The sequence below is a fragment of the Mycobacterium sp. NPDC051804 genome, from assembly GCF_044452905.1.
Lineage (GTDB): Bacteria > Actinomycetota > Actinomycetes > Mycobacteriales > Mycobacteriaceae > Mycobacterium.
Genome location: NZ_JBITCD010000002.1, coordinates 1 through 57,671 on the forward strand (window position 1 = coordinate 1; position 57,671 = coordinate 57,671).

The 57,671-nt window shown below is 64.6% G+C and carries 48 protein-coding genes and 4 tRNA genes (1 of these 52 running past the window's edge); 28 read left to right on the top strand and 24 right to left on the bottom strand.

Going from position 1 to position 57,671, the window contains the following annotated elements:
• Window positions 1-129: 129 nt before the first annotated feature.
• The 12 genes from pdxT to ACIA48_RS05665 form a co-directional block, all read right to left on the bottom strand.
• Window positions 130-714 (bottom strand): pyridoxal 5'-phosphate synthase glutaminase subunit PdxT, encoded by a 585-nt coding sequence (gene pdxT, locus ACIA48_RS05610; RefSeq protein WP_396728557.1) that lies wholly within the window; start codon window positions 712-714, stop codon window positions 130-132.
• Window positions 711-1,547: an acyl-CoA thioesterase II gene (gene tesB, locus ACIA48_RS05615; protein ID WP_396728559.1), complete on the bottom strand. Its 837-nt coding sequence runs from the start codon at window positions 1,545-1,547 to the stop codon at window positions 711-713. The genes pdxT and tesB overlap by 4 nt, the downstream gene beginning before the upstream one ends.
• Window positions 1,548-1,558: 11 nt before the next feature.
• A complete protein-coding gene (gene pdxS / locus ACIA48_RS05620) occupies window positions 1,559-2,470 on the bottom strand; it encodes a pyridoxal 5'-phosphate synthase lyase subunit PdxS (RefSeq protein ID WP_396728561.1) in 912 nt (303 codons plus the stop codon).
• A 66-nt stretch (window positions 2,471-2,536) separates the two neighbouring features.
• Window positions 2,537-3,580 carry an NUDIX hydrolase gene (locus ACIA48_RS05625; protein WP_396728563.1) on the bottom strand — a complete coding sequence of 348 codons (1,044 nt, stop codon included), beginning with the start codon at window positions 3,578-3,580 and terminating at the stop codon, window positions 2,537-2,539.
• The gene (locus ACIA48_RS05630; RefSeq protein WP_396728565.1) at window positions 3,577-4,755 is read right to left on the bottom strand and encodes a glycosyltransferase family 4 protein; all 1,179 of its coding nucleotides are present in this window, start codon (window positions 4,753-4,755) and stop codon (window positions 3,577-3,579) included. The genes ACIA48_RS05625 and ACIA48_RS05630 overlap by 4 nt, the downstream gene beginning before the upstream one ends.
• Window positions 4,755-5,693 carry a phosphatidylinositol mannoside acyltransferase gene (locus ACIA48_RS05635; RefSeq protein WP_396728567.1) on the bottom strand — a complete coding sequence of 313 codons (939 nt, stop codon included), beginning with the start codon at window positions 5,691-5,693 and terminating at the stop codon, window positions 4,755-4,757. The genes ACIA48_RS05630 and ACIA48_RS05635 overlap by 1 nt, the downstream gene beginning before the upstream one ends.
• Entirely contained in the window at window positions 5,690-6,388 is a 699-nt protein-coding gene (pgsA, locus tag ACIA48_RS05640; protein ID WP_396728569.1) for a phosphatidylinositol phosphate synthase, read from the bottom strand. Before pgsA ends, ACIA48_RS05635 begins: the two co-directional genes overlap by 4 nt.
• Window positions 6,388-6,948: an HIT family protein gene (locus tag ACIA48_RS05645; RefSeq protein WP_396730631.1), complete on the bottom strand. Its 561-nt coding sequence runs from the start codon at window positions 6,946-6,948 to the stop codon at window positions 6,388-6,390. The genes pgsA and ACIA48_RS05645 overlap by 1 nt, the downstream gene beginning before the upstream one ends.
• A 14-nt stretch (window positions 6,949-6,962) precedes the next feature.
• Window positions 6,963-9,017, bottom strand: coding sequence for a threonine--tRNA ligase (gene thrS / locus ACIA48_RS05650; protein ID WP_396728571.1), 2,055 nt, complete (start codon window positions 9,015-9,017; stop codon window positions 6,963-6,965).
• 82 nt (window positions 9,018-9,099) lie between these two features.
• Window positions 9,100-9,534, bottom strand: coding sequence for a TIGR02611 family protein (locus ACIA48_RS05655; RefSeq protein ID WP_396728573.1), 435 nt, complete (start codon window positions 9,532-9,534; stop codon window positions 9,100-9,102).
• Entirely contained in the window at window positions 9,531-10,160 is a 630-nt protein-coding gene (locus ACIA48_RS05660; protein WP_396728575.1) for a PaaI family thioesterase, read from the bottom strand. The genes ACIA48_RS05655 and ACIA48_RS05660 overlap by 4 nt, the downstream gene beginning before the upstream one ends.
• 21 nt (window positions 10,161-10,181) lie before the next feature.
• A complete protein-coding gene (locus ACIA48_RS05665; protein WP_396728577.1) occupies window positions 10,182-11,030 on the bottom strand; it encodes an aldo/keto reductase in 849 nt (282 codons plus the stop codon).
• A gap of 72 nt (window positions 11,031-11,102) precedes the next feature.
• Here ACIA48_RS05665 and ACIA48_RS05670 point away from each other — a divergent pair, with 72 nt between their 5' ends.
• The 3 genes from ACIA48_RS05670 to ACIA48_RS05680 all read left to right on the top strand — a co-directional run bounded on the left by ACIA48_RS05670 (window position 11,103) and on the right by ACIA48_RS05680 (window position 13,459).
• Window positions 11,103-11,600, top strand: a complete 498-nt coding sequence (locus tag ACIA48_RS05670; protein WP_396728579.1) for a DUF1990 domain-containing protein — start codon at window positions 11,103-11,105, stop codon at window positions 11,598-11,600.
• An 84-nt stretch (window positions 11,601-11,684) separates the two neighbouring features.
• Entirely contained in the window at window positions 11,685-12,392 is a 708-nt protein-coding gene (locus tag ACIA48_RS05675) for a GAF and ANTAR domain-containing protein (RefSeq protein ID WP_396728581.1), read from the top strand.
• 233 nt (window positions 12,393-12,625) lie between these two features.
• Window positions 12,626-13,459, top strand: coding sequence for a L,D-transpeptidase family protein (locus ACIA48_RS05680; RefSeq protein WP_396728583.1), 834 nt, complete (start codon window positions 12,626-12,628; stop codon window positions 13,457-13,459).
• A gap of 281 nt (window positions 13,460-13,740) precedes the next feature.
• Here ACIA48_RS05680 and ACIA48_RS05685 read toward each other — a convergent pair whose 3' ends face one another.
• Entirely contained in the window at window positions 13,741-14,205 is a 465-nt protein-coding gene (locus ACIA48_RS05685) for a hypothetical protein (protein WP_396728585.1), read from the bottom strand.
• Window positions 14,206-14,567: 362 nt separating this feature from the next.
• On the opposite strand from ACIA48_RS05685, the gene ACIA48_RS05690 reads away from it, so the two are divergent.
• The 3 genes from ACIA48_RS05690 to ACIA48_RS05700 all read left to right on the top strand — a co-directional run bounded on the left by ACIA48_RS05690 (window position 14,568) and on the right by ACIA48_RS05700 (window position 15,657).
• On the top strand, window positions 14,568-14,978 hold the full coding sequence (locus tag ACIA48_RS05690) for a phage holin family protein (RefSeq protein WP_396728587.1): 411 nt from the start codon (window positions 14,568-14,570) through the stop codon (window positions 14,976-14,978).
• Window positions 14,965-15,267 (top strand): DUF3618 domain-containing protein, encoded by a 303-nt coding sequence (locus ACIA48_RS05695; protein ID WP_396728589.1) that lies wholly within the window; start codon window positions 14,965-14,967, stop codon window positions 15,265-15,267. The genes ACIA48_RS05690 and ACIA48_RS05695 overlap by 14 nt, the downstream gene beginning before the upstream one ends.
• Before the next feature lie 105 nt (window positions 15,268-15,372).
• Window positions 15,373-15,657: a hypothetical protein gene (locus ACIA48_RS05700; protein ID WP_396728591.1), complete on the top strand. Its 285-nt coding sequence runs from the start codon at window positions 15,373-15,375 to the stop codon at window positions 15,655-15,657.
• A gap of 29 nt (window positions 15,658-15,686) precedes the next feature.
• Here the strand turns inward: ACIA48_RS05700 and ACIA48_RS05705 are convergent, their stop codons facing one another.
• The 4 genes from ACIA48_RS05705 to ACIA48_RS05720 all read right to left on the bottom strand — a co-directional run bounded on the left by ACIA48_RS05705 (window position 15,687) and on the right by ACIA48_RS05720 (window position 18,725).
• A complete protein-coding gene (locus ACIA48_RS05705) occupies window positions 15,687-17,840 on the bottom strand; it encodes an acyltransferase family protein (RefSeq protein WP_396728593.1) in 2,154 nt (717 codons plus the stop codon).
• A 122-nt stretch (window positions 17,841-17,962) separates the two neighbouring features.
• Complete coding sequence (locus tag ACIA48_RS05710) at window positions 17,963-18,289, bottom strand: hypothetical protein (RefSeq protein ID WP_396728595.1); 327 nt, start codon at window positions 18,287-18,289, stop codon at window positions 17,963-17,965.
• Window positions 18,289-18,582 carry a hypothetical protein gene (locus ACIA48_RS05715; RefSeq protein ID WP_396728597.1) on the bottom strand — a complete coding sequence of 98 codons (294 nt, stop codon included), beginning with the start codon at window positions 18,580-18,582 and terminating at the stop codon, window positions 18,289-18,291. The genes ACIA48_RS05710 and ACIA48_RS05715 overlap by 1 nt, the downstream gene beginning before the upstream one ends.
• Before the next feature lie 71 nt (window positions 18,583-18,653).
• A tRNA-Val gene (locus tag ACIA48_RS05720) sits at window positions 18,654-18,725 on the bottom strand.
• Window positions 18,726-18,856: 131 nt separating this feature from the next.
• Here ACIA48_RS05720 and ACIA48_RS05725 point away from each other — a divergent pair.
• From ACIA48_RS05725 to ACIA48_RS05755, 7 genes are all read left to right on the top strand, one after another.
• Window positions 18,857-19,396 (top strand): DUF6636 domain-containing protein, encoded by a 540-nt coding sequence (locus tag ACIA48_RS05725; RefSeq protein WP_396728599.1) that lies wholly within the window; start codon window positions 18,857-18,859, stop codon window positions 19,394-19,396.
• Window positions 19,397-19,592: 196 nt separating this feature from the next.
• Window positions 19,593-19,665: transfer RNA gene (locus ACIA48_RS05730), tRNA-Gly, on the top strand.
• Between the two features lie 29 nt (window positions 19,666-19,694).
• A tRNA-Cys gene (locus ACIA48_RS05735) sits at window positions 19,695-19,768 on the top strand.
• A gap of 11 nt (window positions 19,769-19,779) precedes the next feature.
• Window positions 19,780-19,854 (top strand) — tRNA-Val (locus tag ACIA48_RS05740).
• 131 nt (window positions 19,855-19,985) lie between these two features.
• Window positions 19,986-20,288 carry a hypothetical protein gene (locus tag ACIA48_RS05745; protein ID WP_396728601.1) on the top strand — a complete coding sequence of 101 codons (303 nt, stop codon included), beginning with the start codon at window positions 19,986-19,988 and terminating at the stop codon, window positions 20,286-20,288.
• A 139-nt stretch (window positions 20,289-20,427) separates the two neighbouring features.
• A complete protein-coding gene (locus tag ACIA48_RS05750) occupies window positions 20,428-20,607 on the top strand; it encodes a hypothetical protein (protein WP_396728603.1) in 180 nt (59 codons plus the stop codon).
• Between the two features lie 638 nt (window positions 20,608-21,245).
• Complete coding sequence (locus ACIA48_RS05755; RefSeq protein WP_396730633.1) at window positions 21,246-21,665, top strand: hypothetical protein; 420 nt, start codon at window positions 21,246-21,248, stop codon at window positions 21,663-21,665.
• 10 nt (window positions 21,666-21,675) lie between these two features.
• Here the strand turns inward: ACIA48_RS05755 and ACIA48_RS05760 are convergent, their stop codons facing one another.
• Window positions 21,676-22,032, bottom strand: a complete 357-nt coding sequence (locus ACIA48_RS05760) for a helix-turn-helix domain-containing protein (protein WP_396728605.1) — start codon at window positions 22,030-22,032, stop codon at window positions 21,676-21,678.
• Between the two features lie 75 nt (window positions 22,033-22,107).
• On the opposite strand from ACIA48_RS05760, the gene ACIA48_RS05765 reads away from it, so the two are divergent.
• The 7 genes from ACIA48_RS05765 to ACIA48_RS05795 are packed head-to-tail and all read left to right on the top strand — an operon-like array spanning window position 22,108 to window position 25,973.
• A complete protein-coding gene (locus ACIA48_RS05765; RefSeq protein WP_396728607.1) occupies window positions 22,108-22,596 on the top strand; it encodes a polyketide cyclase in 489 nt (162 codons plus the stop codon).
• A 32-nt stretch (window positions 22,597-22,628) separates the two neighbouring features.
• Window positions 22,629-23,354, top strand: coding sequence for a Clp protease N-terminal domain-containing protein (locus tag ACIA48_RS05770; RefSeq protein WP_396728609.1), 726 nt, complete (start codon window positions 22,629-22,631; stop codon window positions 23,352-23,354).
• Window positions 23,355-23,389: 35 nt separating this feature from the next.
• On the top strand, window positions 23,390-23,872 hold the full coding sequence (locus ACIA48_RS05775) for an RNA polymerase sigma factor (protein WP_396728611.1): 483 nt from the start codon (window positions 23,390-23,392) through the stop codon (window positions 23,870-23,872).
• A complete protein-coding gene (locus tag ACIA48_RS05780) occupies window positions 23,869-24,462 on the top strand; it encodes a methylated-DNA--[protein]-cysteine S-methyltransferase (RefSeq protein ID WP_396728613.1) in 594 nt (197 codons plus the stop codon). Before ACIA48_RS05775 ends, ACIA48_RS05780 begins: the two co-directional genes overlap by 4 nt.
• Window positions 24,463-24,498: 36 nt before the next feature.
• On the top strand, window positions 24,499-24,933 hold the full coding sequence (locus tag ACIA48_RS05785; protein WP_396728615.1) for a PPOX class F420-dependent oxidoreductase: 435 nt from the start codon (window positions 24,499-24,501) through the stop codon (window positions 24,931-24,933).
• 29 nt (window positions 24,934-24,962) lie between these two features.
• Window positions 24,963-25,478, top strand: coding sequence for a hypothetical protein (locus tag ACIA48_RS05790; protein WP_396728617.1), 516 nt, complete (start codon window positions 24,963-24,965; stop codon window positions 25,476-25,478).
• A gap of 15 nt (window positions 25,479-25,493) precedes the next feature.
• Complete coding sequence (locus ACIA48_RS05795) at window positions 25,494-25,973, top strand: GNAT family N-acetyltransferase (protein WP_396728619.1); 480 nt, start codon at window positions 25,494-25,496, stop codon at window positions 25,971-25,973.
• Here ACIA48_RS05795 and zapE read toward each other — a convergent pair.
• Window positions 25,949-26,986 carry a cell division protein ZapE gene (gene zapE, locus ACIA48_RS05800; protein ID WP_396728621.1) on the bottom strand — a complete coding sequence of 346 codons (1,038 nt, stop codon included), beginning with the start codon at window positions 26,984-26,986 and terminating at the stop codon, window positions 25,949-25,951. The genes ACIA48_RS05795 and zapE overlap by 25 nt on opposite strands.
• 25 nt (window positions 26,987-27,011) lie before the next feature.
• Between zapE and ACIA48_RS05805 the strand changes: the two genes are divergently transcribed.
• The 7 genes from ACIA48_RS05805 (at window position 27,012) to ACIA48_RS05835 (ending at window position 52,132) form a co-directional block, all read left to right on the top strand.
• Window positions 27,012-27,803, top strand: a complete 792-nt coding sequence (locus ACIA48_RS05805) for a pyrimidine reductase family protein (protein ID WP_396728623.1) — start codon at window positions 27,012-27,014, stop codon at window positions 27,801-27,803.
• Between the two features lie 58 nt (window positions 27,804-27,861).
• Window positions 27,862-29,427: an alpha/beta hydrolase gene (locus tag ACIA48_RS05810; RefSeq protein ID WP_396728625.1), complete on the top strand. Its 1,566-nt coding sequence runs from the start codon at window positions 27,862-27,864 to the stop codon at window positions 29,425-29,427.
• A gap of 92 nt (window positions 29,428-29,519) precedes the next feature.
• Window positions 29,520-30,734, top strand: a complete 1,215-nt coding sequence (gene aftC, locus ACIA48_RS05815) for an arabinofuranan 3-O-arabinosyltransferase (protein WP_396730635.1) — start codon at window positions 29,520-29,522, stop codon at window positions 30,732-30,734.
• 174 nt (window positions 30,735-30,908) lie between these two features.
• Entirely contained in the window at window positions 30,909-38,255 is a 7,347-nt protein-coding gene (locus ACIA48_RS05820) for an ATP-binding protein (RefSeq protein WP_396728627.1), read from the top strand.
• A gap of 9 nt (window positions 38,256-38,264) precedes the next feature.
• A complete protein-coding gene (gene msrB / locus ACIA48_RS05825; RefSeq protein WP_396728629.1) occupies window positions 38,265-38,678 on the top strand; it encodes a peptide-methionine (R)-S-oxide reductase MsrB in 414 nt (137 codons plus the stop codon).
• A 135-nt stretch (window positions 38,679-38,813) separates the two neighbouring features.
• Window positions 38,814-39,881, top strand: a complete 1,068-nt coding sequence (locus tag ACIA48_RS05830; protein WP_396728631.1) for a phosphotransferase — start codon at window positions 38,814-38,816, stop codon at window positions 39,879-39,881.
• A 2-nt stretch (window positions 39,882-39,883) separates the two neighbouring features.
• Window positions 39,884-52,132, top strand: coding sequence for a nuclear transport factor 2 family protein (locus tag ACIA48_RS05835; protein ID WP_396728633.1), 12,249 nt, complete (start codon window positions 39,884-39,886; stop codon window positions 52,130-52,132).
• Here the strand turns inward: ACIA48_RS05835 and ACIA48_RS05840 are convergent.
• The 5 genes from ACIA48_RS05840 to hemE form a co-directional block, all read right to left on the bottom strand.
• Complete coding sequence (locus ACIA48_RS05840) at window positions 52,129-52,440, bottom strand: hypothetical protein (protein WP_396728635.1); 312 nt, start codon at window positions 52,438-52,440, stop codon at window positions 52,129-52,131. The genes ACIA48_RS05835 and ACIA48_RS05840 overlap by 4 nt on opposite strands.
• 92 nt (window positions 52,441-52,532) lie before the next feature.
• Window positions 52,533-54,182 (bottom strand): NAD-dependent malic enzyme, encoded by a 1,650-nt coding sequence (locus ACIA48_RS05845; protein ID WP_396728637.1) that lies wholly within the window; start codon window positions 54,180-54,182, stop codon window positions 52,533-52,535.
• 24 nt (window positions 54,183-54,206) lie between these two features.
• Window positions 54,207-54,902 carry a hydrogen peroxide-dependent heme synthase gene (gene hemQ, locus ACIA48_RS05850; RefSeq protein ID WP_396728639.1) on the bottom strand — a complete coding sequence of 232 codons (696 nt, stop codon included), beginning with the start codon at window positions 54,900-54,902 and terminating at the stop codon, window positions 54,207-54,209.
• 4 nt (window positions 54,903-54,906) lie between these two features.
• Window positions 54,907-56,274, bottom strand: a complete 1,368-nt coding sequence (locus ACIA48_RS05855; protein ID WP_396728641.1) for a protoporphyrinogen oxidase — start codon at window positions 56,272-56,274, stop codon at window positions 54,907-54,909.
• Window positions 56,271-57,320, bottom strand: a complete 1,050-nt coding sequence (gene hemE / locus ACIA48_RS05860; protein ID WP_396728643.1) for a uroporphyrinogen decarboxylase — start codon at window positions 57,318-57,320, stop codon at window positions 56,271-56,273. The genes ACIA48_RS05855 and hemE overlap by 4 nt, the downstream gene beginning before the upstream one ends.
• Window positions 57,321-57,509: 189 nt before the next feature.
• On the opposite strand from hemE, the gene ACIA48_RS05865 reads away from it, so the two are divergent.
• Window positions 57,510-57,671, top strand: partial view of a DUF3000 domain-containing protein gene (locus ACIA48_RS05865; protein ID WP_396728645.1) — the 5' end (the start) only. 420 nt of this gene lie beyond the right edge of the window; only the first 162 of its 582 coding nucleotides appear in the window; it begins with the start codon at window positions 57,510-57,512; its stop codon lies beyond the right edge, outside the window.

The window sequence follows — 57,671 nt, forward strand, 5'->3', positions numbered from 1 at the left end:
CACGCGGACATACCGCACCCGCGAGCCCAAACCGGCACCATAAGTGTCAGCGATGTCCCGAGACATAAGTGTCAGCGATGTCCCGAGACACCACAGAGCGCTGAGCGCTCCTGACCGTGCACAAATCGCTCAGAGAAGGTCGACGAAGAGTTTGTGGATGCGGCGGTCGCCGGTCATCTCGGGGTGAAACGACGTCGCGAGCATCTTGCCCTGACGCACCGCGACGATATGGCCGGCGGCCTTCCCCAGCACCTCGACATCCGGACCGACGCGTTCGACCCACGGCGCCCGAATGAAGACGGCGTGCACGGGCTTGTCGAGACCGGTGAATTCGATATCGTCCTCGAACGAATCCACCTGACGGCCAAAGGCATTGCGCCGCACCGTCATATCGATCGCCTTGAGCGGTGTGGCATCGCGACCGGCGGTGCCGGCATCCAGGATTTCGGTCGCGAGCAGAATCATGCCCGCGCACGACCCGTAAGCGGGCATCCCGTCGGCCAGCCTGGCGCGCAACGGTTCGAGCAACTCGAACTCCCGCAGAAGATGGCTCATCGTGGTCGACTCCCCGCCCGGGATCACGAGCGCGTCAACCGTTTCGAGTTCCCGCAGCCGTCGCACCGTCGACGCCTCGGCGCCCGCCTCACGCAACGCCGCAAGATGCTCACGAGTGTCGCCTTGAAGCGCCAGGACGCCGACGTGGGGGGCGCTCACGGCGTGAAGTCACGCTTGTAGCGGGTGAGACCCTCCTGCATCACCGCCGCCACCATCTCACCGTCTTGGTTGAAAATCTTGCCCTGACACAGCGAGCGGCCACCCGACGCGGACGGCGACGACTGGTCGTACAGCAGCCATTCGTCGGCCCGGAACTGCCGCATGAACCACATCGCGTGGTCGAGCGACGCGACCATCAGATGCCCCCGCTCGTCGGCGTGATTCACCTGCGCCGAGCCGAGCAGCGTGAGGTCGCTCATGTAAGCCAGTGCGCAGATATGCAACACGTAGTCGTTGGGCAGCGGATCGCGGTGGCGGAACCACACCTGCTGCTGCGACGCCTTGCCGGGCAGTCGCGTCAGCATCTCCTTCGGCACGATGCGCACGTCCCACTCGGCGAACTGCTTGAACCCCGCATCGTCGAACGCCTTGATGTCCGACAGGGCGGGCAGATCGTCAGGCGGCGCCGCCATGGGCACCGCGTCCTGATGCTCGATGCCGCTCTGGTCGGCCTGAAACGACGCCGACATCGAAAAGATGGTTTCGCCGTGCTGAATCGCGTTGACCCGACGCGTCACGAAGGAGCCGCCATCGCGCAACCGCTCGACGATGTACACCGTCGGCGCCGTCGCATCTCCGGGCCGCAGGAAATAACCGTGCAACGAATGCACCTGGAACTCGGGGTTGACCGTGCGGACGGCCGACACCAGCGACTGGCCGGCGACATGGCCACCGAACGTCCGCTGCAGAAATCCCGACTCGGGGCTCCACATGGTGCCGCGATAGATGTTGACCTCGAGCTGCTCGAGATCAAGGATCTGTTCGATCGACATACGTTAGATCTCTACCAGCCGCGTTCGGCGAGCCGGTGCGGGGCCGCGACATCCTCCACGTTGATACCGACCATGGCTTCGCCCAGCCCGCGCGACACCTTCGCCAGCACGTCCGGGTCGTCGTAGAAAGTGGTGGCCTTGACGATCGCCGCGGCGCGGCCGGCCGGATCGCCGGACTTGAAGATGCCCGATCCCACGAAAACGCCCTCGGCGCCAAGCTGCATCATCATCGCCGCATCGGCCGGGGTGGCGATGCCGCCCGCGGTGAACAACGTGACCGGCAGCTTGCCAGCCCGCGCCACCTCGACGACGAGATCATAGGGAGCCTGCAATTCCTTTGCGGCGACGAATAACTCGTCCTCGGACAGTGAAGTGAGACGACGGATCTCACCGCCGATCGACCGCATGTGGGTCGTCGCGTTGGACACGTCGCCGGTTCCTGCCTCACCCTTGGAGCGGATCATCGCCGCGCCCTCGGTGATGCGGCGCAATGCTTCACCCAGATTCGTCGCACCGCACACGAACGGCACGGTGAACTTCCACTTGTCAACGTGGTGGGTGTAGTCCGCAGGGGTGAGCACCTCGGATTCGTCGATGTAGTCGACGCCCAGGCTTTGCAGGATCTGCGCCTCGACGAAATGCCCGATGCGCACCTTCGCCATCACCGGGATCGTGACCGCTTCGATGATCCCCTCGATGAGATCGGGATCGCTCATCCGCGCGACGCCACCCTGGGCGCGAATGTCAGCGGGTACCCGCTCGAGCGCCATGACGGCCACGGCGCCGGCTCCCTCGGCTATCCGGGCCTGCTCGGGCGTGACGACGTCCATGATGACGCCACCCTTGAGCATCTCTGCCATGCCGCGCTTGACCCGGGCGGTTCCGGTCTGGGTCACCGACCCGTTCTTAGGTGCGGTATCCACGCTATCTCCTCCGAATTGCTACTAAATCCAGTCTAAGGGTGGTCGCAAATCCATTGAATCCGCAGATCAGCGGATCGATTGCAACTGCCGTTGCGCCATCTCAACCGGGTGATCGGCCAGGCTCGTCGCCTCGCCGAGAAGCTCGCCCAACTGCAACGGATAAACGGTCTCTCCCATCGCGACCAGCTCGGCGATCATTGTCTCATCGCACCACCGGTGGCCATGAATCGTGCGCCGCTCGAGGTCGTTATGCCCGCTCGTCGACGGTTCGAACCGGTCGGTCCGGTAGACGAAAAACCTCTCCTCGCTGCGGATGAGCACACCGTTGAACTCAAAGACCGCACCCCGGCGCCACACCGGTCCGATCAGATCGGCGGAGCTGACCCGCAGGCCCGTTTCCTCGGCGATCTCCCGCGCGGCGGCATCCGCGAGCGCCTCCCCCGGCTCGACGGCGCCGCCGACCGTGAACCACCAGATCGGGGCGTCGGCGACAGCGGGATCGGATCCGCGGAACAGCAGCACCGCTCCATCGCGGTCGAGCAATACAACGCGTGCCGAGACCCGCTCGCTGGCCGCCGGAGCCATCTCGTCTGACGTCGTCGCAGCGCCAAGCGCGCGCTCGGCGATCTCGAAATAGGTTGGTAACGCAGCAGTTCCGCCGAGCCGCAGTAGCCTCACCGCCGGCCGCTCGCGCAAGGCCAGGGTGTCGCGGACGGCATCGTTGTGAAATCGGCGGGCCAACAGCACCCGCGCCTCGGCATCGGCAAGCTCGGCGACCAGGGCGAGCGGCAGCGACGACGGCTCGACCATCGCCAGCGCTGCCGACAGTTCGTTCTCGGCAGCCTCGCGCCGCCGCCGCGGGGCCCGTTCGGCCGCGTCCGCCAGCGCCGCCAGCCGCTTACCCGCGGGCGCGCCCCCGTACGAATCGACCGCCACCGCCCGCGCCACTACAGCCCGGCGGGCCAGCGCGCCGTCGAGGGCCTGCCACGACAGGTCGTAACGCACGTGCAAGCGGTCCAGCCGGTTGGCGGTCTGGAATGCCCACACCCCAACCAGCAGCAGCGCTACGAGGAGCAGTCCGAGGGCGATCACGAGGATCCAGGTGGTCACTCAGATCCCCCGGCCCTACTCGAAACACGCCGACGGCGGTCAGCCGTGCCAGCGACCCGCACCTTCGTTCCCGAGCCCGCAACCGTCTCGTAGACGCGCATGATCTGGCCGGCCACCACCGACCAGTCGTAGCGTCGGACGGCCTTGGCCCCCGTTTCGACGAAACGCGCCCGGACAGCATCGTCCTCGAGCACCTCGATCAGGCCGTCGGCAAGCCCCGACGGGTCGTCGACGGGTACCAGCCGTCCCGCGGTGCCGTCCACCAACACCCGGCGGAACGCGTCGAGGTCGCTGGCGACCACCGGGCTGCCGGCGGCCATCGCCTCGACGAGCACGATGCCGAAGCTCTCACCGCCGGTGTTGGGCGCGCAGTACACGTCGGCACTGCGCAACGCCGACGCTTTCGCGGCGTCGTCGACCTGGCCGAGAAACCGCAGATGCTTCGCGAGCTTTCCGGCGGAGCGGCGCAGTTCCTCTTCATCGCCACGGCCGACGATCAGGACCTCGATGTCGCTGAACCGCTTGACGAGGCGCGGCAGGGCGCGCAGCAGCACGGACATGCCTTTGCGGGGTTCGTCGTACCGCCCCAGGAACAGGACCGACTTGCCCGCGCGCGGATAACCGTCCATCGGCGGCGCCGACGCGAACGCGCCGACGTCGACCCCGTTCGGTATTTCGACGGCGTCACTGCCGAGTGCTTCCATCTGCCAACGCCGCGCCAGGTCCGACACGGCGATGCGGCCGACGATCTTCTCGTGCATCGGTCGCAGGATCGGTTCGAACACGCTGAGCGTCAACGACTTGGTGGTCGAGGTGTGAAAGGTTGCGACGATCGGACCCTCGGCGATGTTCAGCGCCAGCATCGACAGGCTTGGCGCGTTGGGCTCGTGCAGGTGCAACACATCAAATTCGCCCTGCGCGAGCCACTTCTTGACCATGCGGTGCGTGGCGGGACCGAACCGCAGCCGCGCCACCGATCCGTTGTACGGGATCGGCACCGCCTTACCGCCCGACACCACGTAGTCGGGCAGTGAACCGTGTGCTTCCGAGGACGTGGGCGCCAGCACGCTGACGACGTGACCACGGTCGTGCATGACCTCGGCCAGCTGCAGCACGTGGGACTGCACCCCACCGTGCACGTCGAACGAGTAGGGGCAGACCATGCCGATGCGCATCAGGTGACCTCGAGTTTGGCGCGCCGCTCCTCGGACAGGTCGGCCAGCCACTGCGGCTGCATCATGTGCCAGTCGGCAGGATGCGCGGCGATGTTGCGCGCGAACCGGTTCGCCAACGCCTGCGTGACGGCGGTGACGTCGCCAGAGCTAGTGTCGAGCGGCTCCTGAAGGTCGATGATGCAGTCGTCGCCTTGGTAGTAGACGTGCGCCGGAATGAGATGGGCGCCGGTGGTGATCGCCAACTTGGCCGGCCCTGCGGGCAGGCGAGTCCGTTCGCCGAAGAAGTCGACCTCTACGCCAGACCGGGTGAGGTCGCGGTCGGACATCAGGCAAACCATCTTGTTCTCGCGTAACCGCTCGGTGAGCAGCTCGAACGGCGGACGCTCACCACCGGATGCCGGGAACACCTCGAACCCGAGGCTTTCCCGATACGCGATGAAGCGGTTGTACAACGATTCCGGCTTCAGCCGCTCGGCCACCGTGGAGAACGTGCCGTGCTTGTAGATGAGCCACACCCCGGCCATATCCCAGTTGCCGCTGTGCGGTAGCGCGATGATTCCGCCACGGCCGGCGTCCATCGCCGCCTGCGGCCGGTGGGTCCCGATGCTTATTTCGTCGAAACGCTGTCCGACCTTCTCGAGGTCCATCGTGGGCAGCCGGAACGCCTCCCGCCAGTACCGCGCATAGGAGGCAAGCGAGGCACGCATGAGCCCGTCGGGCACACGCTCGGGCGGGACACCGAGCACGCGGGCCAGGTTCTTGCGTAACTGCTCGGGTCCCCCACCGCGCGCGGCGTAGTGCGCACCGGCGCCGAAGGCGTTGCGCGCCAGAACTTCTGGCATCGCACGGACAACTCGCCAGCCCGCGGCGTATCCCCAGTCGGCGAACCTGCCGCTCAGCGAGTCGCCCGACGTCAGATCCCGCAGGGGTGCCGTCATGACTCGTCCCCCGGCCCACCGGCCGGCTGGTGTCCCGTGGTCTCCGGTTCTTCGCCGGTGCTATCGGGCTTCGTCAGCCGGTCCATCGCCCCGGGTGAAGTCCGCACACTGTGCACGCGCTGACCGAGGGTGACGAGGCTGAGCACCGCGAGCAGCCACATCGCCACATGCAAGAGCCACGGAATGCCGAACAGGCCCGAGAGCCCCGCTCCAAGCAACACGATGATCAGCCGTTCGGGCCGCTCGATCATGCCGCCCTCGGCGGACAGCCCGCTGGCCTCGGCGCGGGCCTTGATGTACGAGATCACCTGCGACGTCACCAGGCAGATCAACGTGGCGACCACGAGCGACGTGCTCTGCATACCGAATGCAGCCCACCACAGCAGTCCGCAGAAGATCGCTCCGTCGCCGATCCGATCGCAGGTGGCGTCGAGGACCGCGCCGAACCGTGTGCCACCGCCGAGCTGACGGGCCATGGCGCCGTCGAGCATGTCGGCGAGGACGAAGATCCAGACGGTGAAGCCGCCCCACCACAGCTGGCCGATGGGAAACAGCGTGAGCGCGCCGACCACGGTGCCCGCGGTGCCAAGGATGGTGATGCTGTCGGGTGTGAGCCCCATCCGTAGCGCAGCTTTGGCGGTGGGCCGAGAGAGCTTCTCGTACGCCGCACGCGTCATCAGGTACAGATTGCTCACTACTGTTTCGCCCACTCTGTCGCCAGCAGGTCACGCGTCTCGCTCAGCAGCTGAGGAACGACCTTCACTCCGCCGATGATGGTGATGAAGTTCGCGTCCCCGATCCAGCGCGGCACGACATGCATGTGCAGATGCTCGGCCAGTGACCCGCCCGACACCTTGCCGAGGTTCAGCCCGACGTTGAATCCCATCGGGCTGGACACACTCTTGATGACACGAATCGCCTTCTGGGTGAACGACATCAGCTCGGCGCTCTCTGCATCGGTGAGGTCTTCGAGTTCAGACACCCGGCGATACGGGACAACCATGAGATGTCCCGGGTTGTACGGGTACAGATTCAGCACGACGTAGACCAACTCGCCGCGTGCCACCATCAGACCGTCCTCGTCGGCCATCTTCGGGATGTCGGTGAACGGCTCGGACGGCTCGGAACTGTTCCGCCGAAACGGTGACTCGGCGATGTAGGTCATCCGGTGCGGGGTCCACAGCCGTTGCAGATGATCGGGCTCGCCGACGCCGTGGTCGACGATGCTGTGCTCGTCGTCCCGCTCTTCGTGCAGACGCTCCTCAGGTGTCACGGCTGAGCGTCCACCTTGACCAGTTCAGCTGTCGGAACGGCGTTTTCCCGACTCTCGATCCACTTGGCGATGGCCGCCACCGCTTCGTCACGTGGCACGCCGTTGATCTGGGTGCGGTCACCGAAGCGGAAACTGACCGCGTCGGCTTCGATGTCACGATCACCGGCCACGAGCATGAACGGCACCTTCTGGTTCGTGTGGTTCACGATTTTCTTGGCCATCCGGTCGTCGCTGGCGTCGACCTCGGCCCGGATGCCGGCCATCTTCATCTGATTGGCGAGGCCGTTGAGGTATGGAATGTGATCATCGGCGACGGGGATGCCGACCACCTGCACCGGAGCCAGCCATGCCGGGAACGCACCGGCGTAATGCTCGGTGAGCACGCCGAAGAACCGCTCGATCGACCCGAACAGTGCACGGTGGATCAGCACAGGGCGCTTGCGGGTGCCGTCGGCGGCGGTGTACTCCAGCTCGAAGCGGTCGGGCATGTTGAAGTCGAGCTGGATGGTCGACATCTGCCAGCTACGGCCCAGCGCGTCCTTGACCTGAACGGAGATCTTCGGGCCGTAGAACGCCGCACCACCGGGATCGGGCACCAGGTGCAGACCGGAGGCCTCGGCGACCTCACGCAGCGTGTCGGTGGCCTCGTCCCAGTCTTCGTCGGAGCCGACGTACTTCTCGGGGTCCTTGGTCGAGAGCTCGAGGTAGAAGTCGTTCAAGCCGTAGTCGGCCAACAAGTCGAGCACGAACCGCAGCAGCGATGCCAGCTCGTCGCGCATCTGTTCGCGGGTGGTGTAGATGTGCGCGTCGTCCTGGGTCATGCCGCGCACCCGGGTGAGGCCGTGCACCACACCGGACTTCTCGTAGCGGTAGACGGAGCCGAACTCGAAGAGCCGCAACGGAAGTTCGCGATAGGACCGCCCGCGCGACCTGAAGATCAGGTGGTGCATCGGGCAGTTCATCGGCTTGAGGTAGTAGTCCTGCCCCGGCTTGCGCAAGGTGCCGTCCTCGTCGAACTCGGCGTCCATGTGCATCGGCGGGTACATGCCGTCGGCGTACCACTCCAGGTGTCCCGACGTGATGTAGAGCTGTTCCTTGGTGATGTGCGGAGTGTTGACGAATTCGTAGCCGGCCTCGATGTGTTTGCGGCGCGAGTATTCCTCGAGTTCGCGCCGGATGATGCCGCCCTTGGGGTGGAAAACCGCCAGTCCGGAACCGATTTCGTCGGGGAAGCTGAACAGGTCCAGCTCCGCGCCGAGCTTGCGGTGATCTCGACGCTGCGCCTCTTCGATGAATTCGAGGTGGCGATCGAGGGCGTCCTGCGACTCCCAGGCCGTGCCGTAGATCCGTTGCAGGCTCGCGTTGTTCTGATTCCCCCGCCAGTACGCGGCCGAACTACGGGTGAGCTTGAACGCCGGGATGTAGCGCGTCGTCGGGATGTGCGGACCCCGGCACAGATCTCCCCATTCCCGTTCGCGGGTGCGGGGATTGAGGTTGTCGTAGGCGGTCAGCTCGTCGCCACCGACCTCCATCACGTCGGGATCGCCGGACTTGTCCTCGATGAGTTCCAGTTTGTACGGCTCGTTGGCAAGTTCTTCGCGCGCTTGGTCTTTGGACTCGTAGACGCGACGCGAAAACAGCTGACCTTCTTTGACGATCTGGCGCATGCGCTTCTCGAGCGCTTCGAGATCTTCGGGAGTGAAGGCGCGCGGTACGTCGAAGTCGTAGTAGAAGCCGTCCGTCACGGGCGGTCCGATGCCGAGCTTGGCCTCGGGGAAGATCTCCTGCACGGCCTGCGCCAGCACGTGCGCGGCGGAGTGGCGGATGACGCTGCGGCCATCATCCGTGTCGGCGGCCACCGGGATGACTTCGACGTCGGCGTCGGGAGTCCACGACAGGTCGCGTAGACGCCCCTCGGGATCGCGGACTACCACGACTGCGGCCGGATCGCCGCGACCCGGCAGGTCCGCGTCTCGCACCGCCGCACCCGCGGTGGTCCCGGCAGCGACCCGGATAGGGGCTGCTGGGGCGGGGCTGACGGGGGCGCTCATCGGGGTGTCTCCAAAATGTGTCGTGGGTGTCGGGGGGTGTCGAAGGTGTTGTCGAACGCGACCATGCTATCGGGGTGGGGGCTCAAGACCCCAAGCCAAGAGGACTGTTCAGCCAGGGCCAATCGAAGCCGAAGAGTTCAGCAGTCCAGTCCGCCGCACCGAGCAGCCACAGGGTTCCCGCGACCACCAGCGCCGTGAAGATGCCGCCGAGGACCTGGATGGACCAATGTCGTGCGTGGAACCACTCCATCACCTTGTCGTAGCGCTCCTTGGCGTACGCCAGCAGCCGTCGCGCCCAGTCGAACTCGGTCGCCAGGATGCCCAGTCCGATGAACAGGATCGCCCAGCCAGGCCCCGGGTACGGGATGGCGACGATGCCCACGATGAAGACCGCCAAACCGACGATCCCGACCCCGATCCGGTATACGAAATCGATTTTGGGACGGTCGCGCAGCTTGTCACGCCAGCGGGCCCATCGGCGGGCACGGCCGGACCGTTCTTGTTCGTCCTGCTTCACGGTTGGCCCGGTTTCAGCTTCACGAACAGCGCATGCGATTCAGCGAGCACGTCGTCCCCGTCGAGCAGCCGGCCCGACACGAAAATCTTGCGGTCCACGATGTCGTCGATACGGGCGTCGACCTGGAACTCCTTCTCGACGAGCGCGATCTTGCGGTAGTCGACGTGCAGGAACGCAGTGCGCTGAGCGCGACTGCCGCTGAGGGTGAACGCGGCGTATCCCAGCAGTCCGTCGAAAAGCTGCGCCACCGCACCACCGTGCGCCGCGCCGTTGCGGCCGAGGTGGAAGCGGCGGAACTTCGCCGTGCCCTCGATGCGCCCATCGTCCGTCTTGTGCAGGTCCAGCGGGATGGCGAGCAGGTTGCCGCGGTTCGGCAGGTCCATGCGGCGTCCCGACGGGGAGGCCCACTCGTCGGCGTAATACGGCGCAAGCAGTTCGGTGACCTTCTCGACCAGGGCGGCGGCCTCGGTGATCACGTCGTCGGGCGCGTCGGCGGCGCGGGTGTGATCCTGCAGGGTGCGGACGGCGTCGACGAACCGGCCGTAGTCGGGTCCACCCTTGGTGGTCGGGACCGGCGGGTTGAATCCGCCGCCGGGGTGCTCACCCGAGGTTTGTTCGGTCGTCACACGACCACCGTATTGCCTGGCTCAGGAGGCGGCAGACCCGGCTTTGCTGAGCGTCTCGAACTCGTCGTCGGACAACTCGATACCCGAGGCCGCGACGTTCTCCTCGAGATGGGCGACCTTGGACGTGCCGGGAATCGGCAGCATCACCGGCGACCGCTTGAGCAGCCAGGCCAGCGCCAGTTGCGACGCCGATGCGTCGTGGTCGGCCGCGATGCGCTGGAGCGGACCGTCGGACGCGGCCAGCGGTCCGGCGGCTAGCGGGAACCACGGGATGAATCCGATGTCCTGGGACTCGCAGGCCTCCAACACCGGTTCCGCGGAGCGGACCGAGAGGTTGTACATGTTCTGCACCGACACGATCGTCGCGACCTTCTGGGCAGCCTCGAGCTGGTCGACGTCCACCTCGGACAGCCCGATGTGGCGGATCTTGCCCTCCTGCTGCAGCTTCACCAGCTCCCCAACCTGGTCCTCAGCGGGGAACTTCGTGTCGATGCGGTGCAGCTGGAACAGGTCGATGGTGTCGACCCCTAGCCGACGCAGGCTCATCTCGCATTCTTGACGCAGGTAGGCCGGAAACCCGAGGGGTGTCCACGCGTCGGGACCGGTGCGCAGCAGGCCGGCCTTGGTCGCGACCACGAGCCCGTCCGGATATGGGTGCAACGCTTCTTTGATCAGCTCCTCGGACACGTACGGGCCATAGGAATCGGCGGTGTCGATGAAGTCGACGCCGAGCTCGACGAGGCGGCGCAGCACGCGCACACACTCGTCGTGGTCGGTCGGCGGGCCCCAGACGCCCTTGCCCGTCAGGCGCATCGCGCCAAATCCGAGACGGTTCACGCTGAGGTCTCCGCCGATGGTGAGGGTGGTCATGGGTCGCACCGTACGCCGAGATTGTTAAACCCCAGCTACGCGTGGGCCCTGGGCCCGATAGCGTCTGCCGCAATGAAACTGAGCGATCTTGGCGCGTTGCCGTTGACCTATTCAGAAGTCGGGGCCACCGCGGGAACACTGCCGACCGGATACCACCACGTGCAGAAGACGGCGGTGATCGGCCAGGGTCGGCAACGCTTCGAGGACGCCGCCGCTGCGGGGATGCGGTGGGGCATGCTGCGCGGCGCCGGCGTCAAGGTTCAGGCGACGACGGACGTCGCAGCTGTGGGCTCGGACGTGATCGTGAATCTCGGCCCGGTGCAGGCGCCGTGCCGGGTGGTGTACGTCGTCGACGAGCCCGATCGTCGCGGGTTTGCGTATGGCACGTTGCCCGGCCATGCCGAGTCCGGCGAGGAGCTGTTCCTCGTACGCTACGACCCGGCCACCGAAGACGTGTTCGCCGTGGTGACGGCGTTTTCGCGGCACGCCACGTGGTGGAGCCGGCTGGGATCGCCGGTTACGTCGCTGGTGCAGCGGATAGTCACTGCGCGTTATCTGAACGCCCTCTAGCGCTCAACCGGTTAGTCTGTCGTCTGGCGCGGTCACCGCGCGTAGCCTGGTATAGCCCTAATCAAGTCATTCGGATGGTGACCGGTGAACAACCCAACTGAGCTAGACGCCACCCACCTGCGCATTGCCGAGCTCGTTCAGAATTTGCACGGCCGTCCCGACACCGACGCCGATACCGTGATCGCCGAGCTGGCAGAGCACGCCGCCGTGGAGATTCCGGGTGCCCAATACGCCGGCATCACGCTCACGCGCAATGGCAAGCACATCGAGACGCCGGCCGCGACGCACTTTTACCCGATGCTGCTGGACAAGATTCAGCAGCGCCACCTGCAGGGCCCATGCCTTACCGCGGCATGGGAGGAGAAGACGATCCACGTTGCCAATCTGGAGACTGACGACCGCTTCCCGCTGTATCGGCAGGACGCGCTGGCCGAGACGCCGATCCGGACGATCATGGCCTTCCAGTTGTTCATCGCCGGCGAGACGATAGGCGCACTCAACGTCTACGCCGAGGAACCCAACGTGTTCGGGGATGAGTCGAGGAACATCGGTCTAGTCTTCGCCGCACATTCCTCGGTGGCGTGGAATTCGGCGCGTCGCGACGAGCAGTTCAGGAACGCCTTGGCCAGCCGCGACATGATCGGCCAGGCCAAGGGAAAGATCATGGAGCGCTACGGCGTGGACGCGGTGCAGGCATTCGAGCTGTTGCGCAAGCTATCGCAGGATTCCAACGTACCGCTGATCAAGGTGGCGACAGAACTCGTCGCCGACACTTCGGCGCCTGCCGAATAGCGTCGCAATAGCGTCTCGGTAACATCGCAATACAGTCTCGGGCCGTAACAGGCCTGAGACTTCTTGTGCGACATAGCGATCAAACACCGAGTTGTTTGCCGAATTCGCACGCCGTTGCCTAAGCGTGACGAACCCTTGACCGAATTGCGAATGCTCGCTTGGCCGTCGAAACGTGTTGGCAGCCCTACGATCTCTAATTGACAAGGTTGTAATTTCAGAAGGAACTGGAAGCCATGCGTGGGGTTGTTCGGTGTGTTCTTGCGGCAATCGTGACGGCTGCGAGCGTAGTTGCGGGCCCGGCCGCCTCCAGCTCGGCGGCGGGCCAGTCGTATCGTCCCGCTATCACTTCGGTGCTGCCGGCAGAGGGTGCGGTCGTGGGTGTGGCACACCCCGCAGTGGTGACATTCGCAACCCCGGTGACCGACCGGCGCGCCGCTGAGCGCGCACTCAACATCAGGTCGGTTCCTGCAATGAGCGGCAAGTACGAATGGCTCGAAAATACTGTGGTGCAGTGGGTTCCAGACCAGTTCTGGCCCGCGCACAGCGCGGTTTCGCTGTCCATGCGCGGCGGCCTTGCCACCACGAACTTCACGACGGGGCCCGCCGTCATCGGCGTCGCGAACATCTCGGACCACACGTTCACCGTCACGGTCGACGGTGTCGAAGCACCTCAACTGCCGTCGCCCCACCACCGGCCCCGGTGGGGAGAACCGGGCGTGTTCCCCGCCTCGATGGGTCGAGAGAAGTATCCGACGCCGGTCGGCACCTATACCGTGTTGGGCAAGGAACGCGACGTGATGATGGACTCAAGCAGCGTCGGCATTCCCGTGGATTCCCCCGACGGCTACCTGTTGGACGTGGAATACGCGGTTCGTTTCACTCAGCGCGGCCTTTTCGTGCACTCCGCTCCGTGGGCAGTCAACTCCATGGGCTACGAGAACGTCAGCCATGGCTGCATCGGGCTCAGCAGCGAGGACGCCGAGTGGTACTGGAACACGGTCAACGTCGGCGACCCGATCATCGTGCGCGAGAACAGTATCGAAGTCCCCCGCACCGTAACCGGCTAACGCTGCTCCGTCAGTGCGGCTGCCGTCCGGCTACTACCTCGAAGGCCAGCGAGCCCGCCTTATCTACTCCATGAGTGCTGCACCGCGATAGCTCTTCGTGTTATCGCGCGATGCGCCCGAGACTGCGGAGAGATCGCGAAAACCCGCGCGACTGCGATCTGTTAGCAGTCTCGGCGTAAATCCGGTGACTCAATGTCGTTGGTCGACAACGTATCCAGCGAGCACGAAAGACAACGACCCGCCCCCACTCGGTGAGGACGGGTCGTCGCGGAGGAACTGTGTCAGTGCCCGCTAGGGCCGGGCGCAATCGGCTGACCGGCGACCGGCGCCCCGGCTGGTGCAGGACCGGTCGAATCACCCTTACCGCCAGCTGCGCCACCCATGGTGGTGATCGGTGCCAGTGGGGCACCCGCCGCAATCGGTGCAAGCGGCGCACCGATCGGAACAACAGGCACCGGTGGAACCAACGGGGGAACCAGCGGCGGCGGAACGACCGGCGGAACCAGTGGAGGGGGCACGATCGGCGGTGCCAGTGGCGGCCCCGGCAGGGCCATTGGAACGCCCGCCATCTCGGTGACTGGAGCGCATGCGGGCGCGGGCGCGCCAGCCGGGCCAGCCTGACCGGCGGACGTCTGGAGGCATTCGTAGCCTCCAGCTCCAGCAATGCCGGGGCTCAAAGCTATGGCAACACCGCACAACCCCCCGACAGCAAATACTTTGAGGTCGAATCGATCAAAGATCGCCATCGCCCATCGACTCCTTAATTCGCGCTCTGACATTCCTCGTTCACGTGGCGCGGCATGACCATGCCGTACCAGGGCCGCCGCTGGACGACCTCGTCAATTATGTGTGCGAATTACATCCATGGGACACGCCGCACCGCACCGTATCCAAATGGTGACCCTGGGCTTCCAAACGGTGATGTTGGGCGCCACTTTTCATTGAAGTTGCTGTGCGAGTGGGTGTTTCATCACCGGGATCGATACCCTTCGGTAATCGATCTGTGCCCGAAAAGTGTCCCACGGACGCCCGAAGGCCGGTATGAGTTTCAATCCCACGAACGCGGGCATCACTGGTGGAGAGAAGCGTTGAGTTAGGGGCTGGAACCATGACTGTTGAATCCAAACCCACCGCGGATGCGTCGATCGGTGAGCTATTGAGTCAGCTGTCGACGCAGACATCGCGGCTAGTTCGCGACGAACTGCGTTTGGCGCAGAAGGAGTTTCAACAATCGGCCAAGCACGCGGGCATCGGCGCCGGCCTGTTCAGCATCGCCGGGGTACTGGCCTTTGTGGGATTCGTGACCTTGGTCGGCGCCGCGGTGGCGGCATTGTCGCTGGTACTTCCCGTGTGGGCAGCCGCAATCGTGGTCGCGGTCGTGCTGTTTCTCGCCGCGGGTGTCGCCGGTCTGATTGGCCGACGTCAGACGGAAGAAATAACTCCGGCGGCGCCGCGAACTGTCGAAACGGTGAAAGCCGACATCGAAGAAGTGAAGGAAGCGCGCCATGGCAGCACCTAACCCCAACCGACCCGAGCCGGGCCCCGACGCAAGCATCAGCGACATCGAGGCCGACGTCGAGCAGACGCGAAATGAACTCGGACAGACCGTCGAAGCCCTTGCCGACAAGCTGGACGTCAAAGCACGCGCCAAAGACAAGGTGGCAGAGACCAAGGAACAGGTGGTCGACAAAGCCGACTCGCTCAGGCATACCGCCACGGACAATCCGAAGCAGACGGTGCCAATCGCCGCGATCGCACTCATCGGCGCGATCGCGCTGGGAGTCATGGTGTGGCGTCGACGCCACTGAAGTCTGGCGCACCGACGATCTTGTGACCGTTAGAGCGGCTACGGGTTTCGATTCGGCGAACTGTGTGAATAACGGCGGTGCCCGTTCTACCCGAGAGGACCCCAGATGAATCGACTTGTCTACCCCCTTCTCGCGGCATCGGCGGCGGCAGTCGTCGTCAGCGGATGCTCGGCTTCCGAAATCGTCAACACCGGCGGCGACACGAAGTGCAAAGACTTCCTCACCCAGGACGAAAAGAAGCAGAACGACGAAGTCAGCAAGATGCTGAAGGACAGCAGCGGCAAGGATCCGACGAATCTGGAAATCACCGCCACGAAGACCTCGGTCACGTTGTACTGCCAGGCTCTCGGCAAGGAAGACACCAAGATCTCCGAGGCGCCGCACGGCTGAGCCGCACGCAATCCGTCGTGTAAATCCGGTCAGCTGTGGGCGAATGCCCGGTCAGCCAATGCGCCGATGACCGGTGCGAGTACGCCACTGTATTCCAGCGTCAAGTGACTCTCGTCCAAGTACACCAGGGTGTTGCCCACGATGGCTGGGCAGCGGGCATCGGTGCAGAACAGGTGTGTGAGGTCGGCGTACTCTCCCCCGCCGGTTTCAACGGCGGCGGTTTCCGCCGCGATACCGGTGGCGTCGACCGCCGTCGATCGTGGGGACGAACAGGCCAACGCGTCATCGAGATGGGCGGACACGCAAACCGGTACGTCTGAGCCCGGATCGGGGATCGGCCCGAGCACAAGCACCTGCGCGGCGATGCCGCGAAGCTCCCGCGTCAGGCGGGTCAGGCGGTCGATCCATGCGGGGCTGTAGGACGGGTAACCGCTGTCGGCGCCGTACTGGCGGGAGATGCTGAGCACGATCAGGCGCGGGCGTTCGGTTCGAAGTCGGTCGATGATCTGACCGCGCCACTGCTCGCACTCGGTGTACTCCCGGCCCAGAAGGGACTCGATGATCGGCAGGTCCAGCAGCGGGCAGCCTGCCTTCGTCAGGGTTGTCAACCGCCAGTGCCGTTGCTCGGCTAGCTGCGCAAACGCCGGGGCCCACATCGCCGCATTCGAGTCGCCGAGCAAGGTGACGGATATCGTCGATGCGGTATCGCCCGACACGCACTCGGGATGTCCGACCTCGCGAATCAGCCGCATACAGCCGTCGAGGAGGAAGTCTTCTTCTTCAGCTTTGACGTCGGCGAGCGGCGGATCGAGGTTCGACGGGACGGCCTCTGAGTCGACAGAGGTAGCGACGGCGGCCTGCACCTGCGCGAACGCCTGCTGCACTGCGGCGTCGTAGTCCGCACGGTTCCCACCCGGGGGCACCGGCGCAACCTCGACCGTCAACGTCGCGGCCGCCGGCCCGCGGCCCACCGGAGCAGGCGTGAACATCATCAGCGCCACGCTCACACAGACCGTGACCGCGGTAACCACCGCGCCGAGCGCAAGGCTGCGGGCAGGTGAGCCTTGAATTGCCGGGGCAAAACGCACCGGATTCTCGATGAACCGCAGTGTGAGCACCGCGAGGCCTATGGAGATGAGGACCGCGATCAATCTGCCGGGCAACCCCAGCTGATGGCCCACCGCCACGGGCGCGAGCACCAACACGGGCCAGTGCCACAGATACCAGGAGTACGAGATCCGTCCCACCGCGCGCATCGGCGCCAACGAGAGGACGCGCCCGACACCCCGGTCGGGTACCGCACAGCCCGCGCCGAGCACCAACACCGCGCCGAGTGTGGGAAACAATGCGGCGGTACCGGGATACAGAGTGTCGGGGTCCAGCAAGGTACAGGTCAGCAGGATCACCCCTAGACCCGCCCATCCCGCGATTGCCGCCAGCAACGGCGGAAGGTGGTGCCACTGGTCGGCTGTCAGTGCCACCACCCCGCCGAGCGCCAATTGCCAAGCGCGCGTAGGCATCATGAAGAACGCCGCCACCGGCTCCGCGTAAGTGAGCACGAACGACGCCGCGAAGGACGTCACCACGACCAAGAGAAGTATCAACAGATAGAACTTCTGCGAAGCCTCGAGATCGACACGCCGACGCTGGCGCCGGAGGAGCCATACCGCACCGATCATCAGGATCGGCCACACGAGATAGAACTGCTCCTCGACGGCGAGAGACCAGTAGTGCAGGAACGGCGACAACAGACCGAAGGGGGCGAAGTAGTCGGTCTGCGTCGCCGTGAACCATATGTTGCTGACGTACAGGGCGCTGGCCAAGCCGTCTTCGAAGACGGGTTCGACCTGCAGCGGCGGCAACAGGATAGCCGCGCTGATCATGGTCACGATGCCCACAAAGGCTGACGCTGGCAGCAGCCGTCGGGCCCGCGCCCCGTAGAACCGGCCCAGCCGGACGGTGCCGACGGTGTTCACTTCCCGCCAGAGCATTCCCGTGATCAGAAAGCCTGAGATGACGAAGAAGACATCCACGCCGACGAACCCGCCACCGAGCCCGGGAACCCCGGCATGAAACAGCACGACGGCGGATACCGCTATTGCACGCAAGCCCTCGATATCCGTACGAAATCGTTTGTGCGCCGGACGAACTCCTGCGTGGGGAGAGCCCTCGGTACCACTCACCAGATCTGAATCAGTGCCGTCGAACCGCTTAATCGCTCACCCCAGTTCTCCAGTCAGCGCAAGACCGAGCAAACGACCCAAACATAGCGGTCATTGACACAGCCGTCGCGCTACCGAGCCAATCAGTTGCGGTTGTAAGGAGGCAGGAATCCTTCGTAGGGATTCGGCGGGTCTTCGCGGCGGAGCCGACCGGCGAAGCTGTCGCTGTCATCCACAGTCTGGTCGAAGTCACCTTCGGGGTCGCGACGAGAGAACATCGTCTTGGCGCCAATCTTGGTGGCCCACAACGCGAGGAACACGCTCAGGACCGTCACGCCCAACCCCCACCACAGCATCCAGGCCGGCTGTTGCTTGTCTGCGAAGAGGTAGATGACGAGAAAGAAGGGGCCGATACCCAAGCACGTCAACGACTGCAGTTGGAGCTTGAGGTAGCGCAGGAAAGTCGACATCAACGCGGCTCCGGCACTTCGGCCTGCCAACGCGCGCGGCGGTGTTCGTCATCCTGGTCCCACCATGGCGGCGTGCCACGCTCCCCCAACGCGACCTTCGCGGCATGCACACCCGCCCGGGCCGTCGGCTCCTCCGGGGTCCCTTTGGTCCGGCGCACCTCGCGGCGCCACGCCATCAGAATCTGCACCAGCTCCGCCCGCCGCCTCTCGGGTATCAGCGGATCGGTAGCCCGCCACCGACGGCCGTTGACGATGATGTAGCGCCCGTCGTCGGTGACCGCCGATTCGCCCACCCGGCGATCGTATGCGTGCGACTTCCCATCGGCTTCGCGAATCGCGACTGAACACGCTGCAGGAATGCTTGTGGTCCCGACTGGGATCGAACCAGTGACCTTCCGCGTGTGAGGCGGACGCTCTCCCCCTGAGCTACGAGACCGGGGAGCTCGACCAAAGGGTCGAACGACGTCGAAGACTAGCACGGTAGCGGCTTCGGACCCGAATTCGTTTCCCGATGGGTGCCCTCGCATTTCGCATGTTCGGCAGTCCGCCCCGGGCTATCGTCACGCCGTGGCTCAACCAGGCATCCTTGCGGTCGCCGGCTCGGTCGCCGGCTCGGTCGCCGTCCTCGCCCTGTCCGCATGCACCAACTCCCCCGACGCTGCGTCGACGAGCGCCTCGTCGGCCGAGACCCAGGCGTCCGCCGCACAATCCCCGCCCGACACCTCGACGACGACGGCCGCACCACAACCGATGGACCGCGAGGTGTTTACCTACACCGGCTTCATCTCCCCGACGGGCAACGTCAGCTGCATGATCGACGTGGACCTGGCTCGCTGCGACATCATCGACCGCGACTGGTCTCCCCCGCCGCGTCCCGCGGACTGCGAGTTCGACTACGGCCACGGCATCCAGATCGTTCCCGGCGAAACTGCGTCCTTCGTGTGCGCCGGTGACACCGCCTTCGGTGCCGAAGATGTGCTGGCGTACGGCGACGCGATTACGGCGGGTCTGCTGCGCTGTGAAAGCGCAGAGGCGGGCATCACGTGCCGCGACACCGGCACCGGGCACGGGTTCACCCTCGCACGCGACGCCTATCAGGTGTTTTGACGCAGCGGCGATTTCAGTCGTCGCTCAGCCGCCGCCTCCCGACCACGCCTTCGGCGACACGGCGGTGAGCTCTCGATCTCCCGTGAGGCCTACCATCTCAGGTGACACAAACGGTGACGGAGCAAGGGATTTGTGGTGTCTTGCTCAGGTCGACTATTGTCGTCCTTCGCGACGGACGGCACGCCGTTCGTGGCGCGCGGATGTAGCGCAGTTGGTAGCGCATCACCTTGCCAAGGTGAGGGTCGCGGGTTCGAATCCCGTCATCCGCTCGAAGGGTGTAGTGGCATCAACCCCCAACGGTGGAGTGGCCGAGTGGTGAGGCAACGGCCTGCAAAGCCGTGCACACGGGTTCGATTCCCGTCTCCACCTCCAATTTTGTCTCGGCGCGATTAGCTCAGCGGGAGAGCGCTTCCCTGACACGGAAGAGGTCACTGGTTCAATCCCAGTATCGCGCACCAGATAGCCGCTGATCAGCGGCTATTTTTTTGCCTGTATCCATGGGCTTTTAGAAACTTCCAAGGTCTTTGCCGAAGACTCAGTTCCATCTCGGTCGAGACGACACCGAGCCTGCAACAGGAGGCACAACACGATGACGGCAACCAACTTGAAGAAGATCGCAATCGGAGGCGCCTTCGCAGGCGTAATGGGCTTGGCCGCAGTTGGATTCGGCTCGGGCACGGCGAACGCCGATCCTGATTTGGATTCGATCGCGCCCCTCATCCCGGGCGGTATGAGTGAGGACTGGCAGTCGTACCTGCCGTTGCTCGACAACGTCGCCGACGTCGGCAGCATCGCCGGCCTCGGAGACCTCGGCAACGTCCCCGTCCTCGGCGAAATCGGCAACATCATTCCCGCGCAGGATCTGCTGGGACTCGCGGCAGGGTTGGGTTAGCACGCCAATCTAGCTCGCCCGCAACAGACGTCGGCCCGCCACCTCCCCCCGAGTGGCGGGCCGACCCATGCTGTGTCAGAGCGCCAGGACCTGGTCTCACTCCAAGAAAGGTCCAAGATCGACGCCCGATGCTCACTTCATGAACATCAAGCACGTCGCCGCCGCCACCGCAGCCTTCGCTGTCGTCGGATTCGGCGCCTTCGCGTCGGCCCTCAGCTTGAGCGAGTCGGCCGCCACCAGCACGACGCCGGAGATGGCCAGCGTCCACTCCTGGGGCGAACTCCTTGCGTCGACCCCGCAGGCGAGCCTGAGCCGCTGAGCGGCGTACCTTCTTCCAACTAATCCGAAAAGCGTTTCCCAGAGAAACGAAAGTTGCGCCGCCTCGGGGTCTTCGCCGGTCGCCGCCGATACTGCGCGGCCAAAGGGTTTGCCCTGAGGATTAAATTCAGGAGGTACTGGCTATCTAAGTTAACGGGCCCTCCGCCTTGCCTCCGATTCGCACACCCGGCGCAGGCGGCTGGCCAGCGAAGCCCCCGCGCGGGGGTCGGGGGCTTCGCACCCAACCTCTAGACAGGGCCACTCTGGTTCGCTCCAGGTAATCGGCGCATTTAGCTCGCGAAGCAACGAGCGCAGCTCAGCCGCTCACGAGGTACCGAAAATCATTCGCCAACTGGGTGTCGTACGCCGCCTGGTGGGTACCTGTAATGCATGGCGAATGAAGCGTTGTTCGCGACGGCCGGTCTCTTCGGACTGTTCGTCGCCATGTTGTCGGGTGCTCTGTGGGACACGCGTCTGACGGCGGTACCGATCCGCCGTTCCCGGTCGCAGGGTCGGCACTCGATGCCGCGCTGAGGCAAACCTGACGCGCTCGTCATCGAGGCGAAAGCACGCGGGCATCTCCAGGCACCGACTACGCTCTTCGAAGGCCAACTCGGCATGACGACCAAGGGGCAGGACATGATTCGCCAATTCATCGCCGCCGCTGCGATCGCTGGCGCTGCCATCAGCGCTGCCCCCCTCGCCGCGGCCGACAACTTGTCGTACCTTGACACCCCCGGGCGCTACCCCTCTGACGTCCCCGGCATGAACTACGAAGCCCACCTCACCGCGCCGTGCACCAACATGGAGCGATTCACATTCGGCCGGGGTCCGGGCGGCGAGGTGCTGCAGTGCCGCTGGATCGCCAACCAGTGGCCACCCGTGTACACCGGTTTCTGGGTCGCGACCTATGAGCTGTTCGGCGTGCAAGAAACCGGCGCGCCGTGCCCCAAACCCCAAGCAGCAGCACAACATCCCGACGGACGTCCGATGCTGTGCCTAGGCACTCAGGGGTGGCAGCCCGGAATCTTCACCCGCGAAGGCTTCTTCCCGAGGTAAATCCGCGCCGCTAACCGCGCAGAGTCTCGCTCGGGGAATTGCCGAACCTGCGCTTGTACATGCTGCTGAACCGCCCTGCATGCCCGAACCCCCAGCGGCCCGCGATCGCCATCACGGTGTCCACCGACGGGTCGGCGGCCTGTAGCTCGCGGTGCGCGCGGTTGAGCCTGAGGCACCGCAAGTACTCCAGCGGGGTCGAACCGACATGGCGCCGAAATGTGTACTGGACCGATCGCGGTGTGACGTTGACGGAAGCCGCGATGTCGCTCAGCGTGATATCGCGATGCGCATTCTCGTGAATGAACGCCATCGCCTGCCGCAACATGACGGGCTTGGTGGCCGAGGAATCGACTTGATCGGTAGACATCTCGCTGGATTTATTACCCGCTAGCGGATCCCCAAAACCGAGCTCGACCCAGATCACACCTGACACGATCGGGCCATGACCGAACGCATCGAAGTGCCCCGCATCATTCCCGCGCCCGCCGCCGACGTTTTCGCAGTGCTCTGCGACCCGCAGGGCCACGTCGCGATCGACGCCACCGGCATGCTGCAGGACGCCGACGGCAATCCCGCCGAGGCGGTTGGCGACAGCTTCGTCGTGCACATGGATCGCGAGTCGCTCAACGACTATCCGCTGGGCAAATACGACGTCACCGTGTCCATCACCGACTACGAACAAGACCGGCTGATCGCATGGACCATCTTCGGTCAACTCAAGCCCGACATCGGCCACGTCTACGGCTACCGCCTCGAGCCGGCCGACAGCGGAACGTTGGTGACGTCGTTCTACGACTGGTCGAACATCGACCAGCACTGGCGAGACGCGAACATCTTCCCGATCGTCTCCGAGCTGGCGTTGCGGGCCACTCTCGGCATCCTCGATCGCACGGTCAGACGCGGCTACCCGAAATCGTCAACCAACGGTTGACGGCCAACTAACGTCAACCTAGGGTTGACGTCATGAGCGAGCCTTCCAAAATCACCAACCCCGTCCGTCTTGACGACCTCATCGATGTCATCAAGAAGGTGCACGACGAACCCCTTGAACAGCTCACCGACGCGGTCCTGGCCGCGGAGTCCCTCGGCGAGATAGCCGACCACCTCATCGGCCACTTCGTCGACCAGGCCCGTCGGTCCGGGGCGTCGTGGACCGAGATCGGCAAGTGCATGGGCGTCACCAAGCAGGCCGCGCAGAAGCGATTCGTCCCCAAAGCCCCCAGTGACGCCGACGCGCTCGACCCCAACGCCGGCTTCAGCCGATTCACCCCGCGCGCACGCAATGTCGTCGTCGAAGCCCAGAACAAGGCCCATCAAGCGCGCAACACCGAGATCAACCCTGACCACCTGCTGCTGGCGATGTTCGTCGACCCCGACGCACTCGCGGTCAAGCTCCTCGCCGGCCAGGCCGTCGACGCCACCAAGGTCACTGGGGCGGTGACGCTGCCGCCGGGCACCGACGGCGACCTGCCCGCACTTACGCCGTTCGACGGCGCGGCGAAGAAGGTTCTCGAGTTGACTTTCAGACAGGCACTTCGCTTGGGCCACAACTATGTTGGCACCGAGCACATCGTGCTGGCCCTACTCGAGGCCGAGGACGTCGACGGCCCGCTGCACCGACTCGGCGTCGACCGCGAACGCTTCGAAAGCGATCTGACAACCGCCCTGGAGCCGTTCATCAAAAACTGATCTCACGGCGCGCACGGTCGCAGCGTCTACAGAATGTGAGGGTGCGTCCGTTCGAAGAGGTAGTCGCCGAACACGGCGCGACCGTCCTGCGGGTCTGTCGCGCCGTCGTCGGCCCCATTGACGCCGAGGACGCGTGGTCCGAGACGTTTCTGTCGGCGCTGCGCGCCTACCCGAAGCTGCCCGACGACGCAAACGTCGAAGCGTGGCTGGTGACCATCGCGCATCGCCGCGCCCTCGACGTCGGCCGCGCGCGCTCCCGACGGCCCGTACCCACCGACACCGTGCCCGACCACCCCACCCCGCACGCCGACCCAGCCGCCCGCGACCCCGACCTATGGGCGGCGCTGCAACAGCTGCCCACCAAGCAACGCCAAGCCGTGGCATATCACCACATCGCCGGCCTGCCGTTCGCCGAGATCGCCCAACTACTCAACAACTCCCCCGACGCCGCGCGGCGCGCTGCCGCCGACGGCATCAAGTCTCTGCGAAAGATCTACCCGAAGGACGAAACATCATGAGCACCAATATCTTCGACGAGCTACCTGCCCCTGACGACACGATGTCGCGCCTGCACGCACGGCTCGAACAGGCCGCCGAAGCCGACGGGACGCTCGACGTCGCCTACCGCACGATCGACACTCCCGTTGGCGCTCTTCTGCTGGCGGCGACGCCGGTGGGCCTGGTCCGCGTCGCGTACGACATTGAGGGTCACGACGCCGTGCTGAACCGCCTTGCCGACGTCGTGAGCCCGCGGATCCTGTGTTCGCCGTCCCGTCTCGACGCGGTGGCACAGCAGATCGACGAGTATTTCGCCAAGCGCCGCACCGCATTCGACGTTACGGTCGACCTGCGGTTGGCCGACGGCTTCCGGCGCGAGGTCATCGAGCATCTGCGCGACATCGGCTACGGCCGCCGGGAAAGCTACGCGACCGTCGCCGCCGCGATCGGTCGTCCCCGCGCGGTGCGGGCCGTCGGCACCGCCTGCGGCCACAACCCGCTGCCCGTGGTGGTTCCCTGTCACCGCGTCGTGCGCTCCGACGGCTCGGCGGGCCAGTACGTCGGCGGGCCATTGGCGAAATCGACGCTGCTCGACCTCGAGGCTGGCTGAGGGAATGAAACGGCGCTCCCATCCGTAGAACAACGCATGAAGCTCAACGACGCCGCCCGCGAGCTCATCGGGTCGGGCACCGACGCTGTCTTGGTCACGCTCAATCCGGACGGCAGCCCGCAGGTCTCCACGATCTGGATGGCGCTGGAGTCGACTCCGGAGGGTGACGAGCTCGTCGCGGCACACCTCAGCGAGTATCAGAAGACCCGCAACGTACGCCGAGATCCGCGCGTGGCCGTCACGATCCTCGGCAGCGAGCGGCCAGGACAACTCCGGGACTACTTGACCGTCACCGGCGTCGCGCGGATCGTCGAAGGCGGCGCTCCGGAACTGCTCAAGCAGCTGGCCAAAGTGATGTTGGGCAGCGACGAGCACTTCCCACCGCCGAACGCACCGGCGGGATTGCTCACCCGCGTACGCATCGAGAAGATCGGCGGGTCCGGCCCGTGGGTGTCGGAGAACCGGCTGTAACACGTTTCAGTTTGTGGAATCATGCGTGCATGCGTCGCTGGTTCGTCCTCCTTGTCGCCGTGATGGTGGCCCTCTTCGGTCTCACGGCCGTACCCGCCCAGGCCGCGCCTGACGAGTCCGAGTCCGTGCCATCGCCCATCGGTCGACTCGGGGAAACGCTGCAGATCAACTTCGAGGGCCTGGTCGCCAACATCACCGTCAACAGCCTGGCTCCGTCACCGGTCCCACCCGGCTTCGGCTATCCGCCGCGAGCGCCCCGGTATCAGGTGTGGCGCGCCCAGATCACCGTGAACCCCGTCAAGGTGCCTACCTCCTACGCCCAGGCGATCACGTACCAGTTCCGCGGCGTCACGGCGACCGGGGACTCCTACGAACCACGCACCACCGACGCCCCGGACTCGCTGCAGCTCGCGCTGATGAACGCGCCGGCCGGTTCGACCGTCAGCGGCGGGGTTTGGTGGGACTGCTACCGCGACCTCATCTCGAATGTCGTCCTGCTCGACAAGGTCACCGGCCAGCACCTCGCGCAGTGGAACGTGGCCTAGGTATTGCACTTTGAGGTGACTGCGGCCGTCGTCGCCGATCTTCCCGAACTCGCCGATGTCGCCGCGCGCACATTTCCACTGGCGTGCCCGGCATCGGTGAGCGGAGACGACATCGCCGCGTTCATCGACATGAACCTGTCCGAGCAGCGATTTCGCGACTACCTTACTGATCCCGACCGTCGGGTGCTCGCGGCGCGTGCGGACGAGCGAATTGTCGGTTACGCCATGCTGGTTCGCTCGGCTGACGGCGTCGAGCTCTCAAAGATCTACGTGCTACCTGACAGCCACGGTGCGGGCGCCTCCGCAGTCTTGATGGCGGCGGCGCTGGATGCGGTCAAGGAACTGGGCGCGGAGTCCGTGTGGCTCGGGGTCAACCAGAAAAACCAACGTGCTCAACGCTTTTACACCAAACAGGGATTCACCGTCAGCGGGACGCGCACATTTCAGCTCGGCGCCGGCGTGGAGAACGACTACGTGATGGTGCGGCCGCTCTGACCCGCCGCAGTCAGCGCGAGCAGCCGTGACGTCGCGCGCAGATACTTCTTGCGGAAACCGCCCACCAGCATCTCCTCACTGAAAATGGTGTCCATCTTCGCGCCGGACGCCACGACCGGAATGCCCGCGTCGTAGAGCCGGTCGGTCAACGACACGAGCCGCAGCGCGACGTTCTGGTCGTCGATCCCGTGGACCCCGGTGATGAACACCTCGGACACACCCTCGATCAGCGTCAGGTACCGCGACGGGTGCATGGTGGCCAAGTGGGCGCACAGCGCGTCGAAGTCGTCCAGCGTCGCCGCTGGTGTGCGCGCCGCACGCATGGCAACCTCGTTGTCGCTCAACGGCTCCGGCGCGGCAGGCAGGTCGCGGTGCCGGTAGTCGGGCCCGTCGATCCGCACCGTCGTGAAAATCGCTGCGAGGGTGTTGATCTCGCGCAGAAAGTCCTGCGCGGCGAACCGGCCCTCCCCCAGTTGCTCGGGCAGCGTGTTCGACGTGGCCGCCACCGACACTCCGCGCTCGACGAGTTGCGACAGCAGTCGCGAGATCAGCGTGGTGTTTCCCGGATCGTCGAGTTCGAACTCGTCGATGCACACCACGACGTAGTCGGCGAGTAGCTCGATGCACTCGACGAAGCCGAAAACGCTCGCCAGTTGCGTCAACTCGCCGAACGTCGCGAATGCCTTGGGTTCCGGCAGCCGGTAGTACGACGAGGCGAGCAGGTGCGTCTTGCCGACACCGAAACCGCCGTCGAGATAGATCCCGACGCCTGGCAGCACCTCATGCCTGCCGAACAGCTTCTTCTTGCCTGCCCGCCGCTCCACCGCCTGCGCACAGAATTGCCGACAAACGTCCACGGCCGCGGACTGCGTCGGCTCGGCTGGATCCGGGATGTAGGTGTCGAAGGTGACGTTGGCGAAGGTCGGCGGCGGGCTCAGTTGAGCGACCAGTCGTTCGGGCGTGACCTTGGGATGCCGGTCGACCAAATGACCGACATCGCTGGACCCGTCCATGCAGGCACCTTATCGACGTGTTGCAATGCTGTTCATGGCCGATACCGCCGCGGGGGTGCAGTTCACAGTGTTGGGGGCCGATGGCGCCCTGATCGACGGTGCGGACACCCGACTCGCCGATTTCTACGGCTACCCGGATGACCTGCAGGCCTGCTGGGTCCGCGGCAACATGATCGCCAGCCTCGACGGCGCCGCCACCGCCGACGGCAAGGCCGGCGGGCTGGCCGGACCGGGTGACCGCAGCATGTTCGGTCTGATGCGCCATGCCGCCGACGTCATCCTGGTCGGGGCCGCCACCGTACGGGTCGAGAACTACTCCGGCGCCCAGGTTCCGCTCGCGGCGCGGCACGACAGGCAGCGGCGCGGCCAAGCCGAGGTACCGCCTATCGCCGTCGTGACCCGCACCGGCAACCTCGACCCCGACGCGCTGTTCTTCACCCGCACCGAGGTCAAGCCACTGATCTTCACGTGCGCAGATTCCGTCGACGACACCAAGCAGCGACTGGGCGCGGTATCCGAGGTGCTGAATGCGTCCGGACCGCGCACCGATTCCGTCGATCACGCCACCGCGCTGAGACTGCTCGCTGAGCGGAAGCTGTTCCGAGTGCTCACCGAGGGCGGCCCACTGCTACTCAGCCAGCTGATCGAGGACGACCTGCTCGACGAACTCTGTCTGACGGTGGCGCCCATCCTCGTCGGCGGTGCCGGACGGCGCATCGCCGCAGGCGCGGGCGAGGTGCACGCCAAGATGCGCCCCGCGCACCTGCTGTCCGACGACGAGGGCTATCTCTACACCCGCTATGTCCGGGCGCGCTGACGCACCAGGAGTCGTTGCGCACCGAGTATTCACCACGGCAATCAGTACTGTGGTCGGCATGCAGCGGCGTCGTCCCCTCTGGGTGTTGAGCACCTCAGCACTCGTGGCGTCGGTTGTGCTGGCCGGGTGTGCGCCCGGTCTGGCGGCCAATCCGCGCTTCGCCACCGATTCCGGTGCTCAACCGCAGGGCCAGCCGGAGACCACCAAGGCGCCCGAGGGCCCGCCCCCGATCGAGCCACCCAAGAACGATCTGTCGTGGCGTGACTGCACCTCGCGGGTGCTGGCCGACGCGTCGGTTTCGGCGATCGCCGGGGTGAAGTTCGATTGCGCGACGTATGACGCCGACCTCGATCCGATCAAGGGCGCGACAGGCACGATCAGCATCGGAGTGGTCCGCGCGACGACAAACGAAACCCCGGCCGACGCCGGACCGCTGGTGATGACCACGGGATCGGATCTGCCGACGTCGCTGCAGCTGCCGGTCTGGCTGTCTCTATCGGGCTCCGACGTACTCAAGACCCGGCCCATCGTCGCGGTGGACCGCCGCGGCATCGGCATGTCGGGGGCGCTGGACTGCCGCGACCTCTATGACCGCGCCGCGATGCTCGATCAGGCCCAGTTCCAAGCTGGCGACGACCCCGTCGCCAACCTCGGCGAAATCACGCAGGCCGCGACGACGAGCTGCACCGACACCATCGCCCCCGGCGACTCGGCGTACGACAACGCGCATGCCGCCGAAGACATTGAACGGCTCCGAAGCACTTGGGACGTACCGACATTGGCGCTGTACGGCATCGGCAACGGCGCCCAGGTGGCGTTGGCCTATGCGGGCAGCCACCCCAACAAGGTGGCACGGCTGGTGCTCGATTCCCCGCTTCCGCTCGGCATCGCCGCCGAAGCCGCGATGGAACAGCGCGTCAAGGGTGAACAATCTGCGCTCGACGCGTGGGCCGCGCAATGTGTGGCGATCAACTGTCCGTTGGGCGCCGACCCGAAGGGTGCCGTCGCCGCGGTGCTGAACCAGGTGCGCGGATACAACTCGAACGACGGGTCGGTGGCCACCGTCGCCGACGCGATCGCCACCGCGTTGGCCTACCCGCGCGGAGACCGTGTCGCGGCCACCAACCGGCTCGCCTCGGCCGTAGCCGGCGCCCGCTCCGGGGACTGGAACGCCATGAACACGCTGGTCAGCGAAGCCGAGGCGGTGCGCGGTACCGATGGCCAGTTCGTCAACAGCTGCAGCGACTCGCTGAACCGCCCCACGCCCGATCGGGTCCGCGAACTCGTGGTGGCGTGGGAGAAGCTATACCCGCAGTTCGGCCAGGTAGGAGCGCTGGAGCTGGTCCAGTGTCTGAACTGGCCCAGCGGCGCGGCTCCGCCGGAACCACTGAATCTCGAGACTCCTGTACTGCTCCTGGGGACCCAGCATGATCCGATCGTCGGCAACGAGGGCGTGGCCGCCGTCGCCGCGACCGTGATCAACGCGGGCGCACCCAACCGGCGCGTGATGTGGCAGGGCATCGGCCACGGCGCAGCCATCTACTCCCCCTGCGCGCTGCCGCCGGTGAGCGGCTATCTCGACAGCGGCAAGCTGCCCGACACCGACACGTTCTGCCCGGCCTGACATCCCGTCACAACACGGTCGGGTACGGTTCGCTGGTGCGTGATCTTGTCCTGGGCGCGTTTCGGCCCCGCACCTCCCCGCCGGGTCTGGCCATGGTGTTGCGGTCGATCCTGTGGCCGCTGGCCATCCTGTTCATCATTCATCGCAGCTACGTCTTAGCCACCAACGGCTATATCACCGACGACTACGGACCGGTGTACCGCGCCGTCGTGAATTTCAAGATGGGCTGGGACATCTACAACGAGCATTTCAACCACGTCGACCCGCACTACCTCTACCCTCCCGGCGGCACGCTGATCATGGCGCCGTTCGGCTACCTGCCTGTCGATGCGTCGCGGTACTGGTTCATCACGTTCAACACGATCGCGATCATCCTCGCCGCGTACTTCCTCATCCGGTTGTTCGGCTTCAAGTTCGACTCCGTCGCGCTGCCCGCTCTGCTGGTGGCGATGTTCATCAGCGAAAGCGTCGTCAACACATTGGTTTTCGGCAACATCAACGGCTGCATCCTGCTGCTCGAGGTGCTGTTCTTCCGGTGGCTGCTGGACGGCAACCGCAGTCACGAGTGGCTGGCCGGGACCGCGATAGGTCTGACGCTGGTCGTCAAACCCCTGCTGGCTCCGCTGCTGCTGATTCCACTGCTGAACCGGCAGTGGCGAGCATTGATACCCGCATTTCTGGTACCGGTCGCGTTCAACGTCGTCGCTTGGCCGTTGGTCAAGGATCCGATGAACTTCGTCACGCGCACCGCCGAATACATCTTCACGACCCGCGACTACTTCAACAGCTCGATCGCGGGCAACGCGCTGTACTACGGCCTTCCGATCTGGCTGACGCTGTTGCTGCGGCTGGCATTCATCGTGCTCGCGGCGCTGTCGCTGTGGCTGCTCTACAAGTACTACCGGACCCGCGATCCGCTGTTCTGGATGATGACCTCGTCGGGCGTCCTGCTCATCATGTCGTTCCTGGTGTCGTCGTTGGGTCAGGGCTACTACTCGATGATGCTGTTCCCGTTCCTGATGACGGTCGTGCTGCGCAACTCGGTGCTGCGCAACTGGCCTGCGTGGCTGGCGATATATGGCTTCATGAGCTCAGACCGCTGGCTACTAGGTCACTGGCCGACAACCGGTCGGTTCCTCGAATACATGAAGTTCACCTACGGCTGGTGCCTGATGCTGATCGTGGTGTTCGTGGTGCTGTACTTCCGCTACCTGGACGCCAAATCCGAGAATCGGCTCGACGACGGTATCGACCCTGTCTGGATGAAGGATCCTGTGAAAACTCCCAGTCCTGTGCAGAGCGGCTGACGGCAGCTTAAATTCGCTGTGACAGCAGGCTGATCCAATACGATTGGCCTGCGGGCAGGCGGGTCACGGGGAGGCGATGCGAATGCCGTTGATCCCTGAAGATCCGACGTCCATCACCGCTGACTGGCTCAGCGAAGCGCTCGCGGCCGACTTCGCGCTGAGACCGGACTGACCATGGCCGAGAACCGCCGCCGCTGCGACTCCTGTGGCGCACCGAACGAAGAGGACGCCCGCTTCTGTGAGGGCTGCGGCACCTCGCTCGCCCGGATCTGTGCGACCTGCGGCGTGGAAGCCAATGCGGCAGCGCGCTTCTGCCGTGGGTGTGGGGCGCCGCTCGAGCAGCCGACCCGGGCGCCCGCCGCGCCCGATACGGGCCCACTGCGCAAGACCGTGACGGTGATGTTCGCCGACCTGGCGGGGTCGACGAGCTTCGAGGAACGCGTCGATGCCGAGACGGCCCGTGAGGTCATCGGCGGCTACCACGATCTGCTGCGGACGGTCGCGCAACGCCACCGCGCCGGTGTGACGAAGTACATCGGTGACGGGTTCATGGCTGTCTGGGGCGTACCCGAGACCGGACCCGAGGACGCCGTACGCGCGGTGGACGCCGCCGTCGAATTGCAGGAACGCTTCGTCGACCTTGCGACCTGGGTCACCGAAACCCACAGCGTGGAACTTGCGTTGCGGGTCGCGGTGAACACTGGCGAGGTGGTGGTCGGGGCCGGTGACGCCGACCTCGTCGGTGACGCGCTGAACGTCTGCGCACGGCTCGAATCCGAATGTCCGCGTGGCCATGTCGTGGTTGGTGAAGAAACGTGGCGCGCGACCCGCGGCCACTACGGCTACGAGTCGTTGGGCGAGGTGCAAGTCAAGGGTCGCAGCGCCCCGGTGGCGGTCTACCAATGGCTCGGACGTCAGTCGGAATCAGCCGACGCCGCCCCATTCGTCGGCCGGCACGCCGAACTCGGCCGCCTTCAGTCCGCGATGGACGGCGCCGTGACGGCAGGGAGCGCTCGGTTGGTCACCGTCGTCGGAGACCCGGGTGTCGGCAAGAGCCGAATCGCCGCGCAATTCACCGACGCCCAGAGCGAAGCGCGGGTGATCGAGGCCCGCTGTGACCCCGAAGGCACCGTCGCGATGGCGCCCCTGATCGAGGTGCTGCGGTCAACTGACCTCGAAACCGAAATACCCGCAAAAGTTCCCGAGCGCGACCGGCTGATACGCGATCTCGGCGGACTCGCCGCAGGCGAAGCAGGGTCCGTCGAGGAGAACTTCTGGGCACTGCGCCGATTTGTCGAAGTGCTGGCAACCGAAAGACCCGTCGTGCTGGTCCTCGACGACATCCAGTGGGCCGACGCACTGCTGCTCGACTTCATCGAACACCTCATTGAGTGGGCCACGGATGTGCCGGTGTTCGTGCTGGCGCTCGCTAGACCCGAACTACGTGAGCTTAGGCCCGAACTCGGCACCGTGGGCCGGTTCGTGTGCGAGGCAGTCCACCTCGGCGGGCTGGATCCCAGTGCCACAGCGGAATTGGCCGCCAACGTGCTCGGGGCCGCGCGTCTGCCGGACGAGCTGGTACGACGACTCCCCTCATCTACCGAGGGCAATCCGCTGTTTGTGCGGGAGTTGGTCGGGATGCTGGCACACGACGGAGTGCTCATTCAGGATCAGGATAGCTGGCGGCTGACAATCGACGTCGACGCCATTGCGGTGCCTCCGACGATCCATGCGCTGCTGGCCTCTCGGCTGGAGCGGCTCGACGGAGCTGACAGACGCGTCCTCGAGATCGCCTCAGTGGTGGGCAGCGAGTTCTCGATCGGTGCCATACGCGCACTCGCCGAAGGTGCGGGGACGGGAGTTACTCTGTCTCTCAACCGTCTTCGACGGCTGGAGCTGGCCCACCCGAGCGGTACCTACGTCGGCGACGAAGCCGTCTGGCGATTCCACCATGTGCTGATTCGCGACGTCGCGTACCGGCGCCTGTTGAAATCCGACCGCGCCGATCTGCACGAGCGGCTGGCAGTTTGGGTCGAAACAGGCGGGTCGACTGTGGCTTTCGACTCCGACGAGATGAGCGCCAGACATTTGGAAGCCGCCTACGCCTACCGACAGCAACTCGGCGCCGTCGACGACCGCGCGCGCGAATTGGCCGTTCGGGCCGCACGCCACTACGCGGCGTCCGCCAAGCGCGCTCTGGACCGCGACGAGTTGGTTTCGGCGGGAATGCAATCCGCTCGCGGTGCGGCGTTGGCTGCGGCCAATGAAACGCTGCACGCTGACCTGTTGCTCATCGGTTGCGAGGCGTTCCTATCCGCTGGTGACGTCGCGGCAGGCGCGCCACTGGTCGACGAACTCGAACGCCTTGCCGACGACGCCCTCGCGCCGTGGGCGACGTGCTATCGCTGCCAGTTCATCGTCTACACCGACCCGGAACGGTTGCCCGAAGTCGAGGCGCGCTTGCACGAAGCCATCGACGAGTTCAGCCGTCGCAGGGATCACGCGGGACTCGCCAAGGCGCACCGGGTGCGGGCCGGCGCGCGTGGACGTCTCGGGCGGATCGGCGACAGCGAGATCGACCTTTTCGAGGCGCTCATCGCGGCCCGCCAAAGCGGTGACCACCGGCAGATCACCGCGGCACTGGGCGCCGCGCCGGGCGCCGCATTGTGGGGCCCGAGTCCAGTACCGAAGGCGGGCGGCCGGTGTCTCGACGTGGTGCGCATGCAGCGGATGACGACGGCGGCGCCGTCGCTGGAGGCCACGTCGTTGCGTCATCTCGCAGTCCTAGAGCTGTTGCGGGGTCGGCCGGACAAGGCCAGGACGATGCTTACTGATGCCCGGCAGGTGGTCGCCGATCTCGGCCTACGTCATGGTGTCATGGAGACCGAATTGTTCGCGGGCATCATCGAATCGATGGAGGGCGACCCCGTCGCCGCCGAACCGCACTTCCGGACTGCGCTTGAAGGGTTGGACGCCCTCGGCGTGGGTGCCGATGCGGGCCAGGCCGCTGCGCTCCTCGCCCGGTCTGTCTTGGCTCAGGGCCGGCTAGAGGAAGCAGACCATCACGCCGCCGAAAGTGAACGTCTCGCCGGCCGCAATCTGAAGACGGCGATCGCGTGGCGCGCCGTGAGAGCGGAAATATCTGCGGCGCAGGGACGTCATGCGGACGCGGTCGTGATGGCGCGCGAAGCGGTGGCGGTGGCAGCGCGTACAGACTTGGTGCTCGACCACGCCGAAGCTTGTCTCGCATTGAGTAGGGTGCTCGCCTTGGCGGGAGATACACACGGCGCCAACAGTGCTCGTGAGGACGCCGACGCGCTGTATGCCGCGAAAGAGGTGACGATGCGAGTCGGCCAAGTCGCTGAGCCCGCAGCGTCCCCGGCAGCTCCTACCGAAGCGCATGCGATTTCATCAACCTTGACTCTGTCCAACCGAGCGACTGACGCCGAGAGATCCGTCGTCGATGCGTTGCACAGTCGCGATATCGATGCGGTCGCTGCAAAGTATTCCGACGCATTCACCTACGACGATCGTCGGCGAATCAGCGGGGACCCCATCGATGGCCTCGAGGGGCTCAGAGCAGCGACCGCACGAATCTTGGAGCAGTACTGCCATTTCGAGATGAATGTGCTGGCTGTCCGTGGCGATCGGCTGGCACTTGCGAGCCCACGCCTGTCTGACGACTCCGGCAATGAAGCAACCGACCTGATCGTGTCCGAAATCGACGAAGGCGGTCTGATCACCTACGAGGGTCGCTTCGACGACGACTTTGAGGGCGCGTATCGCGAACTTGACCGTCGTTATTACGCGGGCGAAGGCGCGCAGTTCGCCCAAGGCGGTGCTACCGCCACCAAATGGACAGTGGCATTTAACCGTCTCGACTACGACACACTGTTCAACGAACTGACTACCTCCGACTTCCGCATCGCGAATCGGTCGCGGTCGGCCTTCCCGGATCGCTCAGCTGCGGAGTACCGGACCACGTTGGAAGAACTCGATGCGATGGTGGGCTCGGTGTGTGGCTGGATCTCCGTGCTGCGTTGGTTCTCGACGAACTGGTGCGTCGCCCGCTGCGTGCGGGATGCCGCCGGACACGACGGAGAGAACTACACGTGGCATTTTCTCATCGCATTCGAGTTCCGCGATGGTCGCGTGGCGTCGATGTGCGAGTTCGAGATCGATGACGAGGATGCAGCCTTCAGGTACGCCCAAGATCGAGTGCGGGCCAGCGCCAGCCGACTGCGGATCAGCAACCGGGCGAGCGAGCTTGCCGGGGCCGCGTGGCAGGCGCTGCAGGCGCATGACATCGACGCGCTTCACGTTGATCCTTCTGCGGACTTCGTTTACGACGACAGACGGCGGATCAGCGGCGACCCGATCAAGGGAGCAGCCGACCTGTACGCCGCGACCAAGCGCATCCTCGTGAGTTATCCAAACACCGAATGGCGGACGATGGCGGTGCGCGGCGAACGACTGGAAATGCACTCGAGTCGCCAGTGGGATGACGACGGTAATGAGGCGACGACCCTGAACGTGATGGAGTTCGACGACGCCGGGCGTCTCGAGTATTTCGGGCGTTTTGATGAAGACGATTTCGAAGGCGCGTACCGCGAGATCGACCGACGCTACTACGCCGGTGAGGGCGCGTTGTTCGCTGAATCCGGCGCGCTGGGGACCGAATGGGTGGTCGCCCTGAACCTGGGTGACTACGACAAGGCGTTTGGCGAACTCAGCGATCCCGATGCGGGCTACGAGAACCGGTCTCGCTCAGCATTTCCAGACCCTTCGGTCAGCGGTGCCGCGGCCAGCTATGAAGATCTGAACGCTATGGTCGGCTCGATGCGGACATGGCCGTCGGCATCTCGGTGGCTGTCGCCGACGCTGGCAGTCTCGCGGCTCGATCGGGAAGCCGTCGGGCGCAGCGGTGAGCGATATTCGTGGACATGGATCCTTGTGAGCGAGATTCGCGACGGCCGGTTTGGGCACACCTGCCTCTTCGAACTCGAGGACGAAGAAGCGGCCTTCGCGTACGCCGAAGACCGGCTGCGATCGGACCGCCGCCGGCTCGCCGTGATCAATAAGGCGAGCGAAACATTCGACATCGTATGTCGAGCGATGCAGAACCACGACGCCGACGGCGCGGTGCGACAGTTTTCCGAAGCCTTTGAGTACGAGGATCATCGACGTCTCAGCGGTGGCCCCGTAATCGGCGTCCGCGCAATGAGGGCGGGAATCGCACTCGTCTGCAAGCAGTACCCTCACCTCGACTGGCACACGCTGGCTGTTCGGGGCGAGCATCTGGAGCTGCGTTGGGCCCGCCAGAGGGATGACGCAGGAAACGAAACATCGGGACTGATGGTGATCGAGGTCGACCAGGACGGAATGGTCGTCTATCAGAGCCGCTTCGACGAAGACGACTTCGACGGCGCATACCGGGAGTTGGAAGAGCGCTACCACTCGGGCGAGGGTGCATATCTCGGCGCGAGGTCGAATGCAGTAATCGAATTCGCCCTCGCAGTGAATCGGCGCGATCTCGACCGGGCTTTCAGCGAATTCACCGATCCGAACTTCAGCAGCGAGAGCCGGTCCCAGGCGATATTCGCATATCGGTCCGCCTCGGAGTTCCGCGCCGGCATCGAAGAGCTGCAATCCATGGTCACGAGGATGCGGATTTGGTACTCAGCCACGTCATGGCCGTCGCCGACGGTCACCGTCAGTCGATACGAGCGTGAGGCAACCGGACACGACGGCGAGGAATACACGTGGAGCGGCTTGAATGTCGTCGAGATCCGCGATGACCGGATCATGTCGATGTGCCAGTTCGACATCGAAGACGAAGAAGCGGCGTTCTCTTATGCGGAAGAACAGATACGTACGGCCGCCAGCCGCTTGGGCGTGCGGAATCAGGCTAGCGAAAGAGCCCATGCCGCGATAAAAGCGGCTCAAGAGCACGATGCCGACGCGATGGTCGATTGCTACACAGAGGATTTCGTATACGACGATCGGCGGCGCCTGGGAGGAAATCCGATTGCGGATCTGCGGTCAGCCGTCGAGGGAATTCTGGCCCAATACACTCTGTTCGAGGCTCGCGCGCTCGCTGTGCGGGGCACGCGTCTGAGCCTGAGTTGGACACGTTGGCGAAATGACCAGGGTTTTCAGACGGGCTATCTCGTCGTCCACGAGGTCGGTGAGGATGGAAGATTCATCTACGAAGGGCGCTTCGACGAAGACGACTTCGTCGGCGCATACCGAGAATTGGACGAGCGCTTCTACAACGGTGAGGGCGCGCAGTTCGCAGAAGTGGGCATCACCCCGACGGAGGTGGTGATCGCCCTCAATCAAGGTGACTCCGACAGAGTGTTCAACGAACTCACCGTCCCCGGTGCGCCTGTGGAGAACCGGTCACGGTTACCTTTCCCAAATCGCTCAGCCGATGTCCTTCGCAGCAGTTTTGCCGAATTGGACACCATGGTCTCCTCGACGCGGACGTGGTTCTCGGCGATGTGCTGGGTATCTCACGTCTGGGGCGTCGTCCGCTTCGAGCGGGATGCGGTCGGCAAGGACGGCGAGCGATACGAATGGTCACATCTCGTCGTGCTCGAGATCCGCGACGGTCGGATCGCGTCGATGTGCGAGTTCGAGATCGACGATGAAGAAGCTGCATTCGCTCATGCGGAAGAACAGTCGCGCGCTAATGACAGTCGTCTCGCGACGACGAACAGCGCCAGCCGCCGATCGCACGCTCTGATACGAGCCGCGCGGCTGCGCGACCTCGACGCGATGATCGACTGCTACACCGAAGGCTTTGTCTACGACGATCGGCGGAAACTGAGCGGAAATCCATTGCGCGACTTTCGCTCCACCGCCCAGCGGATCTTGTCCCAGTACAGCGAATTCGAGGTCCGCGTACTTGCTGTGCGAGGCGAGCGCCTGCAATTAGGTTGGCACCGCTGGTCGAATGACTCCGGATTCGAGACGACTCATCTGACCGTCAACGAAACGGGCGAGGACGGTCGGTTCATCTACGAAGGCCGGTTCGACGAGGACGACTTCGTGAATGCGTACCGCGAACTCGACCATCGCTACTACGCGGGACAGGGCGCCGCCTCAGCTGACGAGGGCTACCGACTGACTGAGTGGCACGTGGCAATCAACCAGCTCGACTTCGACCGCGTATTCGGCGAGCTGACGGACCCTGAGATGCGCGTCGAAAATAGATCGAGCTCGGTGTTCGGCGACCGGACTGCCGCCGACATTCGCGCCAGCATCGAGGAGCTGGACGCGATGGTCGACTCATCGCGATCGTGGCATTCGGCAGTGCAGTGGCTTACGCCGCACTGGGTCGTCGCTCGATTGGAGCGCGAAGCCGTCGGGCCCGACGGTGAGCGGTATGCGTGGTCGTGGCTTGATGTGTACGAGTTTCGTGGCCGTCTCGTATCAGCCTGCCGTTTCGACATCGACGACGAGGACGCGGCATTCGCGTATGCGGAGGAGCGAGTGCGCGAGACGCAACCGCGCTAGCGTGGAGATATGACGACGCCCGGCCCCCAGTTGCAGCTGACCGACGATGAGTGGCGCAAGAAGCTCAACCCTCAGGAATTCCACGTCCTACGCGAGGCAGGCACCGAGCGCCCTTTCGTCGGTGAATACACCGACACCAAGACCGAAGGCGTCTATCAATGCCGGGCCTGCGGCGCAGAGTTGTTCCGCAGCAGCGAGAAGTTCGAATCCCACTGTGGCTGGCCGTCGTTCTTCGATCCGGCCAATTCCGATGCGGTGATTCTGCGTTCCGACGACACGTTGGGCATGCACCGTGTCGAAGTCATCTGCGCCAACTGCCACAGCCACCTCGGCCACGTCTTCGAAGGCGAGGGATACCCAACGCCGACCGACCAGCGCTACTGCATCAACTCCATCTCCCTGAAGCTGGTGCCCGCGGAGTAACCCACGGGGCGTTACCTCGTCGGATTTTTGCTGACGCAAGCAGTGGCCGCATGTGTTGCTCGCAGTCAGCACTGATGGCCACGTGATCTCGTACGATTAGTTCGCCCGCGGGGAGGTTGCAGGGGAGGCCCAGCCATGCCGAAAATCCCGGTCGATCCGCTTTCGGTGACACCGGCCTGGCTGAGCGAGGCTCTCGGCGCTGACGTGCACGAATGCGAGCTCGAGCAGATCGGCATCGGCGTCGGACTGCTCGGCCGCCTGTTTCGCGCCCATCTCAAAGGCGGTCCGGGCGTGCCGGCAACGGTCGTGGTCAAGCTCCCCACGCTCGACATCACCGCGCGGACGAACCTGTGCGAGGACCTCGAAATGTACCTCCGCGAGGTTCGCTTCTACGAGCAGATCGGCCTCGCCAATCCTCTGCCCCCGGCGCGTCACTATTTCGCCGCAATCGACGACGCGACGCACGACTTCGTCCTCGTTCTCGAAGACCTCGGCCGGCTTCGCCTTGCTGATCAACTCGTGGGGTGTTCGGCTCAGGACGCGGCGACGGTGATCGACGGCATCGCCCGGCACCACGCTTACTGGTGGGACAACGACCTCCTCGCGTCGGTGCCGTGGTTGATGGATTACGGCAGCCCTCAGTTCATAGACGCCATCACCACGAATTTTTCGGCCGCCTGGTCGAAATTCTTGGAACGAGTCGGTTCGGAGCTGTCCCCCGCCGTCCGCCACTTCGGCGACCGGTTCCAATCGATGATCCCGTGGTTTCTCGACCAAGTCACTCGTCGGCCGTGCACATTCCTACACGGCGACCTCCGTCTCGACCAATTGTTCTTTTCAGTCAGCGCCGACGATCCGCCGGTGACGGCGCTCGACTGGCAGCTCGCCGGAAGGGGTCGCGGCGCCTACGACCTGGCCTATTTCCTCGGCCAAAGCATGACCACGGATGACCGGCGCAATTGCGAGGATGCCTTGCTCGAGCGGTACGCCGGCCGTCTGGCCGAACACGGAATCCACTATCCGCAAGAAGAGTTGCGTGACGACTACAGGCTCGCCACCGCGTGGTGCTTCATCTATCCCGTCATGGCTGAGGGCCGAATCGAAATCATCAATGACCGGAATCAACAACTCACCCGGACCATGCGCACACGCGCGGTCGCTGCGCTCGAGGACCGCGACGGCTTTTCACTCGGGCCGGACTGACTATGGCCGAGAACCGCCGCTCTTGCGCAGACTGCGGGACGCCCAATGAAGAGGACTCCCGCTTCTGCGAAGGGTGCGGCGGTGCGCTCGCGCGCAAGTGCACGGCCTGCGGGGTGGAATCCCGTGCGACGGCCCGGTTCTGCCGTGGATGCGGTGCTCCGCTCGACGGCCAAGTAGCGACCGATTCCGAGCTTCCAGCCGCTGGGCCGGCACGCAAGACGGTAACCGTGATGTTCGCCGACTTGGTCGGCTCGACGAGCTTCGAGGAGAACGTAGACGCCGAGACCGCGCGCGAGGTGATCGGCCGGTATCACGACCTGCTTCGCTCGACCGCAGAACGCCACCGCGCGGGTGTGACGAAGTACATCGGCGACGGGTTCATGGCCGTCTGGGGTGTACCCGAGATTGGGCCGGATGACGCTGCGCGGGCCGTTGACGCGGCAGTCGAGTTGCAGGAACGGTTTGTCGATGTGGCGACCGAGATCGCGAAAACCCATAGCGCACAGCTCACTTTGCGCGTCGCAGTGAATACCGGTGAGGTCGTGGTCGGGACCGGCGACGCCGACCTCGTCGGCGACGCGTTGAACGTCGGGGCCCGGCTCGAAGCCGAGTGCCCGCGCGGCCACGTTGTCGTCGGCGAGGAAACGTGGCGCGCGACCCGCACCCGATACGGCTACGAGTCGCTGGGGCAGGTGCAGGTGAAGGGGCGCAATGCGCCGGTGGCGGTATACCAGTGGCTCGGCCGACAGTCCGAGGCTGCCGCGCCGTTCGTCGGACGTTCCGGCGAGGTCCGACGACTGCAGGCGGTGCTCGACGACGCAATCGCCACACGCGTCGCGCGGCTGGTGACAGTGATCGGCGACCCGGGCGTCGGCAAGAGCCGCTTAGCCACGGAATTCACTGCCGCGCATGGTGATATCTGTGTCATCGAGGCCCGGTGCGCCGCAGAGCGAACCGTCGCCCTCGGGCCGATCGTCGAACTGCTGCGGGCGCGCGATCTCGAAACCGATGTTCCCCCAGGCGTACCCGAGCGAGATCGCTTGCTACGTGATCTCAACGGCCTTACTGAAGGCGTCGCCGGCTCCGTCGAAGAATACTTCTGGGCCTTACGCAGATACATCGAAGTATTGGCGGCCGACGTCCCGGTGCTGCTGGTGCTTGACGACATCCAGTGGGCCGGAACGCTGCTTCTCGATTTCATCGAGCACCTCATGGAATGGGTGCAGGACGTGCCGGTCCTCGTGCTGGCCCTGGCACGCCCGGAGCTCCGCGAGATCCGGCCCGACTTCGTCATCGTGAGCCGCTGGGTGTCCGAAGCGGTCCCGCTCAGCGGGCTCGACGCCCAAGCCACTGCCGAACTCGCCGCCAACGTGCTTGGTGCCGGACAACTGCCCGATGAACTGCTGCGCCGGCTTCCGTCATCCACCGGAGGCAACCCCCTGTTCGTGCGTGAGCTCGTCGGAATGCTCGCCCACGACGGCGTTCTCGTCGAGCAGCCCTCGGGTTGGCGCCTCACGATCGATGTCGACGCCATCGCCATTCCACCGACCATTCATGCCCTGCTGGCTTCACGGCTGGAACGACTCGACGGCACCGATCGGCGCGTACTCGAAATCGCGTCAGTGGTCGGCACCGACTTCTCCGTCGGCACCATCCGTGCGCTCGCCGATGCCGGCGCTGAAGGAGTGAAGCGGTCCCTCGACCGGCTTCGCCGGCTCGAACTCGCACAGCCGAGCGGTACATACGTCGGCGACGAACCGGTATGGCGCTTCCACCACGTATTGATCCGCGACGTCGCTTACCGTCGGCTGCTCAAGTCCGACCGCGCGGACCTGCACGAGCGACTCGCCGACTGGGTGGCATCAGGCGGCGCGAGTGTTGCATTCGACAACGATGAGCTGATCGCCAGGCATCTGGACGCCGCGCACACGTACCGCCTCGAACTCGGCAACGCCGACGAGCACACCGGCGATCTGGCCCTGCGCGCCGCGCGCCACTACGCCGCATCCGCGCGCCGCGCACTCGACCGCGATGAGCTCGTCTCCGCAGGCACTCAGGCCGCACGGGCCTCAGCGCTTGCCAATGCAGATCCGGCGGTCCACGCCGAACTGCTCGTCACCGGCTGCGAGGCTTTCCTGTCCGCCGGCGACGTCGCCGCCGGTGCACCGCTGGTCGACGAACTGGAGCGCATCGCTGACGATGCGCTGCAACCGTGGGCCGCGTGCTACCGGTGCCAGTTCATCGTTTACACCGCCCCGGAGCGGCTCTTGGAAGTCGATTCGCGTCTGCAGGGTGCCATCGACGAGTTCAGCCGTCGCACAGATCCCACTGGACTGGCAAAGGCGCACCGCGTGCGCGCGAGCGCGCGGTTCCGCCTCGGAAGGGTCGGCGACGCGGAGGTCGACCTGTTCGAAGCGCTGATCGCCGCGCGCCAAAGCGGTGACCACAGGCAGATCACGGCAGCCCTCGGCGCGGCGCCAGGTGCTGCGCTATGGGGGCCGAGTCCAGTGCCCAAGGCTGGCGGACGATGCCTTGACGTGGTCCGGATGCAGCGGATGACCACGGCCGCACCATCTCTCGAGGCCACATCGATGCGCCACCTGGCGGTGCTCGAACTGCTGCGAGGCCGACCGGACAAGGCACGCACGATGCTGGCCGACGCCCGACAGATCGTCGCCGATCTCGGACTGCGCCACGGGTTGATGGAGACCGAACTGTTCGCCGGGATCATCGAGTCGATGGAGGGTGACCCGGTCGCCGCCGAGCCGCACTTCCGGACGGCGCTGGAAGGTTTGGACGCGTTGGGTGTCGGCGCTGACGCCGGCCAAGCCGCGGCGCTTTTGGCGAAATCGGTTCTCGCACAGGGTCGGATCGATGAAGCCGACGGTTACGCCGCCGAAAGCGAGCGTCTTGCCGGGCGCAATCTGAAGACTGCGATCGCCTGGCGGGCGGTACGCGCCGAAATCTTGGCGGCTCACGGCCGACACGGCGAGGCCGCGGCGATGGCCCGGGAAGCCGTGTCGGTCGCCGCGAGTACAGACCTGGTACTTGACCACGCCGAAGCCTGCCTCGCGATGAGCCGCGTGCACGCAGCCGCCGGTGACGCGCCAGGCGCGAGGTCCGCTCGATCCGAGGCTGAGATGCTCTATGCGGCAAAAGAAGTAGCGAATACGATCGCTCAGGGCGCTGAACCGGTATCGGTACCACCCAGTGTCGAGGCGCCACCGACTGCCTCCCGGCTAGCGGTCGTCAACGAGGCCTGCCGAATCCTAGCTGTGTACGACGAGGCGCTGAACGCAGGCGCCGTCGAAGCGACCGTTCGCTGTTATGCCGACCAATTCGTTTACGACGATCGCCGCCGGATGAGCGGCGATCCCGTCCGCGGCCGCGGAGCGATACGTGCAGCGATCGCACGGCTTCTTGAGCAGTACACCCACTTCGAGTTTCGTGTATTGGCAGTCAGGGGCCGAAATGTCGCGCTCTTGCGAAGTCGTTCGTCCGACGACCACGGCAATGAGACCGTCACGCTCGGGGTGGTGGAGACCGACGACCATGGACTTCTCGTCTATTTGGGCCGCTTCGAAGAAGACGACTTCGAAGGTGCGCTGTGCGAACTTCAACGCCGCTACTACGAAGGAGAGGGCGCGGCGAACGCAGAGACAGGTGCGCTGTCCACCGCGATCCTTGTCGCACTCAACCGCGGCGAGTACGACCGCGTGTTCGGCGAGCTCAGCGCGCCCGATATGCATATCGAAAATCGTTCTAGCTCGTTCGTACCAGATCGGTCGACCAACGAACTGCGCACGAGTTGGAGCGAGCTCAGCGCGCTGGTTTCCTCGTCGCGAACATGGCCCTCTGCGGTGTACTGGCTTAATCCGCAGTTGTACGTGGCTCGCATCGAGCGCGAGGCGCTAGGGCACGACGACGAGCACTATTCGTGGGCTTTCCTTCTAGTGGGAGAGGCCAAAGACGGTCGAGCGGCTTTGATGTGCCAATTCGACCTCGACGACGAAGCGGCGGCGTTCGCTTATGCCGAGGAGCGAATGCGGTCGACCACGAGCAGGCTGGCGGTCACAAACAGGTCCAGTGAAACCTTGCTTGCATTCACGACCGCAATCGAAACCCACGATGTCGACCTTGCCCTTGAGCTTTACTCGGATCGTCTCGTCTGCGAGTACCACGGCAGCCTCGGCGGTGAGCCGATTACTGATCTCGACGCAATGCGAAACGCGATCCAGCTCGTATTCGAGCAGTTCAACCACCTCGAGACACGCACGCTTGCGGTCCGCGGCGAGCGATCACATCTTTATTGGTCCCGCATCTCAGACGAGCACGGAAACCAGTCGAGCTACCTCTTCGTCAACGAGGTTGATGAGCGCGGGCGGATCATCTACCAAGGCGGCTTCGACGACGCTGACTTCGAAAGTGCCTACCGAGAGCTCGAACGCCGCTACTACGCCGGAGAAGGCGCGGCGTTCGCCGAGGAAGGTGCACGAGGGACCGACTGGATAACTTTGCTCAATCAAGGCGACTACGACCGGCTTTTCAGAGAGCTTGCAGCACCCGACGTCCGGCTAGAGAATCGGTCCACCTCAGCACTCGGCAGCCAGTCCATCCCCGAGCTCCGTTCCAGCCTGCAGGAGCTCGACGCCATGGTTGCCTCGAGGCAAAGCTGGCACTCCGCTCTGCACTGGCTGTCGCCACACTGGGTCATCGTCCGCTTCGAACGCGAGGCGGTCGGGTTTGACGGCGAGCAATACGGGTGGTCGTGGCTCGATGTGTACGAAATCCGCGGTCGTTTCATGTCGGCCTGTCGATTCGACGTCGAGGACGAAGTGGCGGCGCTCGCCTACGCCGAAGAGCGCATGCGCGCGACCGACAGCAGGCTGGCTGTCTCGAACCAATCCTGCAATTTCATGCCGCCATTCGTTGCAGCGCTGCGGGTCGGCGATGCCGAGGGTGTCGTCAACGCGTTCGCAGATGGGTTTGTTTACGATGATCGTCGTCGCCTCAGCGGTGACCCCATTGTCGGCCATGAGGCGATGCGTGCCGCGGTTCGACGAATCTTCGAGCAGTACAACCAGTTCGAATTCCGCGTTCTGGCGGTACGTGGTGACCGCCTGAACCTTCTGTGGAGTCGATGGGCCGACGACAACGGGAACGAGACGACAACTCTGTACGTCAACGAGACCGACGACGAGGGTCGCGTTTACTACCACGCCCGCTTCGACGAAGAGGATTTCGTTGGGGCGTATCGAGAGCTGGAACGCCGCTACTACGCCGCCGAGGGAGCGGCATTCGCTGCCGGAGGCGCCGTCGGGACGGAATGGGTGATCGCACTCAACGAAGGACACTTCGACCTGGTCTTCGAAGAACTGACGATGTCCGATATGCGGGTCGAAAATCGGTCGCTATCCCTGTTCGGAGATAGGTCCGCCGACGAGCTTCGCGCCACCTTCGAAGATCTGAATGACACGGTCACCGTTTCGCACACATGGATCTCGGCCGTGGTCTGGCTCTCGCCCGAGTGTGTGGTCACCCGCTTCGAGCGTGAGGCCATCGGCCACGACGGCGAGATCTACACGTGGACAAGGATTCACGTCGCCGAGGTTCGTGACGGCCGGATCGCGTCGAGCTGCCGCTTTGAAATCGATGACGAGGAATCAGCCTTCGCGTATGCCAACGAACGCGTGCAAGCAGCCACCAGGCGCCTCGCGGTGACCAACCGTGCGTCCGATGTGGTGATTCCTTTCTTCAACGCACTCAACGCCCACGACGCCAACGGCGCTCTCGAGACCGTCTCGGAGCAGTTTGTGTTCGACGACCATCGACGATTGAGCGGCGACGCCGTCGTGGGCCGCGACGCGATGCGGGTGGCCATCGGACGCGTGCTCGAGCAGTACACCCATTTCGAGTCTCGTGTGCTGGCGGTACGCGGCGAGCGGGTGACCATGGTCTGGTCACGCTTTTCGGACGACGACGGAAACGAGACGGTCAATCTCAACGTTGCCGAGATCGACGACGACGCACTCGGCTATTACCTCGGACGCTTCGACGAAGACGACTTCGAAGGCGCGTATCGAGAGCTCGAACGCCGCTACTACGCTGGCGAGGGCGCTGCCTTCGCTGAAGGCGGCGTGCTTTCCACCGCAACGGTTGTCGCCCTAAACCGCGGTGACTACGACCGGGTGGTCACTGAACTCTGCGTCCCAGATATGCAAATTGAGAACCGCTCGCGGTCGGCGTTTCCGGACCGCTCAGCCAACGATCTGCGTGCCAGCTGGGAAGAGCTGGATGCGATGGTCTCCTCGTCCCGCACGTGGTTCTCGGTGGTGCATTGGGTGTCGCCACGGTGGACTATCAGTCGACTCGACCGGGACGCGGTTGGACACCATGGCGAGTCGTATGCATGGGCTTTTCTTCTCGTCGCCGAGGTCAAGGATGGCCGCTCTGGGTCGATGTGCCAATTCAATCTGGAGGACGAGGACGCGGCATTCGCCTACGCCGACGAGCAGATGCGCGCGACCACCAGCCGGCTTGCCGTCACAAATCGATCCTGCGAATTCCTACCCGCATTCTTTGCGGCGCTCCGCGCCCATGATGTCGACCGCCTTTTCGGTTACTTCTCCGATCAGCTTGTGTACGTGGACCGTCGGCGACTGAGCGGTGATCCCGTCATCGGACTTGAGGCCCTGCGGCGTGCTGCCGTTCGTGTCTTTGGCGACTACACACGATTCGAGTATCACGTTCTCGCTGTGCGCGGCGACCGGCTACACCTCCTGTTGAGCCGCTGGTCGGACGACGGAGGCAATGAATCGACCCATTTGCATGTGGAGGAATGGAGCGACGACGGCTTCCTTGAGTTCTGGGGCCGCTTCGACGAGGAAGACTTCGAAGGCGCCTACCGTGAACTCGAACGCCGCTACTACGAAGGCGAGGGCACTGAGTTCGCTGAAGTCGGGGCGTTGTCCACCTCAGTGGTTGTCGCCGTGAATAAAGGTGACTACGACCGCGTGCTCGGTGAGCTCGTTACCGCCGATCTGAGAATGGAGAACCGCTCGTCCTCGGCGTTGCCAGACCTATCCGCCAGTGACCTGCTCAACAGCTGGAATGCGCTGGACGCTATGGTCGCCTCCTCGCGCACGTGGTTCTCAGTGGTGCACCTACTCTCGTCGGAGTGCGGCGTCAGTCGCGTTGAGCGGGAGGCCGTGGGACGCGGTGGCGAGGTATACACGTGGACGTTCATTCTTGTCGCGGAGGTTACACGCGGCCGCATTTCGAGGATGTGCCAGTTTGACGCCGATGCGGAGGGTGCGGCATTCGCGTACGCCGAGGAACGTGTGCGAGCGAAGCGCAGTCGGCTTGCGGTTGCGAATAGAGCGGCTGAAACGGTCAACGAACTGGTCCGCGCCATTGTCGCGGGTGATGCCGACCATGCGATCGCGTGTTACGCGGATTCGTTCGCGTATGACGATTGTCGAAGCATCAGCGGAGACCCCATCAACGGTAGTGTTGCAATGCGCGCTGCCCTCGGTCGACTGTTGGAGCAATACAACCATTTTGAGGCGAATGCGTTTGCGGTACGAGGCGAGAGACTGCATCTAGGCTTCGGTCGCTTCTCGAATGACTCGGGATACGAGACGACCTATCTGATCGTCCACGAAGTTGTCGACGGACGGATCAGCTACGAAGGTCGCTTCGACGAGGATGACTTTGAAGGCGCCTATCGCGAGCTCGAACGCCGCTACTACGCCGGAGAGGGCGCCGCCTTCACCGAAATGGGCACGATAGGTACTGAATTCGTCATCGCACTGAACACCCTTGATTTCAAGCGCATGTCCGACACCGTCTCGGAAACTGACTTCCGTATCGAGAACCGGTCAAGTTCGCCACTCGCGCACCGATCATTCGCAGAATTTCGGGCCAGCCTCGAAGAACTGGACGCGATGGTCGAATCGGCCAGGACATGGAACTCGGCACTGCGGATCGTGTCTCCGAATTGCGCAGTTGCGCGTCAAGAACGGGAAGCAGTCGGGCACGACGGTGCACAGTACGTATGGTCCCGACTGGTCGTCAGTGAGTTCCGCGATGGTCAATTCACAGTGGCTTGCGAGTTCGACCTCGAAGACGAAGAGGCGGCCTTCGCATACGCCGAAGAGCGGATGCGGGCGAGCAAGGGTCGGCTCTCGCTAAGCAACCGCGCCAGTCAGACGTCACGTGCATTGGTCGCGGCTCTGAACGACAACGACCTCGATGGCGCGACGAAATGCTTCTCGGATCGATTCGTCTTCGCCGACCAGCGACGGTTGGGCGGAAACCCGCTTGACGACATACGGACAGCGCTGGGGCGGATTCTTGAGCAGTACAGCTACTTTGAAGGACGCACGTTGGCGGTGCGCGGCGATACGCTTCATCTGTTGAAGGGTCGATGGTCGGACGACTCCGGCAACGAGACGAGTTATCTACACGTTCAAGAGGTCGATGATAACGGCCTGATGATCCGCGAAGCCCGCTTCGACGAAGACGACTTTGAAAGCGCCTACCGCGAACTGAACCGACGTTATTACGCCGGGGAGGGTGCAGCGTACGCCGCGGCAGGCGAGATAGTCACTGAGTACGTGATCGCCCTGCACCGGGGCGACCTTGACCGCGCAGTCGGCGAGCTGAGTGCTCCTGACTTTCGCCTCGAAAACCGTTCGCGGTCCGTCTTCGGCGATCGCACGGGAGCCGAATTCCGCGCAGCTCAAGAGGAACTGAACATGATGGTCACTTCGGTGCGGACCTTCAACTCGGTGATGCGCTGGTTGTCTCCTACCGTGGCGGTCAGCCGATTCGAGCGCGAAGCCCTCGGGCACGACCACGAGCGCTATGCGTGGAACTTCATCATCGTCTCGGAGATCCACGATGGCCGCGTTGCGAAGGTACGGCAGTTCGATCTCGAAGACGAGACCGCAGCGTTCGAGTACGCCGACGAACGGGCGCGTGCGGACGTCAGCCGCCTAGCAGCTGAGAACCGCGCGAGCGAGACATGCCGTCAATTCGTCGCAGCGCTGAACGCCAACGACCCTGAGGGCGCGGTCGAGTTTTTCTCGAAGCATTGGGAATTCGACGACCAGCGTCGACTAGCCGGAAACCCGCTCTCAGATGCGCACGCGGCTGTCTCGGGAATTATGGCTCAGTACCACACTTTCGAATTGCAAACTCTGGCCGTGCGCGGCGAGCGTCTCCATCTGTGCTGGAGCCGGTGGTCCGATGACTCCGGCAACCAAACTTGTCACTTACACGTGCAGGAAGTCGACTGCGACGGGCGCTTCGCCTACGAGGGCCGTTTTGACGAGGACGACTTCGAGAGTGCCTACAGCGAATTGGAGCGCCGCTACTACACCGGTGACGGTACCGCCTACGCCGACCTGTTGATCGGTGGTACCGATTGGCTGAACACCCTCAACAAGGGTGAGATAGATCGCGTGTTCGACGAACTCGCGACACCTGACTTCTACGTCCAGACTCGATCGAGTTCGGTTTTCGGCAATCGCTCCGCGACCGAAGTTCGCGCCAGTCTCACAGACCTCCAGGACATGGTCGCCTGGGTGCGGACGTGGAACGTGGCGGAGCATCCCCTGTCGCCGACTTGGGGCGTCGTCCGCCAACAACGTGATGCGGTCGGACGGGAGGGCGAGCAGTACACCTGGACATGGATTTACGTCTGCGAGTTCCGCGGCCGACAGATCGCGTCGCTGTGCCAGTTCGACGTCGAAGACGAGGCTGCAGCGTTCGAGTACGCCGAGGAGCGGATTCGGACGCGAGACAGCCGACTCCCGATCACGAACCTGGCCAAGCAAACATGGGACAAGGTAGGGCGAATCTTGATAGCGCACGACGCCGACGCTATGGCCGAGTGCTACGCCCAGGATTTCGAGTTCGACGATCGGCGATGGTTGCGTGGAAGTCCGCCCAACGACATTCGTGATGCTGTTGAGCTCATTCTGGAGCAGTACACACAATTCGAGGGACGCTCGCTGGCGGTCCGCGGCGAGCATCTGCACCTCGGCTCGGGCCGTTGGTCGAATGACTCCGGCTTCGAGACCTCCTATTTCTTTGTGCATGAGGTGGATGACGATGGACGCATCGTCTATGAGGGACGCTTCGACGAAGACAACTTCGCCTTGGCAAATCTCGAGTTCGAGCAACGGTATTACGCCGGGGAAGGTGCGGCATTTGCCGGATCGGCGGTCGCGACTACCGAGTCGATCTTCGCCTTCAACACGGGCGACCTGGACCGAATGTTCGAGCTCGCCTCTCCTGAAATGCGTTACGAAGTACAGTCTCGATCGGTCATTCCCAGTCGTTCGAAGGCCGAGATGCGCGCCGGGCTCGAGGACTTGTGCACCTGGGTCTCGTCGTTGCGATCGTGGTTCGCCGCAGTGCAATGGTTGTCGCCATCGTGCTGCGTTGCACGCAACGAGCGAGAAGCAGTTGGGCACGATGGCGAGAACTACTCATGGACGAAGCTGTACGTAGTCGAAATCCGCGATGGCCGCGGCGTCTCCTCGTGCGAGTTCGAACTCGACGACGAGGACGCGGCGTTCGCGTACGCCGAAGAGGTCGCGCGAGCGGGATCCACCCGGCTCTCCACCACTAACCGAGCCAGCCGAGCGGGTGAGACGGTCCAGCAGGCGCTGCGACAGCGCAACGCCGCGAGCGCCGCAACGTGCTACTCGGCGTCATTCGAGTACAGCGACCAAAGATCGCTGGGTGGCAATCCGCCCATGGACATGCGCAGCGCCACCGAACGCGTCCTCGAGCAGTACACCCACTTTCAGGGACGCACCTTGGCGGTGAGAGGTGAGAACTTGGCGCTCGGTTGGACTCGCTGGTCCGATGACGCCGGTTTCGAGACGACCTATTTGAGCGTTCACGAGGTCGGTGGTGACGGACTCATCAACTACGCCAGCCGATTCGACGAGGACGACTTCAACGCCGCCTATCGCGAATTCACGCGACGATTCGCCGCCGGTGAAGGCGCCGACGTTGCCGACGCTGTCGTAGCCGGCGCGGAGTATCTGATCGCGATCAACGAGGGCAACTTCGACCTGTTCCAGCAGCTGATCTGTCCCGATTTTCGCGTTGAGAACCGAACGCGCACAGGACTTCCCGATCGCTCAGCCGACGAACTGCGGACCTCCTACGAGGAGTTGCGCGCGATGGTCGGCCCGTCTCTGTCGTGGAACTCTGCCGAGTGCTGGCTATCCCCTTCGGTTGGGGTAGTCCGTCACGAGCGTGAGACGTTCGGACGAGACGGCGAGCAGTACGCGTGGACGAAAGTCATGGTGTCCGAATGGCATGACGGGCGATGCACACATTTGTGCTTGTTCGAACCCGACGAGGAGGCGGCCGCGTTTGCGTATGCCGAGGAGCGCGTGCGAGCGATCCCGAGAAGGCTCGCCGTCACCAATCGCGCGAAGCGGACTATGGACGCGATCGACAGAGCCAGTCAAGCTGGCGATTTCGCCAGTGCAGCTGCGTTTTACCCGCCCTCCCTTGTGTACGAAGACCGAAGGCGGCTGAGCGGTGACCCGGTCGGAAACATGCGCACCGCCATTGAGCGAATCGCCGAGCAGTACGTGCAATACGAGTTCCGCACACTTGCGGTGCGCGGTGACCATTTGCACCTCGGCTGGACCCGCTGGGTGAGTGAGTCCGGATTCGAGTCAAGCTCTTTGTGGGTGCACGAGGTCGGCGAGGACGGGCAGATGGTCTATCAATGCCGATTCGACGAAGACGATTTCAACGCCGCGTACCGAGAGCTCACGCGACGCTACTGCGCAGGGGAAGGCGCAGCTTTCGCAGAGGGCGTCATACCCGGGGCCGAGTGGCTGATTAATTTGAACAACCGCGAGTTGGACCGGGTGTTCGGCGAACTCACAGACCCAGCAGCGCGGATCGAGAATCGGTCGAGTTCGGCCTTCCCCGATCGCTCGGCGAGAGATCTCCGCACCAGCTTCGAGGATCTGTACGAGATGGTCACATCGGCGCGGTCGTGGAACTCAGCCGAATGCTGGTTGAACGCGACGTGTGCCGTGATCCGCCACGAGCGTCAAGCGATCGGAAAGGACGGCGAACAGTACGCCTGGACGAAGCTCTACGTTCTGGAGATCCGCGACGGTCGCATCACTGGTTGGTGCGAGTTCGCCGTGGAAGACGAGGCGGCGGCGTTCGCCTACGCCGAGAAACGAATCCGCAGCGGCTAGCCGGGGTAGACGCCGAACTCAGCCGCGTCTTCGGTGTCGGCTACACACTGGAAAATCAGCGGCGCCGTCATCGCATTGCCGGAGTAGCAGGTGAACGGCCCGATCACCTGAAACTTGTCGCCGTTGGGGTCGTACTGAGCGGCAAAGTCCGCCGCGGTGGCGCAGTCGATATCGCCGGCCGTGATCACGATGCTCTGCCCGTCAGCCGGCGCGCAATGCTCCCCGCCCGGTGGTTGCGCGACCGCATTCGGCGCCATCACAAGCGCGACTATCGGCAACGACGCGGCAACCAACGCCTTGATGCTCATCGACCAATGATGACCCCGCTTCGCCGAGACTGCTGAGAGATCGCGATTTGACTGAAAATTGCGATCTCTCAGCAGGCTCGGCTAACGGCGCCCTACCGGTAATCGGGAAGCCAGCGCACCTCGTCGATGCGAGCCGCGAGTTCGTCGTCGCTGCGTTGCGGAGCGACGCCGTCCGCGACGGCCTGCCGCCCCACCGCGAGCGCGATTCGCACCGCGATCTCCGGAACTTCCGACCACGCGGGCAGCAGCGGCTGGTTGGGATCCGCCAGCGCGGGCGACGCGTCACCGAGGCTCGCGGCCGCGGCACGCATCATCTCGTCGGTGACCCTCGTCGCCTGCGCCGCCGTCACCGCCAACCCCATCGCGGGGAAAATGTACGCGTTGTTGCACTGCGCGACGGGCCGCTCGACGCCGTCACGAACCAACGGTGCAAACGGTGAGCCCGTCGCGATCAGCGCCCGCCCGTCGGTCCACTGGTCCAACTCGGCGGGATGCGCCTCAGCCCGACTGGTCGGATTGGACAGCGGGAAGATGATCGGCCGTTCCGTCTTCGCCGCGAGCTCGCGCACGATCTCTTCGGTGAAGGCACCCGCAGCCGTCGAAAGACCCAGCAGCACACCGCAATCCACATGATGAACGACGTCAGCCAGCTGCGCGTGCCCCGCCAATCCCCAGCCGGCAACGCTGTTGGCCGGCTGGGCGAATGCGCGCTGACCTTCGGACAGATCGGTACGGTCATCGGTGAGCAGTCCCACGACGTCGACGACCCAGATCCGCGACGCCGCTTCCTGTTCGGAGAGCCCTTGCGCGACCATCTCCCGCTTGACCATGTTCAGCACGCCAATTCCGGCCGATCCGGCACCCAGCATCACGACCTGCTGCTGCGACAGCGGCCGGCCCGCGATGTTCGCCGCACCGTGCAGCGCACCGAGCGCGACGGCGGCGGTGCCCTGAATGTCGTCGTTGAAGGTCAGCAGCTTGTCGCGGTACCGCTCCAGGATCGGCTGTGCGTGCGCGGTGGCGAAGTCTTCCCACTGCAGCAATACATCGGGCATCTCCTCGTGCACCGCGGAGACGAACTCGTCGATGAACTCGAAGTACTCGTCCTCGCCGATCCGCCGGTGCCGCCAGCCGAGGTACTGGGGGTCCTCGAGCAGTTCGACGTTGTCGGTGCCCACGTCGAGCACGATCGGCAGGGTGCGCGCCGGGTTGATACCGCCGATGAGCGTGTAAAGCGAAAGCTTGCCGATGGGAATGCCCATACCGCCGATGCCCTGATCGCCGAGCCCGAGAATGCGTTGACCATCGGTCACCACGATCACGTCGACGTCGCGCCGGCCGGTCGGACGGTTGCGAAGGATCTCCCGCAGATATTCGCGATCCGGATACGACACGAACAGGCCGCGCGGCTTGCGGTAGATCTTGCTGAACCGCTGGCACGCCTCGCCGACGGTCGGTGTGTACACAATCGGCATGGTTTCGGGTATGTGGTCGCGCAGCAGCCGATAAAACAGTGTCTCGTTGCGGTCCTGCAAAGCCCGCAGATAGATGTGCTGATCTAGACCCTCACGGCGAGTACTGAATTCGCGCCAGCTGTGCTCGACCTGCTCGTCGAGCGTCTTCTCCGCGGTCGGCAGCAGACCCAATATTCCGTACTTGCGCCGCTCGGCGTGGGTGAAGGCGGTCCCCTTCGTGGTCAGCGCGTCAAACAGCCTGTCCTGGCCGGTTTTTGCCTCAGACAACGGGGTCCTTCCGCTCAGAGCCGGTTACGGGAGTCTGGTGACCAACTCTTCCACGCTCACCCGCGGGCCGGTGAAGAACGGCGTCTCTTCGCGGGTGTGGCGGCGGGCGTCGGTCGCACGCAGCTCACGCATCAGGTCGACGATGCGGTACAACTCTGGCGCCTCGAACGCCAGGATCCACTCGTAGTCCCCGAGCGCGAAGGCGGGCACCGTGTTCGCGCGGACGTCCTTGTATTCGCGAGCGGCCATGCCGTGCTCTGCGAGCATCTTTCGGCGCTCGTCGTCGGGCAGCAGATACCACTCCAACGATCGAACGAACGGATAGACACAGACGTAATTGCCCGGCTCCTCGCCGGCGAGGAACGCCGGAATATGGCTCTTGTTGAACTCGGCAGGCCGATGCAGCGCCACGCTGCTCCACACCGGCTCACTCACACGGCCCAGCGTCGTCGTGCGACGGAAGTCGGAATACGTGGCCTGCAGCGCCTCGACGGTCTCCGCGTGGGTCCAGAACATGAAGTCGGCATCGGCCCGCATGCCGGCGATGTCGTAGATTCCCCGAACCACGACGCCCTTGTCTTCCTGCTGCTTGAGGAACGTCGCCGTCTCGTCGACCACGGCCGAGCGTTCGTCGCCCAACTCCCCCGGCTCCACCGAGAACACCGAAAACATCAGGTAGCGAACAGTCGAGTTGAGCGCGTCGTAGTCGAGCTTGGTCATAGCCCTATCGTGCCACGCGCGTGGTGACCAGCGACGCGGCCGCCCGCGTGGCCGCCCCCACACACGCAGGCACGCCGATACCGTCCAAATACGCACCCGCGACAGCCAACGTCGGCGGCAGGCCGGCTCGCAGCTCGGCGATCAGTGCGCCGTGCCCCGGCCCATATTGCGGCATCGCGTCGATCCACCGCTGGACGTGACAATCCTCGGGCTCCACGGACAACCCGAACACCGTCTCCAGATCTTGGCCCGCCCACTGCAGCAAATCTTCGTCGCCCGCCCGACGCGCCAGTTCGTCGCCGAACCTGCCGTACGACAGACGAACCAACTCGACGTTGCCGTGTCGGCCCCACTTCTGCGTCGAAAGAGTTATCGCCTTGGCGCGCAACCGTTCTCCACCGGCCACCAGCACCCCTGACTGTTTCGGCACCGGCGTCCCGCCGGGCAGTGCCAACGCCACTAGCGCGCTGGACGCCACGCCGATACGTCGTGCCGCCGCGGCCGTGCGCGGGGCGACGCCCTCGGCCAGCCGAGCGAGCCGCGGTGCGGGAACGGCCAGCACCATCGCGTCGGCATGGTGACGTCCGCCCTCGTCATCGATGATCTTCCAGCCCCGCTGGGAATGATCGACCTGCTCGACGCCGACCTGAAGCCAACGGAAGTCCGCGCGCCGGACGAGCTCCTCGACCAGCACCGTGTAGCCGCCCTCGATCGCCCCGAAGACCGATCCGGTCGCCACCGACGGCCCCGCCGCCGTCAGCGCATCGCGCACCGCGTCGGTCAGACTGCGCGCACCCCGGTCCAGCGCCGCCGTCAGCGCCGGAAGGGCCGACCGCACGCCGATCGTGGCCGACGACCCCGCGTAAACGCCGGCCAGCATCGGATCAACCGAGCGGGCCACCACCTGGTCACCGAATCGGTCTCCGACCAGCTCCGCAACCGAGGGGTCAGCGCCAGGACGCCAGCTGAACGGCCGGCCGCGCTCGTCACGAATTCGCGCCAGCGTCGCGGCGTCCACCAGGCCGGCCAGCGCCGCCGGATGTGCTGGGACGCCCTGCAACGTGTCCGCCGGCAACGGATGCAGCCGCCCCTGGCTGTAGATCAGTGGCCGCGCGCCCGTAGTGCCGATTTGGCGGCCGCTCAGGCCTAGCTCCGCCAGCAGGGCGGGTACCTCGGGACGGCGGGCGACGAAGGCTTCCGCGCCGACGTCCATCAGCTGGCCACCGATTCGCTCGGTGCGCAATACACCGCCAAGCCGGTCGGCCGGATCGAACAGGGTTATCGACGCGTCCGGCCCCGCTGAGATCCGCAGCCGATAAGCGGCGACGAGGCCTGAAATACCGCCGCCGACAATGCAATACGACACGGTCACAACGAGTGCACCAACGAAACCAGTTCCGTGATCACGCCCGGATCGGTAGCCGGCAGCACGCCGTGACCGAGGTTGAAGATGTGGCCGGCGGCTCCGGCGTCGATCGCGCGACGGGCGTCCTCGACGACAGCCCTCGCCGCCCGTTCGACGACCGGCCAGCCCGCGAGCAGAACGACCGGATCGAGGTTGCCCTGCAGTGCGGTATTGGGCGCCACCCGCGTCGCCGCGTCAGCCAGCGAAGTGCGCCAGTCGACGCCGACGACATTCGCTCCGGCCTCGCCCATCGCGCCGAGCAGTTCCGCTGTGCCCACCCCGAAATGGGTCATTGGCACGCCCGCGTCCTTGAGCGTGGAGAACACCCGTGAGCTGTGCGGCAGCACATATGCGCGGTAGTCGGCCAGCGAGAGCGTCCCGGCCCACGAATCAAACAGCTGAATCGCGTCCACACCAGCGCTGAGCTGCGTCTGCAGGAACGCGATCGTCACATCGGTCAACGCCGTCATGAGCGCGTGCCAGGTGTCGGATTCGCCGAACATCATGGCCTTGGTGTGCTCGTGGTTACGGCTCGGACCACCCTCCACGAGATAGGAAGCCAGCGTGAACGGCGCCCCCGCAAAGCCGATGAGCGGAACATCGCCGAGCTCGCCCACCAGCTGCGTGACCGCCTGAGCGACCGGCGCAACCTGTTCCTGTTCGAGCGGTTTGATCGCGTTGACGTCGGCGATGGAGCGAACCGGATGTTCGATGACCGGTCCGACGTCGGGCACGATGTCGAGTTCGATCCCCGCGGCCCGCAGCGGTACGACGATGTCGGAGAACAGGATGGCGGCGTCCACGCCGTGCCTGCGAATCGGCTGCAGCGTGATCTCGGTGATCAGATCCGCGTCGAAGCACGCCTGCATCATCGTGTTCTTCGCTCGCAGCGCCCGGTACTCAGGCAGCGAACGTCCGGCCTGCCGCATGAACCACACCGGCACATGGCTCGGTTTGTGGCCGCGAGCGGCGGCGAGATAGGGCGAGTCGGGCAGCTCACGGCGGGTAGTCATCGTGTCCAATGCTGCCATGCGACCCCGCCGGCGCCCCAATTCGCGGTCCGGTGCGAGCTGTCTTCGCTCTGTGGACAGGCAGACCTTTCAGGGGTTCAGCAAACAACGCCTGACCACGGCAGATCCCCTCACCGGCCGAAATCGGCGCGCCTGCGCACAGACCTGGCCAAATGGGGCTAGCTTCGAACGGTGACCACCGCCGAACCGGCTCAATTCCGCGAAGCGGTGGCGGCGATGAATGCCACCACCGTGCGAGCAGAGATCGAGCTCGGCCCAATTCGCCCGCCTCAGCGGCTGGCGCCCTACAGCTATGCGCTGGGGGCTGAGGTACGCCATCCCGAGACGGCCATC

Excerpts from the sequence above, each read along its gene's own strand:
- ACIA48_RS05765 (WP_396728607.1), top strand. The coding sequence starts at position 22,108 with ATGACCGAACGCATCGAAGTGCCCCGCATCATTCCCGCGCCCGCCGCC.
- ACIA48_RS05750 (WP_396728603.1), top strand. The coding sequence starts at position 20,428 with ATGAACATCAAGCACGTCGCCGCCGCCACCGCAGCCTTCGCTGTCGTC.
- ACIA48_RS05835 (WP_396728633.1), top strand. The coding sequence starts at position 39,884 with ATGGCCGAGAACCGCCGCTCTTGCGCAGACTGCGGGACGCCCAATGAA.
- ACIA48_RS05755 (WP_396730633.1), top strand. The coding sequence starts at position 21,246 with ATGATTCGCCAATTCATCGCCGCCGCTGCGATCGCTGGCGCTGCCATC.
- ACIA48_RS05670 (WP_396728579.1), top strand. The coding sequence starts at position 11,103 with ATGAAACTGAGCGATCTTGGCGCGTTGCCGTTGACCTATTCAGAAGTC.
- ACIA48_RS05635 (WP_396728567.1), bottom strand. The coding sequence starts at position 5,693 with ATGACGGCACCCCTGCGGGATCTGACGTCGGGCGACTCGCTGAGCGGC.
- aftC (WP_396730635.1), top strand. The coding sequence starts at position 29,520 with ATGGTGTTGCGGTCGATCCTGTGGCCGCTGGCCATCCTGTTCATCATT.
- zapE (WP_396728621.1), bottom strand. The coding sequence starts at position 26,986 with ATGGACGGGTCCAGCGATGTCGGTCATTTGGTCGACCGGCATCCCAAG.
- hemE (WP_396728643.1), bottom strand. The coding sequence starts at position 57,320 with ATGACTACCCGCCGTGAGCTGCCCGACTCGCCCTATCTCGCCGCCGCT.
- msrB (WP_396728629.1), top strand. The coding sequence starts at position 38,265 with ATGACGACGCCCGGCCCCCAGTTGCAGCTGACCGACGATGAGTGGCGC.
- ACIA48_RS05680 (WP_396728583.1), top strand. The coding sequence starts at position 12,626 with ATGCGTGGGGTTGTTCGGTGTGTTCTTGCGGCAATCGTGACGGCTGCG.
- ACIA48_RS05810 (WP_396728625.1), top strand. The coding sequence starts at position 27,862 with ATGCAGCGGCGTCGTCCCCTCTGGGTGTTGAGCACCTCAGCACTCGTG.
- hemQ (WP_396728639.1), bottom strand. The coding sequence starts at position 54,902 with ATGACCAAGCTCGACTACGACGCGCTCAACTCGACTGTTCGCTACCTG.
- tesB (WP_396728559.1), bottom strand. The coding sequence starts at position 1,547 with ATGTCGATCGAACAGATCCTTGATCTCGAGCAGCTCGAGGTCAACATC.
- ACIA48_RS05700 (WP_396728591.1), top strand. The coding sequence starts at position 15,373 with ATGAATCGACTTGTCTACCCCCTTCTCGCGGCATCGGCGGCGGCAGTC.
- ACIA48_RS05710 (WP_396728595.1), bottom strand. The coding sequence starts at position 18,289 with ATGTCGACTTTCCTGCGCTACCTCAAGCTCCAACTGCAGTCGTTGACG.
- ACIA48_RS05820 (WP_396728627.1), top strand. The coding sequence starts at position 30,909 with ATGGCCGAGAACCGCCGCCGCTGCGACTCCTGTGGCGCACCGAACGAA.
- ACIA48_RS05790 (WP_396728617.1), top strand. The coding sequence starts at position 24,963 with ATGCGTCGCTGGTTCGTCCTCCTTGTCGCCGTGATGGTGGCCCTCTTC.
- ACIA48_RS05685 (WP_396728585.1), bottom strand. The coding sequence starts at position 14,205 with ATGGCGATCTTTGATCGATTCGACCTCAAAGTATTTGCTGTCGGGGGG.
- ACIA48_RS05745 (WP_396728601.1), top strand. The coding sequence starts at position 19,986 with ATGACGGCAACCAACTTGAAGAAGATCGCAATCGGAGGCGCCTTCGCA.
- ACIA48_RS05630 (WP_396728565.1), bottom strand. The coding sequence starts at position 4,755 with ATGCGCATCGGCATGGTCTGCCCCTACTCGTTCGACGTGCACGGTGGG.
- ACIA48_RS05695 (WP_396728589.1), top strand. The coding sequence starts at position 14,965 with ATGGCAGCACCTAACCCCAACCGACCCGAGCCGGGCCCCGACGCAAGC.
- ACIA48_RS05780 (WP_396728613.1), top strand. The coding sequence starts at position 23,869 with ATGAGCACCAATATCTTCGACGAGCTACCTGCCCCTGACGACACGATG.
- ACIA48_RS05690 (WP_396728587.1), top strand. The coding sequence starts at position 14,568 with ATGACTGTTGAATCCAAACCCACCGCGGATGCGTCGATCGGTGAGCTA.
- ACIA48_RS05805 (WP_396728623.1), top strand. The coding sequence starts at position 27,012 with ATGCTGTTCATGGCCGATACCGCCGCGGGGGTGCAGTTCACAGTGTTG.
- ACIA48_RS05665 (WP_396728577.1), bottom strand. The coding sequence starts at position 11,030 with ATGACCACCCTCACCATCGGCGGAGACCTCAGCGTGAACCGTCTCGGA.
- ACIA48_RS05840 (WP_396728635.1), bottom strand. The coding sequence starts at position 52,440 with ATGAGCATCAAGGCGTTGGTTGCCGCGTCGTTGCCGATAGTCGCGCTT.
- ACIA48_RS05785 (WP_396728615.1), top strand. The coding sequence starts at position 24,499 with ATGAAGCTCAACGACGCCGCCCGCGAGCTCATCGGGTCGGGCACCGAC.
- thrS (WP_396728571.1), bottom strand. The coding sequence starts at position 9,017 with ATGAGCGCCCCCGTCAGCCCCGCCCCAGCAGCCCCTATCCGGGTCGCT.
- ACIA48_RS05760 (WP_396728605.1), bottom strand. The coding sequence starts at position 22,032 with ATGTCTACCGATCAAGTCGATTCCTCGGCCACCAAGCCCGTCATGTTG.
- ACIA48_RS05770 (WP_396728609.1), top strand. The coding sequence starts at position 22,629 with ATGAGCGAGCCTTCCAAAATCACCAACCCCGTCCGTCTTGACGACCTC.
- ACIA48_RS05830 (WP_396728631.1), top strand. The coding sequence starts at position 38,814 with ATGCCGAAAATCCCGGTCGATCCGCTTTCGGTGACACCGGCCTGGCTG.